The organism is Amycolatopsis sp. WAC 01376 (genome assembly GCF_003947415.1).
Lineage (GTDB): Bacteria > Actinomycetota > Actinomycetes > Mycobacteriales > Pseudonocardiaceae > Amycolatopsis.
In genome coordinates this window covers 1-55,541 of record NZ_QHKL01000002.1, presented here as the reverse complement: position 1 = coordinate 55,541, position 55,541 = coordinate 1, and the positions used below count along the sequence as shown (strand labels likewise).

Sequence of the window (55,541 nt, the reverse complement as noted above, 5' to 3'; positions counted from 1 at the left end):
CGCGACCGTGCTCCGGGCCAAGGAGAACGGCGAGATCGCGATGACGGACGGCCCGTACGTCGAAGGGAAGGAGCACCTCGGCGGTTTCACCATCGTCGAAGTACCGGATCTGGACGCCGCGCTCGACTGGGGCCGCCGGGTCGCCGAGATCACCTACCTGCCGGTCGAGGTCCGGCCGTTCCAGGGCGTGGAAGACCCTTCGTGCGTCCCCTGACCACCGAAGACATCGGCCGTGTCTTCACCGAGGAGTACGGCCGCGCGGTGTCCGTGCTGGTCCGGGTCTTCGGCAACATCGACATCGCCGAAGACGCGGTCCAGGACGCCTTCGCCGCGGCGGTGGACCGGTGGCCGTCCACCGGTCCGCCGCCGAGCCCGGCCGGCTGGATCATCACGACCGCCCGCAACAAGGCCGTCGACCGCCTGCGGCGGGACGCGGCCCGCGACGACAAGCACGCGCAGGCCGCGCTGCTCAACGCCGACAACGAACCAGCGGAGGAGGGCCCGGTGCGTGACGATCGCTTGCGGCTGATCTTCACCTGTTGCCACCCCGCGCTGGCCGTTCCCTCGCAGGTCGCGCTGACGCTGAAGCTGCTGGGCGGTTTGACCACCGGCGAGATCGCGCACGCGTTCTTCGTCCCCGAAGCGACGATGGCGCAGCGGCTCGTCCGGGCGAAGGGCAAGATCCGCGACGCGAAGATCCCGTATCGCGTCCCGGGCGACGCCGACCTGCCGGATCGGCTGCGTTCGGTGCTCGCCGTGATCTACCTCGTGTTCAACGAGGGTTACGCGGCCACTTCGGGCGAGCGGCTGGTGCGGGAGGACCTGTGCGCCGAGGCGATCCAGCTCGGCAGGCTGCTGACCGGCCTCATGCCGGACGAACCGGAGGCGACCGGGTTGCTGGCGCTGATGCTGTTGACCGAATCGCGTCGCGCGGCCCGCACCGGCGCGGACGGCGACGTCGTACTGCTGGCGGAACAGGACCGGTCGCGGTGGGACCGGGAGCTGATCGCCGAAGGGCAGACGCTGGTCCGCGCGTGCCTGCGGCGGAACCAGCCGGGGCCGTACCAGATCCAGGCGGCGATCAACGCCGTCCACAGCGACGCCGCCGACACGGCGAGCACGGACTGGTCGCAGATCGTCCAGCTGTACGACCTGCTGCTGGAGCTGAACCCGACCCCGATCGTCGCGCTCAACCGGGCCGTCGCGGTGGCGGAAGTCGACGGCCCGGCGGCGGCGCTCACCGCGATCGACGGCCTCGATCTGGAGGAATACCACCTCTACCACGCCATCCGCGCCGATCTGCTGCATCGCGCCGGCCGCGAGACGGAATCGGCGCGGGAGTACGAAGCGGCCATCCGAAGAGCCGGGAACAGCGCCGAAAGACGGCTGCTGGAGCGGAAGATGGCCCTGGTCAGTCGTTGATCAGCCGCGCCGGGCCCGGCCCCTTGGCGGCGAGGACGTCACCGGGGTTCACCAGGACGCACTGCTCGAAGGACAGGCAGCCGCAACCGATGCATTCGGTGAACCGGTCGCGCATGCACTCCAGCTGCTCGATGCGTTTGTTGAGTTCGGCGCTCCAGCATTCCGAGGCGCGCTGCCAAAAGGCCTGATCCGGCGCGGCACCCTCCGGCAGGAACGCGAGCACGTCGCCGATCACCTCCAGCGGGATGCCGAGGTGGTGCGACGCGCGGATGAACGCGACCACTCGGAGCATGGTGCGGGGATAGCGGCGCTGGTTCCCGCTGGTCCGCCTGCTGCCGATGAGGCCTTGGCGCTCGTAGAACCGCAGGGCGGAGGTGGCGACACCACTGCGCCGGGACAGTTCCCCGATGGTGAGTTCGGACGGCAGTTCGGCCATGTCCGCCATCCTAGCTTGACTTCAACCCTTGTTTAAGTTTCATGCTGGAGGCATGACGAAACAGGGGATCGAGAAAATGACCATCCACAAGGGACACTGGCCGGAACCGGCGGCCGGCTTGGTCGCGGTGGCGAGGGAGTACCCGGACACCGACACGGCGCGGGCGGCGTTCGAGGCGCGGGCGAACGGAGCCGAAGGGCTCGTCTCCTTCACCGCGTACGAGGGCATCGACCACGACGGCGCCTTCACTTACGAGCAGTGGACCAGCGAAGACGCGATCCAGGACCTGGACGGCGCGCCCGTGTTCCAGCTCTACCGCGGGCAGCGCGGCGAGGGTGTGCCCGGCTGCCTCGTGATCGTCTCGGTCGAGTTCGAGGGCCCTGACGAGCGACGACAGCGCGACTGGATCGACCTCGTCTTCGAAGCGCTGGCGTCGGAACCCGCGCGGCCGGAAGGCGGTATCGGCGGGCATTTCCACGTCAGCACCGACGGGACCCGGGTGTTGAACTACGCCGAATGGACCAGTGCCGAAGCGCACCGCGCCGCGCTCGCGGCCCCAGGCTCCGACGGCATCGGCACCACGGACGTGTGGAAGAAGGTGCAGACCTACCCGGGGATGTCGGGCGGGTCCGTCAAGCGGTACCGCCCGATCGTCTCGGCGGTGGCGGCATGAAGCCGATCCTGGTCGCCGGCGCCACCGGCCACGTCGGCTCGCAAGTGGTCGCCCAGTTGCGGTCGCGAGACGTCCCGGTCCGGCCGCTGAGCCGGAATCCGCCGCCGGACGGGGTCCGCGGCGACCTGACGGATCCGGAAACGATCGCACCGGCGCTCGACGGCGTCGACACGGTGTTCCTGATGCTCGCCGGATCCGCCGAGGCACTGGTGCCCACCGTGGCACTGCTCGGGGAGCGGGTGAAGCGCGTGGTGTTCCTGTCCTCGGGAGCCGTCGACGATTCCTTGGCGGAACAGGACAACGCCATCGGCACCTGGCACCGGACCGTCGAGGAGGCGATCGAAGCCGCGGGCGTGGACTGGACCTTCCTGCGGCCGCACGCGTTCGCGACGAACACCCTCGGCTGGGCGCCGTCGATTCGCGCGGACGGCGTCGTCCGCGGGGTGTACGGCGAGGCGGCCATGACGATGATCCACGAGCGGGACATCGCCGCGGTGGCCGTCGAAGCGCTCACCGGAGACGGGCACGCGGGGGCGAAGTACGTGCTCACCGGGCCGCGGCCGATCACGCAGAGCGAGCAGGTGCGCCTCATCAGCGAGGCCGCCGGCCGCCCGGCGCGCTGGGAGGAAACCCCGTTGGAGGAAACCAGGGCGGCCATGCTCGCGAAAATGCCGGACTTCATCGTCGACACGATGCTGACCGGATTCCGGGAACTCGTCACGAAACCCGGCGAGGTCACCTCGGCCGTCCAGGACGTCACCGGCAGGCCGGCGCTGGAGTTCGACGTCTGGGCCGCGGATCACGCCGCCGCGTTCCGGTAGGCTCGGATACGTGTCGACGCCGGTTCATGCCGCGGTGGTCCGCTAGCCGCCGTTCCTGACCTTGTCCCCGACGAGCCACACCCGCGGGGTCTCTTCGCCGCGGGCGGATCCAGGAACGGAAACCATGAACCCCCTGTCCACAAAGGACGGTGGTCGGCACTGGCTGACCACCGTCGGCGTGAAACCGCCTCTCACCGTTGTCGACGTCGACGACGGGATCACCGCCGACGAGGCGTTCCGGCTGGCCACTTCCGGCACCGGACTCGCCTGGTACGGCGACTTCCCCGGCGCGCGGAACCTCCTCGCCGCGCTGTCCCGCCGGTGCGGAACGGCGGCCGGGAAACCCTTTCCGGACCAGCGGAACCATCAGTCACGCCGGGCACGGCTCCTCGGCAGGCTGCTGGTCCCGCTGGATCCCGGCCACGTCCTGCCGTTGCGTCGCGGGCCGGACGTACGCGACGCCTGCGCCGAGGTCTACGGGCCTTCCGAAACCGCGTCGCTGGTGTCCCTGCGCGAACTGCTCGGCGTCATCGGCGCGCACGAATGGCGGGTGAAGGGCGTCGAAATCCCGGCGCTCGGCGCGAAACTCCATCCGCACCACGGGGTCTTCTCCCCCGTCCGCGGCGAGTACGTCGATCTGGTGGCGAGGACTCCCTTGCCCGCCAAGGAACTGGCCTTCGACATCGGCACCGGGACCGGCGTGCTCGCCGCGGTCCTCGCACGCCGGGGCGTGAAGCGCGTGGTGGCGACGGACAACGAACCCCGCGCGCTCGCCTGCGCACGCGAGAATTTCGAACGCCTCGGTTTCGGCGGGATCGAAACGCTCGAAACGGATGTGTTCCCGCCGGGCCGCGCGCCGCTGGTCGTCTGCAATCCGCCGTGGCTGCCGTCCCGCGCGCGGACTCCGCTCGAACGCGCCGTCTACGACCCGGGAAGCCGGATGCTCAAGGCGTTCCTGGACCGGCTGCCCCGGCACCTCGAGCCCGGCGGGGAGGCGTGGCTGATCCTGTCCGACCTCGCCGAACTGCTGGGCCTGCGCACGCGCGACGAGCTGCTGGCCGCGTTCGACCGGTCCGGCCTCGAAATCCGGGGCCGGGAGGACATCCGGCCGCGGCATCCGCGCGTCACCGATCGGACGGATCCGTTGCACGACGCCCGCGCGCGGGAGGTGACCTCGCTGTGGCGGCTCACAACCCGAGCAGCGCCCGAGCCTGACTGATGAACACGCGGGCGGCGGGGCTGACCGGCCCCTCCGTCCGCCAGGCCAGCGCCAGTTTCGCGCGCAGCCCGGCAGGCCGCGTGATCTCCATGGCGTGCAGATCCGTGTAGTGCGTCGCCAGCGACATCGGCACCACGGCGACACCGAGCCCTCGGCCGACCAGTTCGGCGACGACGTTCGGATCGCCCGCCTCCAGCGTCACCCTCGGCTGCGCGCTGTCGGCGAGGAACGCGGCGTCGACGATCGCGCGCATGCCGGTGCCCTTCGGCAGGCTCACCAGCGAGCGGCTTTCCAGCTCCGACAGCGTGATCGTGGCCTTCGCGATGAGCGGATCCTCCGGCCCGGAGATGGCGACGAGCGGCTCGTCGAGGACGACCTCGAAACCGATCCCGGGCGGCGGTTCCCCGGAGAGCCCGATCAGCGCGATGTCGAAGCGGCCGTCGGCGACGCCCGCGAGCAGGACGTCGGAGGTGGCCTCGGCGAGCGTGATGTCCACGGCGGGATGCCGTTCGTGGAAGCGGGCGAGCAGATCCGGGAGGTTGACCGGACCGCGCGAGGACACCATGCCCATCGCGACCTGGCCGCGGACCAGGCCGGTGAGGTCGTCGACCGCCTGCCGCACCCCGGCGACGGCGGCGAGCGCGGCCCGCGCGTGCGGGAGCGCGGCGGCACCCACCTCGGTCAGCCGCACCGACCTGGCCGACCGGTCGAGCAGCGGCTGCCCGAGTTCGCGTTCGAGACGGCGGATCTGGGCGCTGACGCCTGGCTGCGCGACGTGCAGCCGCTCGGCGGCGCGGGTGAAATTCGCTTCTTCGGCTACCGCGACGAAGTATTCGAGCTGACGCAGTTCCATAACCGATGATTCTAGTTCCCAGACAAACTAGATCTTGGACTTCTGGCGGAATCGAGACCACCCTGGTGTCATGACCACCATGCTCCGCTCCGGCGACCCGGATTACGACAACGAACTCGCCGGTTTCCAGACCGCCGTGCCCCGCCGCCCCGACGTCATCGTGCCCGCCGCTTCGGCCGCCGACGTCGACGAGGCCGTCCGCTACGCCGGCGAGCACGACCTCCCGATCGCCGTTCATTCGACCGGGCACGGCGTGGGCGTCCCCTTCGAGGGCGGCGTCCTCGTCACCACCCACCGTATGACCGGGATCCGGATCGACGACGGAGTCGCACGGGTCGACGCGGGCGTGCGCTGGGGTGCGGTCATCGAGGCGGCCGCCCAGCACGGGCTGGCGCCGCTCAGCGGTTCCTTCCCCGGTGTCGGCGTCGTCGGCTACACCCTCGGAGGCGGGTTCAGCCTGCTCGGCCGCAAGTACGGGCTGGCCGCCGACCAGGTGACCGCGATCGAGGTCGTGACCGCCGACGGCGAACTCCGCCGCGCCACCCCGGACACCGAACAGGACCTGTTCTGGGCCTTGCGTGGCGGCCGCGACAACTTCGGGATCGTCACCGCGCTCGAGTTCCGGCTCGTCCCGGTCACCCGGCTGTACGGCGGCAGCCTGCAATTCGGCACCGAATCGCTGTCCGCGGTGCTCCACGCCTGGCGCGATTGGGCGGCGGAGATGCCGCGCGAGATGACGTCTTCGCTGGGCATGGTCCCGATGCCGGATCTGCCGATGGTGCCCGGACCGCTGCGCGGGCAGCACGTCGCCCAGATCCGGGTCGCCTACCTCGGCGACGCCGCCGAGGGCGAACGCCTGGTCGCGCCGCTGCGCGCCGCCGCCCCCGTACTGGGTGACACGCTCGCCGAGCTCCCGTTCACCGAATCGGGCAAGATCGCGAACGAGCCGCCCTTCCCGCACGGCTACCGCGCCGACAACGTCACCGTTTCCAAGCTCGGCGACTCGATGCTCGACGCGATCCTCGAACACGCCGGCCCGGACGCCCCGGTGCCGACCGTCGTCCTGCTGGATCTGCTCGGCGGCGCGCTGTCCGACCCGCCCGAGCACCCCGGCGTCGGATGGGACCGTGAAGCCCGCTTCACCGTGCGGGCACTGTCCGTAGTGGACGACACGGGCATGGCCGAGATCAAGGCGGCCCACGGGAAACTGTTCGACGCGCTGAAGCCCTGGTCGACCGGCAAACTGCTGACCTTCGTCTACGGCGAGAGCGGCGCCGACGAGGAAGCGTCCAAGGTCTACTCCCCGGCCGATCTGCGTCGGCTCGCCCAGGTCAAGGCCGCCGTCGACCCGGCGAACCGGTTCCGGCTGACGCATAACGTCGAACCGGCGCGTGACGCTGGGTGATGCCCGAAATCCGCTGGTAGATGGCCTCCATCCGGGGCGAAGGCACAGTGGGCGGGACCCGTATACTTCCGGGCCGATACCGCCATTAGGGGGCACTGTGCGCACTTTGGACCATGACGAGTTCCTCGCCATGCGTCGGTTCCCCGCGCTCGACGGGCTGCGCGCGATCGCGGCCACCATCGTGATCCTCTTCCACTTCGCGGGTCCGAAATGGAACTGGCTGTCCGGCTGGGTCGGTGTCTACATCTTCTTCGTGCTGTCCGGTTTCCTGATCACGACGCTGCTGCTGCGTGAACAGGACCGGACCGGCCGGATCTCGCTTTCGGCGTTCTACCTGCGGCGGGTGTTCCGGATCCTGCCGCCGTACCTGGTGATCCTCGGCGGCATCGTGGTGTTCGTGTGGCTGCGCGGCGAGTTCTTCACCCGCGAACTGCCGCACGCGCTGAAGTACTACCTGACCTTCTTCAACGAGTTCTTCCCCGCCAGCAGCCCGAACGGGCCGGACAACTTCTTCAGCGGCTCGTGGACGCTGGGCATCGAGGAGAAGTTCTACCTGGTCTGGCCGTTCCTGCTGGTGGTCGCGGGCGCTGTCGGGCTGGCCGCGGCGTGGCGCAAACTCGCGCTGGCGTTCGCCGCGTTCGCGCTGATGGCCGGGCTGGTGGGGGTCACCAGCGGCTGGGTGCTCAACGGGCCGCAGGTGCCGATCTACCGGTCGACCGTGCACTACGCGATCCTGCTGATCGGCTGCGTGCTGGCGATCGCGATGCACTACCGCCGGTCCTACGCGGTGATCAAACCGCTCACCCATCCGCTCGCGGCGATCCCGGTGTTCGGCGCGTTCGCCGTCCTGCACGTCAACATGGAAAGCCTGTGGTGGGAGACCGGCAGCAACCTGGGTCTGCTGATCGCCTACGGCCTGCTCTCGGCGATGTTGCTGGTCGTGCTGGTCTCGCCGGGGCCGCTGCGCTGGCTGCTGGCGACGAAGGTGATGCGCTTCGTCGGTGAGCGTTCGTACTCGCTCTACCTGCTGCAGGGCCCGGTGCACTTCGCCGTGGTCGCGGCGATCCCGCCGCTGGGCGAGCACCGGATGATCAGCGCGCTGACCGTGTTCGCGGTCGGGCTCGGGATCGCGGATCTCATCCACCGCTGGGTCGAGCAGCCGATGATCCTCACCGGCAAGAAGCTGATCGCGCGCCGCCAGGAGCGCAAGGCACTGCGTGCGGCCGAAGCCGAACTCAAGCGCCCGAGCGCCGTCGAAGCCCCCAGCGGCGCGCGCTGACCCTCCCGCGTTTCGTCCTCTGAATGCGATAGTTGCAGGCGCAGGTACCGCATCCAGAGGACTAAATGCGGCTGGGTCAGCGGGAGATCGTGACGATCGGGATCACCCGATCGGTCTTCTCCTCGTAGTCGGCGAAGCCCGGCATGAGGCTGACCATCTTCGCGTAGAGACGGTCACGCTCGGCGCGGTCTTCGAGCACCACGGTCGCGGTCGCGTCGAACTTCTCCGTGCCGACCTCGATGGTGACCTTCGGGTTCGCCACGATGTTGTGGTACCAGGCCGGGTTCTTGTCCGCCCCGGCGTACGACGCGGCGACGATGTACTTGCCGTCTTCCTCCGCATACGCGAGCGGCGAGGTCCGCGGCTCGCCGCTCTTCGCCCCGATGGTGGTGAGCAGCAGCAGGGAACCGCCCTCGAACGGGCCGCCAACCTTGCCCTCGTTCTCGCGGAACTCCTTGATGATGTTCTTGTTCCAGTCCAACGCTTCGGACATGCTTTCCTCCAGTGTCGATCTCTCCTGCGAGGCTACTCAGCCTTCGCGCGCCTTGCGGCGCTGCGCCTCGGCCCGTTCCCGGCACTTGCGGAGGAACTCTTCGTCGTCTTCGGCACTCGTCGCGGCGAACCGGCCCGGCCGGTCGTACTCCGGGAACGCCGGCGTCTCCCGCTCGTACCGGCCGCGCCGGGCGCGGGCGGCGCCCTGCGGACGACCGGCCACCAGCCAGACGATCGAGCCGATCAGCGGGACGATCAGCACCAGCAGCAGCCACATCCCCTTCGGCATGTTGCGGCACGATCCCTCGTCCGTGGTGATCACGTCGACAAGGCAGAAGATCCACAGACCGAGCGTGAGAACGCCGAATAAACCATTGAAATACAGCATCGAAAGACTCCCCAGTTCCAGATGACCGGGGTAAGTATTAGCACAGGAGTGCGTCGAGAATTCCCGCGGCCACTTGCAGTGCCTGCGCTTCTCCCGGGCACCGCTTGGGCCCTGTTCCGAACGGCCGTTCCGACAGGTCCACCTCGACCACCTCGCCGCCGACCCACCGCCGGGTGATCCGGATCGGCGGATCCTCCCGCAGCACCCGAGCGAGCAAACCTTCGGCGTCCTCATCGGACCGGTGGGCGGCCAGCGCCTTCCCGAGCAGCTTGGCCGTCGCGTCACAGGCCTGGACCAGAAGCCCGATCCGTGCGGCCGTCCGCTCGTCGACGTCGCCCCCGCAGACCTCGATCAGCCGTCGCATTGCTTCTTCGGCGTCGTCCCCGATTCCCGTATGCGGGTGGTAGCTGCCGGAAACCGTCGCGATGTCGCGGGAAACGTCCGGCAGGCCGAGCTCGGCCGCCAGCACGGCGACCGGGACCGTCCGCAGGATCCGGTCCACCCCGCCGTCCCGCATTTCGCGAGTGAGCGCGAAAGCCTTGTCCCGCAACGCCCCCATCGTCGCGAGCTCGTCGAGCACCAACGCCCGCCGCCGCGCGTGGTCCTCCGGACGGCTGAACCGGGCCACCTTGGCCCGCAACCACCCGACACCACCCGGCTCGACGTCCTGAGGCACCGGCGGGACAGGGGCTTCGATCAGCGGATTCTCCATGTCGCCACGCTAAGTGCGGAACGCTTCGGTCACGGCCGAAACGAGAGCGCGCCTTCGTTGTTATGGTGACCGGGTGACGGCCGTGTCGGAGGCAACCGAAGTCGACGGCGCGGGGCGAACGGCGCAACCGCGCCAGTTGATCGTGACCGTGTACGGCCTCTATTCGCGCGGCGAAGGCGGCTGGCTTTCGGTCCGCTCCCTGATCGATCTGCTGGCCGGCGTGGACGTCGAGGAACCCGCCGTCCGGTCGTCGATCTCGCGGCTGAAGCGGCGCGGGATCCTTTCCGCGGTGCGCCGCGACGGGGCCGCCGGTTACGAACTTTCCGAAACCGCGCTGGCGATCCTGCGCGAAGGCGACGAGCGGATCTTCCGCCGCGAACGCGCCACCCCCGCCGATGGCTGGCTGCTCGCGGTGTTCTCCGTCCCGGAAGCCGAACGGCACAAAAGGCACGTTCTTCGCACGCAGCTCGCCCGGCTCGGCTTCGGGACCGCGTCGTCCGGGGTCTGGATCGCGCCCGCGCATCTGCGTGACGCGACCTCCGACATGCTGCGACGGCTCGAACTGGAGGGTTACGCCGATCTCTTCCACGCCGAGCATCTCGCGTTCGGCGACGTGCGGGAGAAGATCCGCGACTGGTGGGACCTCGACCAGCTCGAGTCGCTGTACACCGCGTTCCTCGACGAGCACGCGGCCGCGCTCCGGCGATGGCAACGGCGCAAGACCACGGACGAGGCCGAAGCGTTCGCCGACTACGTGCGGGTGCTCACCGACTGGCGGCGGCTGCCCTACCTCGACCCGGGGCTGCCCGCCGAACTGCTGCCGTCCGGCTGGGCCGGGATCCGGGCCGCGGATCTGTTCTTCACGCTGCACGCGCGGTTGGGCGAAGCCGCGGCCGCGCACGTCTCGCGCACCATTTCCGACATGTCATGAAAGGGTCGTTCAGGACGAAATATGTCCTGAACGACCCTTTCATGACATGTCGCTTCACGCGGCCACCACCGCGAAGCCCTGCACCTCCACCAGCGCCTCGGCGTCCCAAAGCCGGCTGACGCCGATCCCCGCCATCGCGGGGTACTCGCTCCCGGCCAGCCGCTTCCACACCGCGCCGATCTCGCGCGCGTGGGCGCGGTAGTCGTCCATGTCGACGATGTAGATGGTCACGCTGCACAGGTCCGACGGCCCGCCGCCCGCCGCCCGCAACGCGGTGAGCAGATTGGACAGCGCGCGTTCGAACTGCGCGACCACGCCGTCGCCGACGATGCGGTTCTCCTCGTCCAACGCCGTCTGACCGGCGAGGAAGACGAATTTCCCGGTCGCGGCGACGGCGTGCGAGAAGCCGGAGGGGCGGCCGAGCTCGGGCGGGTTGATGCGCTCCATACGGGTCAGCATATCCCGTATCGTTGACGGTCGTACATACCGCGACATACCCTGAGCGACGTGCGTATCGCGGTGTTAGGCGGCGGCCCGGCGGGGCTCTACTTCGCCACGCTGGCGAAACAGCTCCATCCCGATCACGAGATCACCGTCTGGGAGCGCAACGCGCCCGACGACACCTTCGGGTTCGGGGTGGTGTTCTCCGACGAGACGCTCGGCGGGATCGAACACGCCGATCCGGTGATCCACGCCGCCATGCGGGCCGAGTTCGCGCGCTGGGACGACATCGACGTCCACTTCCGCGGCACGGTGCACACCTCCGGCGGGCACGGGTTCGCCGCGATGAGCCGCAAACGGCTGCTCGGCATCCTCCAGGAACGCTGCGCGGAGCTCGGCGTGGACGTCCGTTTCCACACCGAGGCGCCGAGCGCGGCCGAGGCGAGCGCCGAGTACGACCTCGTCGTCGCGGCGGACGGCGTCAATTCCCCGACTCGCAACGCGCTCGCCGAGAGCTTCCGCCCGAACCTCCAGACCCGGCGTTGCAAGTACATCTGGCTCGGCACGGATCTCGTGTTCGACGCCTTCAAGTTCCACGTACTCGAAACCCCGCACGGGATCATGCAGATCCACGGCTACCCGTACAGCGACACCGCGAGCACGTTCATCCTCGAACTGCACGAGGACGTCTGGCAGCGCGCGTTCGGCGAGATCGCCGCGACCGCGTTGGCGCCGGGTGAAAGCGACGAGAAGTCCATCGAGGTCATCCGCGAACTGTGCGCGGACGTCCTCGGCGGTCACCAGGTGTTCGCCAACAACTCGAAGTGGACCGCGTTCGCCACCGTGCGCTGCGCGAGCTGGCGGCACGAGAACGTCGTCCTGCTCGGCGACGCCGCGCATACGGCCCACTTTTCCATCGGCTCCGGCACGAAACTCGCCATGGAGGACGCGCTCGCGCTCGCCGCCTGCCTGCGCGAACAGTCCGATATGGACAGTGCGTTGGAAGCCTACGAAGCCGAACGCCGCCCCGTCGTCACCTCCACCCAGCGCGCCGCACAGGCGAGCCTGGAGTGGTTCGAGAACATGGGCCAGTACACCCACCAGGATCCGGCGCAGTTCGCGTTCAACATCCTCACCCGCAGCCGCCGCGTCACCTACGACAACCTCCGGCTGCGCGATCCCGAGTTCGCCGCCGAACTGGACACCTGGTTCGCGTCCACTGTGCACTCATCGGACTCCGACGTCCGGCCGCCGATGTTCCAGCCGTTCCGCATCGGGAGCCTGGAGCTGCCGAACCGCGTCGTCGTCTCGCCGATGGACATGTACTCCTCCGAAGACGGCGTCCCGACCGATTTCCACTTGGTACACCTGGGAAGCAAGGCGCTCGGCGGTGCCGGTCTGGTGATGACGGAGATGGTCTGCGTCTCCGAAACCGGCCGCATCACCCCGGGCTGCGGCGGCCTCTACACCGAAGAACAAGAACAAGCCTGGGCAAGAGTCACCGACTTCGTCCACGCCCACACCCCAGCGCGGATCGGCGTCCAGCTCGGCCACTCCGGGCGCAAGGGTTCCACGAAACTGATGTGGGACGGCATCGATCAGCCGCTGTCCGAGGGCAACTGGGAGGTCTGCGCCCCGTCCGCGATCCCGTACAGCGACGCGAATCAGATCCCGCGCGAGCTCTCGATCCCTGAGCTACAAGAGATCCGTGACCAGTTCGCGCACTCCGCCGCTGCCGCCGCGCGCGCCGGGTTCGACCTCCTCGAACTCCACTGCGCGCACGGCTACCTCCTGTCGTCGTTCCTGTCGCCGCTGACCAACCGGCGGACCGACGAGTACGGCGGCTCGCTGGAGAACAGGCTGCGCTTCCCGCTCGAAGTCTTCGACGCCGTCCGCGCGGCCTGGCCAGCGGAGCGGCCGATGACGGTCCGTATCTCCGCGACCGACTGGTACGACGGCGGGATCGACGTCGACGACGCCGTCGAGATCGCCCGCGCGTTCGCCGAGCACGGGGCGGACGGCATCGACGTCTCGACCGGTCAGGTCGTCAGCGAGGAGAAACCCGAGTACGGCCGCAGTTACCAGACGCCGTACGCGGACCGGATCCGCAACGAGATCGGGCGCGAGTACGGGATCGCGGTGATCGCCGTCGGCGCGATCTCCTCCTACGACGACGTCAACTCGCTGATCCTGGCGGGCCGCGCGGATCTGTGCGCGCTCGGCAGGACACATCTTTACGATCCACAATGGACGTTGCACGCCGCCGCCGAACAGGGCTATCCGATGCCGTGGCCGAAGCAGTTCGCGGCGGGCAGCCGGAAACCGCAGGGCGGCCGCACCGACGGGCCGAAACCACGGCTGGAGCTGTTGCGTTCGGGCGAACCCGGCACCGCACACGCCCGCTGGCGACCTGGGAGCGACCGATGACAGCCTTCGCACTGAGCCCCGAACAGCAGGCCTTCGCCGACGAGGTCCGGCGGCTGGGCGCCGAAAAGCTCCGCCCGCTGGCCGAATCCGGCACCGAAGGAGCGGTGAACCGGCCGCTGCTCAAGGAAATGGGCGCGCTCGGCCTGCTTTCCCGGCTGTTCCCGGGCGTCGACGGCGGCAGTCCGAGCCGGGAAGCCGCCGCGACGGATCTGTGCATCCTGCGGGAATCGCTCGCGAGCCAGAGCACCGAAGCCGAGACCGCGTTGGCGTTGCAGGGTTTGGGCACGTACCCCGTGCTGCAGTCCGGGCAGGACTCGCAGGTCGCGAAGTGGGTTCCCGCCGTGGCCTCGGGTGACGCGGTCGCCGCTTTCGCGCTCACCGAACCGAACGCGGGTTCGGACGCGGCGGCGCTGGAACTCGCCGCCGAACCCGACGGCGACGGCTGGCGTCTCACCGGCGAGAAGATGTGGATCTCCAACGCCCCCGAGGCCGATTTCTACAGCGTTTTCGCCCGCACCACCCCGGAAGCGGGCTCGCGCGGCGTGTCCGCGTTCGTCGTCCCGGCCGACCGCGCCGGGCTGTCGGGTGAGCACCTCGACCTCGTCAGCCCGCATCCCATCGGCACCCTGGTCTTCGACGGCGTCCGCGTGGAGCGGGACGAGCTGCTCGGCGAACAGGACCGCGGTTTCGGCGTGGCCATGCGGACGCTGGACCTGTTCCGGCCGAGTGTCGGCGCGTTCGCCGTCGGGATGGCGCAGGCCGCACTCGACGCCGCCGTCGCCCACGCGCAGACCAGGGTCGCGTTCGGCGGCCCGCTCCTGAAGCAGCAGACCGTGGCGCACACCCTCGCCGAAATGGCGACCCGCACCGAGGCCTCGCGTCTGCTGGTCTACGCCGCGGCCGCCGCCTACGACGCGGGCGAGCGGAACCTCGCCGGCCGCGCCGCGATGGCGAAACTGTTCGCCACCGAGACCGCGCAGTACGTCGTCGACTCCGCCGTGCAGATCCACGGCGCGCGGGCGCTGCGGCGAGGGCATCTGCTCGAACACCTCTACCGCGAGGTCCGCGCGCCGCGGATCTACGAAGGCGCGTCCGAAGTGCAGCGGACGATCATCGCGCGATCGCTGACTTCTTCCTAGCCGGACGGCGATCGAGGTACCACTGCGTGGCGATCACGACCAGCGTCGGGCTCAGCCAGGCCGTGATCCCGGCGACCGACTGGGTCAAGGCGAGTTCGCTGCCGCCGAACGTGGTCTCCAGCTGCGGTTGCAGCACGATCACCGCGACCGGGCCGACCAGACGGCTGACGATGATCGACATGGTCAGCGCGAAACTGCGGATCATCCAGCGGCGGTGATCGCCGAACCGGCGCTGCCGTGCCGCGCGCCAGCCGGCGAACGTGCACGCCAGCCACAGCACCCCGGCCAGCACGTTGGCCACCCGCGTCACCGGGCCGAACGGGCTCATCGCGCCGACGGTCAGCGCCAGCAGCCCGGCCGGGAGCACCCCGGCGAAGACGTACACGCGGCCGATCTTCCGGTGCACCGCCGGGTATTTCGCCCGGAACCACGGCCAGATCTGGAGCAGCGCCCCGACCATCGCGATCGAGCCGAACAGCACGTGCGCCGCGAGGAACCAGTAGTGCGAGGTGAACCCGGCCGGCTGCGGGACCCGTGACAGCGATGGGTCCATCGCCAGATACGGCGGCATCGAAAAGGCCAGGAACACCACGACGACGACGGCCAGCGGCCCCACCCACGGCCTCCGCCACCACGATTTCCGTGGCACCGTACCCGGTTCGTCACGTTGTTCGAGCCTGACGGTCATCACTGTCCCCCACGTTTCCTTTACCGGCGACCAACTTTCGATGCCGAACCTAGGACGTGAGACTTTCGGAAAACAGGGAGCGGACCGCCGGATCGAGGGTGGGGCAGACCCTACCGCCGTCCGCCGCGCACCCGCTCGACGATGTCGCGGTACGCCAGCCCGCTCTGCTTGACCGTCCGCGCCTGCGTCTCGCGGTCGACCCGCACCAGGCCGAGCCGTTTCGCGTAGCCGTACGCCCATTCGAAACCGTCCAAAAAGGACCAGGCGAAGTAGCCGCGGACGTCCGCGCCAGCCTGCCGCGCGGCGGCGGTGGCGGCGATGTGCGCGGAAAGGTACGCGGCGCGGTCTTCGTCGCGGACGAATCCGGTCTCGTCGGGGACGTCGGCGAACGCCGCGCCGTTTTCGGTGACGTAAAGGGGCAGATCGGGATAGTCGCGGCTGATCCGGACGAGCAGTTCGGTGAGCTTGTGCGGCAGGATCTCCCAGCCCAGTACCGTCGACGGCGCCCCGAACGGCACCTTGCGGAACGACGGCATCCCGAAGTGCTCCACCGCTTTCCCGTTCTCCTCCACCCCGGAGTACCGCGTCCCGAAGTAGTAGTCGACGCCGAGGAAATCGAGCGGTGCCGCGATGATCGACGGGTCCCACGGCTCGGACGGCAGGCGGATACCCTGCCGGGCAAGGGTCTCGAGGACGTCCTCCGGGTATCGGCCGCGCACGAGCGCGTCGAGGTAGAACCTCGTCCCGAGACCGTCCTCGAACCGGGCGGCCTCGCGATCGGCCTCGCTGGGGGTGGCCGGATCGGCGGTGCTCAGGTTGAGCGTGATGCCGAACTTCGTCCCGGGCGGGGCGAGTTCCCGCATCCGCCGCACGGCGAGCCCATGGCCGAACAGCAGGTGATGCGCCGCCGCCATCCCCGCCTTCGCGTCCCGGCGGCCGGGCGCCATCACCCCGTGGACGTAACCGTGCATGGCCGTGCACCAAGGCTCGCTCAGCGTGGTCCAGTGGCGGACCCGGTCGCTCAGCCGCTCGAACACGAGCATCGCGTAATCGGCGAACCGCACGGCGGTGTCGCGCGCGGGCCAGCCGCCCGCGTCTTCGAGGTGCTGCGGCAGATCCCAGTGGTACAGCGTCAGCCAGGGATCGATGCCGTTGTTGAGCAGTTCGTCGACCAGCCGGTCGTAGAAGGCGATGCCCGCCGGGTTGACGCCGCCGCGCCCGCGCGGCTGCACACGGGGCCAGGAAACGGAGAACCGGTAGGTGTCGACGCCGAGTTCCTTGAGCAGCGCGACGTCGGCGGGCATCCGGTGGTAGTGATCGCAGGCGACCTCGCCGGTGTCACCGTTGTCGACGGACCACGGGGACTGGGCGTAGGTGTCCCAAATGGACGGTGTTCGTCCGTCTTCGGAGACCGCGCCTTCGACCTGGTACGCCGAGCTGCCGACACCCCATCGGAAGTCGGGCGGCAAGGTGCCGATGAGCTCGTCGTCCCCCGTCATGACCCTCTTCCCGCCTTATTTCACCAGTTGATACATGGCGGAGGCTAAGGTCGTGGGGCATCCTGGAAGGGTCCGCCGCCATAAGATGGGTATCCGCATGCCTGCCAAGCGCACCACCGTCCGTGACCTGCGGCGGCACAACCGTTCCCTCCTGCTGTCGAAACTCTACTTCGACGGCCCGCTCAGCCGCCACGAATTGAGCGGTCTGACCGGTTTGAGCGCCGCGACCGTCAGCAACGTGACCGCCGAACTCGGCGAAGAACGCCTCATCACCGAAGCCGGGCTCGTCGAGTCCGACGGCGGCAGGCCGCGCGTGCTGCTCCGCGTCGACCCGGCGTACGGCCATGTCGCGGGCGTCGACATCGGCGAGACCGGCGTGAAGGTCGAACTGTTCGACCTCACCATGAACCGGCTCGCCACCGTCGAGCATCCGCTCGCCTCGCCCCGGCCGGACGCCGCGGCCGCCGTCACCCAGGTGGCGTCCGGACTCCGGGAGGTGATCACGGAATCGGGGATCGACGAGGCGACCGTGCTCGGTGTCGGCATCGGCGTCCCCGGCACCGTCGAACAGGGTGAGGCGCTGCGTGTGCACGCGCCCACCATCGGCTGGAAAGAGGTCCCGCTCACCGACCTCCTGCGCGCGGAGGGTGTCGAGCTGCCGCTGTTCATCGACAACGGCGCGAAAACCCAGGGCCAGGGCGAAATGTGGTTCGGCGCCGGCCGCGGCGCCCGGCACGCGGTGATCGTCCTGATCGGGTCCGGTGTGGGCGCGGCCGTGGTCACCGACGGCACCACGTACCGGGGCTCCACCAGCAGCGCGGGCGAATGGGGCCATACGACGATCGTCTACGGCGGACAGGAATGCCGCTGCGGATCGCGCGGCTGCCTGGAGTCCTACGTCGGCGCGGAGGGCGTTCTCGCCCGCTATCGCAAGGCGCGTGGCGGAAAGGCCACCTCGGGTGAGGACGAGCAGACGCAGTTCGCCGCCTTGCTGGAGTCCGCGGGCAAGTCCAAGGCCGCGGCCAAGGTACTGGAGGAGACGGCGGGTTACCTCGGCGCGGGCATCGGCAATCTGATCAACCTGTTCAACCCGGAGCGGATCGTGCTGGGCGGCTGGGCCGGGCTGGCGCTCGGCGAGCAGTACCTGCCCGAGATCCGGCGCGTGGCGGGCGAGCACGCGCTGGCGCACGTGTTCGACCAGACCGAGATCGGACTCGGACAGCTCGGCCCGGACGCCGTCGCCATAGGAGCCGCCACCCTCCCGGTCGCCGCCCTCCTCGACCAGGGCGCGGACCCGCGGACGGCCGGATCGAAGCGCGGCACCGCCGCCTGACCTTAATTCGAGGCTGAAAAATACGTCTTGTCGCAGTGGTAGAGACCATGCATACTTTGTTGTCAGGCACAACAAAGTAGTTCTCTGCCTGCGAAGAGAGGCGACAACGATGTCCATCTCCTCCCGTTTTCGCTGGGCGGCACTCCTCGCCGCCGGCGCCCTCCTCGGCTCACTCCCGGCGACGGCCCAAGCCCCGGCCGCCGAGGCCGCGGTCACGGCCGCGACCTTCACCGACGACTTCAACGGGCCCGCCGGCGCGGGTATCGACACTTCGAAGTGGCATTTCGAAACCGGCGACAACGTCAACAACCACGAGCGGCAGTGGTACACGTCCGGGACGAACAACGCGGCGCTCGACGGCCAGGGCAACCTCGTCATCACCGCGAAGAAGGAGAACCCCGGCAACTACAACTGCTGGTACGGGCGCTGCGAGTACACCTCGGCGCGACTGTCCACACAGGGCCAGTTCACCCAGACCTACGGCCGGTTCGAAGCGCGGATGAAACTGCCGCGCGGACAAGGGATGTGGCCCGCGTTCTGGATGCTCGGCGCCGACATCGGCAACGTCGGCTGGCCCGACAGCGGCGAGATCGACATCATGGAGAACGTCGGCTTCGAGCCGAACACGGTGCACGGCACCCTCCACGGCCCCGGTTACTCCGGCGCGGGCGGCATCGGCGCGGCCTACAACGGCCCGAACTTCTCCGACGACTTCCACACCTACGCCGTCGACTGGGCGCCGAACCAGATCAAGTGGTACGTGGACGGCAACCTCTACCAGACCCGCACCCCCGCCGACCTCAACGGCAATCGCTGGGTCTTCGACCACCCCTTCTACCTGATCCTGAACCTCGCGGTCGGCGGCTACTGGCCGGGTGACCCGAACTCCAGCACGGTCTTCCCGCAGCGTCTAGTCGTCGACTACGTGCACGTCAATTCGAGCGACACGGCCGGGCGGAGCGGCCGGATCACCGGGATCGGCGGCAAGTGCGTCGACGTCGCGGGCGCGAACACCGCCAACGGCACTCCGGTCCAGATCACCGACTGCAACGGCAACGCCGCGCAGAACTGGACCATCGGCGGCGACGGCACGATCCGCGCGCTCGGCAAGTGCATGGACGTCTCCGGTGGAGGCACCGCCGACGGCACGGCCGTGCAACTGTGGGACTGCAACGGATCCGGCGCGCAGAAGTGGGCGATCAGCGGCGCGCGCGACATCGTGAACCCGCAGGCGAACAAATGCCTGGACGCCACCGGCAACAGCTCCGCGAATGGGACGAGACTCCAGATCTGGACCTGCGGCGGTGGCGCGAACCAGAAGTGGGTCACCCCCTAGCCACCCCTCGCGTTTCGTCCTCTGAATGCGGTAGTTCGTATCCCGGACTACCGCATTCAGAGGACGAAACGCGTCAAGGGGAGCGTTCGGCGTAGGCCTCGACGAGCTGGTTTTCGGCGTCGGTGAGGTACTGCGCGAGGAGCTTTTCGGCGCCGAGGCCGTCGCCGGCTTCGATGCGCTCGAGGATCTCCGCGTTGCGCTTGAGGTACGGCTCGTGGAAGCGCCGCGGGTCGGCCATCATGTGGAACACCAGCCGCAACTCGGCGAGAATGCCGCGCATCAGCTCGTCGATCCGTTCGCTGCCGCTGAGTTCCGCGATCGCCGAATGGAACCGGATGTTCGCGGTGCCGAGGTCCTGCCAGCGCTCACTCCGCTCGGCCAGCTTGCCGTCCTCGACCAGGCGCGCGAGCTTCGCGAACGTCGGGGGCTTCTCCGTCACCGCCCGCACGGCCGAGCACTCGACGACCTTGCGCACCTTGTAGAGGTCGACGACGTCCTCGACGGGCAGCACCCGCACGAAAACACCGCGATTGAGCTCGTGGGTCAGCAGTCGTTCGTGCGTGAGCAGCCGGAACGCCTCGCGCAGCGTGTTGCGGGAGACGCCGAGCGCCGAGCCGATGTCGTGTTCCGACAGCCGGACGCCGGGCAGGAAGAACCCCTCCGCGATACGCGTGCGAAGGACACCCGCGACCCGTTCGGCCGTGCTGGTGCGGCTGATCATGCCGCGATCAGCCTCGAGTCCCTCTACCGAGGCAGGACCACCCTCCGCAATCGTCACGTGACCGATCCTACCTAGGCACAAGAGTCTCAGCCAAGGATCCTCTTGTGGAATTGTTGAACAATCCCTAAAGTGCCTACTCATGTGACCCGTGCCACCCTGAAAAGTCACCTCTGGAGGTGCCGATGAACGCGACAGCCACTACCGAAGACACTCGCCCCTTCGCCTGGTTCCGCACGCTCGGTTCGCGAGGCCGCCGTGCCTTCGTCGGCGCGTTCGGCGGATACGGGCTCGACTCGTTCGACTACCAGACCCTGCCGCTGGGCCTGGCCGCGATCACCGCCTACTACGGCCTCTCCGGCGGCGAGGCGGGCCTGCTCGGCACCACGACGCTGGTGGTCTCGGCGATCGGCGGTATCGGCGCGGGCATCCTGGCCGACCGCATCGGCCGCGTACGCACCCTTCAGATCACCATCGCGATGTACACGATCTTCACCGTGCTCTGCGGATTCGCGCCGAACTTCGAGACGCTCCTGGTCTTCCGCGCACTGCAGGGCCTGGGCTTCGGCGGCGAGTGGGCCGCCGGCGCCGCGCTGGTGGCGGAGTACTCGCAGGCGAAGTATCGCGGCCGCACGGTCGCCTTCGTGCAGAGTGCGTGGGCGGTCGGCTGGGCGCTCTCGGTCGTCGTCTACACCGTCGTCTTCAGCCTGTTCAGCCCGGACATCGCCTGGCGCGTGATGTTCTGGACCGGCGTCATCCCCGCGCTGCTGGTGCTGTGGGTCCGGCGCAACGTCCAGGACGCTCCTGTCGCGGAAGCCGCCCGTGCCACGAAGAAGGTACGCGGTTCGCTGGCGGGCATCTTCAAGCCGGATCTGCTGCGCACGACGTTCTTCGCCGCGCTGCTCGCCACCGGTGTCCAGGGCGGCTACTACACGCTCGCGACCTGGCTGCCGAGCTACCTGAAGACCACCCGCGGCCTCACCGTCATCGGGACCGGTGGCTACCTCGCGTTCCTGATCTCCGGCGCGTTCATCGGGTACGTCACCGGCGGTTATCTCACGGATATCTTGGGGCGTAAGAAGACATTCTTGCTGTTCTCGGTGCTGTCGGCGGGTCTCATCGTCGCCTACACACAGATCCCGGCGGGTGCGAACACGCTCGTGCTCTTCCTCGGCTTCCCACTCGGGTTCTCGATGTCCGCGATCTTCAGCGGGTTCGGCGCCTTCCTCGCCGAGCTGTACCCGTCGGCGCTACGCGGGACCGGACAGGGCTTCACCTACAACCTCGGCCGGGCCATCGGCGCGACCTTCCCCGCCGTGGTCGGTTTCCTCGGCGCGGGCGGCGCGATGGTGTTCGGCGCGGTCGGCTACGGGATCGCCGCGCTGGCGCTGCTCGGCCTGCCCGAGACTCGCGGCCGCGAACTCCTGTGACGACAATCGGAAGAGGAGGTACCGCGATGACCACCTTCGACGAACCGGCGACGTTGTCCCCCGGCGAGGCCCGCGCCCTGTTCCGCGCGGGCACCGCCCGCCCGACCACCGGCTGGTCCACCGGGTTCACCCAGACCAACCTGATCGCCGTCCCCGAGGACTGGGCCTACGACGTCCTGCTGTTCTGCCAGCGGAATCCGCAGCCCTGCCCAGTGCTCGACGTCAGCGATCCCGGCGACCCGTCGACGCGGCTGGCGCCCGGCGCGGATCTGCGCACCGACCTGCCGCGCTACCGCGTCTGGCAGAACGGCGCGCTGGCCGGCGAACTCGCGGACACGAGCGGGTTGTGGCGCAGCGACATGGTCGCGTTCTCGATCGGCTGCAGTTTCACCTTCGAATCGGCGCTGGCCGCCGAGGGCATCCCGCTGCGGCACGTCGACCAGGGCCGCAACGTGGCGATGTACGTGACGAACCGCGAGTGCGTACCCGCCGGACGGCTGCACGGGCCGATGGTGGTCTCGATGCGGCAGATCCCCGAAGACCGCGTCGACGACGCCGTGCGCATCACCCGCGGGATGCCCGCCGTGCACGGAGCCCCGGTGCACATCGGCGATCCCTCCGCGCTCGGCATCGCCGATCTCGGCAAGCCGGATTTCGGGGATCCGGTCGACGCGGAACCCGGTGACGTGCCGGTGTTCTGGGCGTGCGGCGTGACCCCGCAGGCGGCGCTGATGGCCTCGCGGCCGCCGTTCGCGATCACGCACGCGCCGGGCTACATGTTCGTGACCGACAAACTCGACAGTGAGTTCAGGGTGGCCTGATGGATCTCAGCCGTATCGACCTCAACAGCGACCTCGGCGAGGGTTTCGGCGCCTGGAAAATGGGCGACGACGACGCCATGCTCGACATCGTCACCAGCGCGAACGTCGCCTGCGGCTTCCACGCCGGCGACCCGTCGGTGATGCGGCGCGTCTGCCAGCGCGCGGCGGAACGGGGCGTCGTGATCGGCGCCCACGTCGCCTACCGCGACCTGGCCGGCTTCGGGCGGCGGGCGATGGACGTCGCCCCCGCCGACCTGGCAGACGACGTGCTCTACCAGATCGGCGCGCTGGACGCGTTCGCCCGCGCGGCGGGCACGCGGGTCCGGTACGTCAAACCGCACGGAGCGCTGTACAACACCGCCGCGGTGGATCCCGAGCAGGCCGCCGCGGTCGTCGAGGGGATCCGGCGGTTCCACCCCGGGCTCGCGTTGCTGTGCCCGCCGGGGTCGGAAATGGCCAAGCAGGCGGAAAAAGCCGGGTTCCCAGCGTACGCCGAGGCCTTCGCGGACCGCGCGTACACGCCGGAAGGCCTTCTGGTCTCCCGGAAACTCGCGGGCGCCGTACTCCACGACGCCGACGAGGTGGCCGAGCGGGCGGTCGCGATGGCGACCACCGGCAAGGTCGTCGCCATCGACGGGACCGAGCTGGCGCTTCAACCGCATTCGCTGTGCGTGCACGGTGACACGCCCGGCGCCGTCGAACTGGCGCGACGGATCCGCGCGGGGCTCGACGCTTCCGGTGTCCACATCGGATCGTTCCTCGAGGCCGCGTGATGCGGGTGCTGCCCTATGGGGCGCGTGCGGCCATGGTCGACTTCGACGATCCGTCGGAGGTGCTCGGGCTGCACGCGTCACTGGAGCAGGACCCGCCGGACGGCGTCCTCGAACTGGTCCCCGCCGCACGGACCCTGCTCATCCGGTTCGACCCTGGCCGGACCCACCACGACCGGCTCGCGGGCGACGTCCTCGACCGGTCCACAGTGGACGTCGAACCACGCGAGGCCGCCGAGATCGTCGTGCCGGTGCGCTACGACGGCCCGGACTTGGTCGACGTCGCGGCCGCCGCCGGCATGTCGGCCGAGGCGGTCGTCCGGCGCCACGAGGACGGGACCTACGTCTCGGCGTTCTGCGGCTTCGCACCGGGTTTCGCCTACCTGACCGGACTCGACCCTGCCCTGCACCTGCCGCGCCGGACGAGCCCGCGCACCCGCGTTCCCGCCGGTTCGGTCGCGATCGCGGGCGAGTACACAGCGGTGTACCCGAACGCCTCGCCCGGCGGCTGGCAGCTGATCGGGCGGACCTCTCTGCCGGTGTGGGACGTCGAGCGTCAGCCGCCGAACCTGCTCGCACCGGGTACCCGGATCCGGTTCACTTCATGACCGCGAAGATCGACGTGATCCACCCCGGGGTCTTCACCACCGTGCAGGATCTCGGGCGACCAGGGCTGGCCGCGATCGGCGTCGGCCGGTCCGGTGCCGCCGATCGCGGTTCGCTGCGGCTGGCGAACCGGCTGGTCGGAAACCCCGAGGGCCACGCGGCCCTGGAGTGCGTCCTTGGCGGCCTCGTCCTGCGGTTCTCGGCCCCGGCGACCGTCGCCGTCACCGGCGCGCCCTGCTCGATCACCGCGGGCGGGCGGGCTTTCGGCCCGGACTCCCCGATCCCGGTCGGCCCCCGCGACGAACTCGTTCTCGGGATGGCTTCTCGAGGTCTGCGTTGCTATGTCGCCGTGCGCGGCGGCATCGACGTCCCTCCGGTACTGGGCGCGCGGGCGACCGACACCCTCGGAAAACTCGGCCCGCCCGCGCTTTCGGCCGGGATGACCTTGCCGGTGGGAGAGCAGGTGTTGAGCCACCCCGCTGTCGACCTGGCACCTCGCGCTCCCCTCGCGGATGAGCCCGTCTTGCGAGTCACCGCAGGCCCTCGGGCTTCGTGGTTCACTTCCGACTCACTGTCCACTTTGGTCTCTTCCGGTTACGTCGCCACTGCCGACGTCGATCGCGTGGGCGTGCGACTCGAGGGGCCCTTGCTGTCGCGTGCGCGAGGCGGCGAGTTGCCGCCCGAGGCCGCCGTGCCGGGTGCGTTGCAGGTTCCTCCTTCCGGGCAGCCGATCCTGTTCCTGGCCGACCACCCGGTGACCGGCGGCTATCCGGTGATCGCGGTGGTGGACGAAGCGGATCTGGACCAGGCCGCGCAAGTGCGGCCGGGGCAACGGGTGCGTTTTCGTCTCGCTTAAGGGTTTGTCTCGCATTTAGTCCTCTAAATGCCGACCGGGACAGTCGCGCTCGCCCTTGAGGTGGATGAATACGGATCGTCCACGCTCGACGCGCAAGGCTTCACCCCACGAAGTGAGCCGTGACGCACGTTCGGCCAGCACTCGGATTACTTTGGGTCCGCACGCTCATTGGCAAAGGCGCGAGCCATTACACCTATTCGCTCACTGCTTGGAGGACTCGGGTTCGTAGGTTTCGACCTAGATCCTGAGGTGCATGGTGTTCCTCCGTGGTGTTCCGGTGGGGTCGAGGTAGGCGGGGGCGGTGAATTCGGGCAAGCCGTCTTGGGCGATGTGGACTTTCCATTTGCTGTGGTGGATCAAGCGGTGGTGTTTGGTGCACAGGAGCACGAGGTTGTCGATTTTGGTTTCGCCGTGGTGTTGCCAGAAAACAATGTGATGGGCGGTGCAGCGCGGCACCGGCATGTCGCAGCCAGGGAACGCGCAGCCGCCGTCTCGGAGGGTCAACGCGTACTTCTGCGCCAGGGAGACGGTGCGTTTGGAGCGGCCGATGTCCAAGGGTTCGCCTGCGGTGCCGAGGACGCCGGGTCGGACGCGGGCGTCGCAGGCGAGGATGCGGGCGTCGGTGGCGCTGATCGGCCCCACCAAGTCCAGATGAGCTTCGCCGATGTCCCGGATGAGGTCGTCGTAGGACATGGTGACCAAAATGTGGGTGGCTTCTCCGGCTTGGCCGGGGAGGTTGCGGCTGGTGGTTTTCAGGCGGACGTAGTCGGTGAAGGCATCGCCGTAGCGTTCGTCCTGAGTACGGGAGTCACGAACGCCGTCGATGGCTTTGTGGGGTTTGGCCATCGGGTCCAAATCCGACTTCAAGCGGGCGTAGGTTTCGAGGTCGAGGGTGGCTTTCAAGCCGAGGGTGCCGTCCCGGTGTTGGATGAACCGCATTCCTGGTCGGGTGTCTTTGGGGTTTTCGTTGCGGGGTTCTTTGCCGTCGGGGTCGAGTTCGTCCAGCAGGCGGCGTCCGGCGCGGGCGATCTGCCGCGGCCCCGCGTGACGAGCCAGGTCGACCAGGATCTTCTCGCCAGCTCGGATGTCTTCGTCGGGGATGGTGGAGGGGATGCGGGCGAGGGTGCGGATGATGGCGTCGATCTGGCTGCCGCCGATCGCGCCTTCGGCGGCGGCTGCGGCTGTCAGTGGTGCCAGGGGCGGTTCGGGGTCCCCGCCGATACCCGGGCCGGGGTGCAGGGCGAGGACGCGGTCGGCGCGGGCGCTGGCTTCCTTGTCCGTCACGTGGAAGTCCTCGAAGATCAGTGCCGTCAACGTCGAATGACCCGAACACCCCTGAACTCCGCGGGAATTGATTTCCGCGAGGATCGCGTTCTGTTCGGCATCCGCTCGTCGTTTGATGATTTCGAGTTCTTGTTTGCGGGCGTGCAGCGTTGCGGTGTCGACGCGCCACCACTCGGTGGGCGTCGTCGGGGTTGCGTCGTTGCTGGCCACGCCCCCACGATACACCGAATCGAACAGACGTGCGAGCCCGAACGGCCTAGCGTGAAAAGAATCCGAAATGCACATGCAGAGAAAGCCCCGAAGCGGCCTTAAAGGCGCGAAGAGACCTTAAGACACCTAGCACCGAGCAAAATACGTGACCGGACGGACGGCTCGCGTGATTAGACAGACGACTCGCGTGACTGGACGGACGACACACCACAACCGACCAGCGCAGCGGGTGACCCGACCTCCAGCCGTCCTCAATCACTCACAAGACCCGAAACCCGCAAAGTGATGTTCAACCGCCCCACCAACCCCAGCTCCGGATCAGCGGTTCCCGGCAAGACGCGAGTCACCCCATGGAAAGCCAGCCGCGACTCGCCGCCGAACACGAACAGGTCTCCCGACCGAAGGTCCACATCCGTATACGGCCGCCCGCGGTCGACCGTGTTCCCGAATCGGAAGACGCAGGCGTCCCCCAGGCTCAGCGACACGACAGGCTCCAGCGAGGCCTCGTCCTTGTCTTGATGCAGCCCCATTTTCGCGGCGGAGTCGTAGAAGTTCACCAGCGCGATGTCCGGCTCGTACGACGACGGACCGTAAGCGGAGGAAACCGCCCGCCGCCCGAGATCGCCCAGCCACGAAGGGAACGGCAGCACCGGGGAGCCGTCGTCGGTCACCTTCGAGTACCGGTACGGGTGCCAGTGCCAGCCGAGGCACACCGTCCGCACCGACATGACGCCGCCGTTCGGCAGCCGTGTCCGCCGGTAGCCGCGCCAGCCTCGGCAGGCTTCGACCAGCCGGCGTTGCTCGTCGAGATCGAGCCAGTCGGGCACGTGCACGGCACCGGGCGCGACCTCAGTACGCGGGCGAGGGATCAGCGCGTCCACGCGTCGAGTTTGCCAGGCCGCGCGCCGATGAGCCGGTGGCCCCGCGCCATCACGCCCGCCTCGGCGAACCGGCGCAGTACCCGTTGGACGAAACGCGACCGAGACGGGGCATCCATGACTGTCACGGCCGGAGAAGGTGCCACAAACCGGCGACAGAAGCCACCTTTCGGACTACTCCGATCGGCCGGTTGACCGTAGTGCGTTCACCCGGTCACACAGCGAGTTCGACCACGGTCACCCCGGCCTTGGCAGGCACCGGGTCGTTCATCTCCGCGAGCACCGCGGGGACTTCGTCGAGGCCGACCCGGTTGCCGATCATGCCTTCGAGATCGATTCCGGCGGTCTCCACCACCCGCAGCATCTCGGGATACTCGTGCGCCTGGAGCCCGTGGATGCCGACGAGCTCCAGTTCCCCGCCGATCACCCGGTGCATCGGGATCGGCGCGATGCCCTGCGCGGGCGGCATCAGCCCGGCTTGGACGTGACGTCCGCGCTTCCGGAGGCTGCCGACCGAGGCCGCGCAGGTGGTCGGCGAGCCGAGACAGTCGAGGGAGACGTGCGCGCCGCCGCCGGTCAGGTCCCGGACATGCGCGGCGACCGCTTCGTGGCCCTCGAAGCTCGACGGATCGACGACCAAGAGCGCGCCCATTCGCGACGCCAGCGCCCTGGCCTGCGAGGACGGGTCGACGGCGACCACCGAAGCACCGGCCGCGACGGCCAGCAGGATCGCCGAAACGCCGACGCCGCCACAGCCGTAGACCGCCACCCACTGGCCGGGCCGGACCCCGCCTTGGCGCAGCACCGCCCGGAACGCCGTCCCGAACCGGCAGCCCAGCGCCGCCGCTTCGGCCGAGGACAGCGAGTCGGGCAGCGCCACGAGGTTGACCTCGGCGTTTTCGATGGCGACGTAGTCGGCGAACGAGCCCCAGTGGGTGGCGCCCGGCTGGAATTCGCGGTCACAGATCTGCTGGTCACCGGCCGCGCACTGCGCGCAGGTGCCGCAGGCGCACACGAACGGCACCGTCACCCGGTCGCCGACCGACCAGCCGCGGACGCCCTCGCCGAGCGACGCGATCCGGCCGGCGAGTTCGTGCCCGGCGACGTGCGGCAGCTTCACCGACGTGTCGTGACCCTGCCAGGAGTGCCAGTCGCTGCGGCACACCCCGGTCGCCTCGACGGCGATCACCACTCCGCCCGGCGGCGTGGCCGGATCCGGCACCTCGCGTACCTCGGGCAGTACCCCGAACTCCTCGAAGACGACCGCCCGCACCTCGTACTCCTCTACGTTCCCGTCTCCCGGCTTCGCTGCATCACGAGGCCCTCGCCGGGCACCGTACACCGGGCCGCCCGTCCGCGCGGCGGTCCCAAAAGCCGCGACAGGGACCGCTCCGGTACCCCGAGGACGTCCTCGAGATTCTTCAGCACCAGCAGGGATTCCGGCCGTTCGGGACGGCAGCGGCCGGACTGCCAGTGGCTCAGCGTCGCGAGGCTGACCGAGCACCCCCGCCCTCTCAACCGGTACCGGATCCGATCGAGGCCGAGGCCCCTCACCCTGATCGCCACCCTGAGGGCGTCCGCGAAGGGCCCTGTCTCCAGCAGCCTCCTGAGTTCACGTCCTTCCGCCACCCCCCGGTCGATGGTGTGTGTCCGCTGACCGGTCATCTTCATCGCCTTCGTACGCTCGCTAGCCACCCGGAATAGCGCAGCCTAGGCGCGTGAACACATGATCGGAAGGGCCTTAGATCACCTATCGGCCCGGCATGTGGGTGAAGTGCCAAGGGCCGAATTATGCAGGGACGTACGGAAAATTCACACCGCACGCACCAATCGAAACGCGTCCACAGTGGACACGCCGGTCAGCGCAGCGCGACCGACAGTGCCTGCGCGATCTCCTTGCCGATCGCGTGGGTCGCCGCGTCCGGCGGTGAGCCGACCTTGACCACCATGGGGCCGCCGAAGGGCTGACGCTCGACGACCTCGATCCGCTCGCCGAGGCCGATCGAATGCTCGGTCAGGTAGCGCAGGAGTTCCGGGTCGGTGTCCCAGACGCGGACGATCTCGCCGACCGCGCCGGGCGGGAGGTCGTCGAGGATGCGCATCGGCATCTCCTCGACGCTGCCGTCGGGGGCGGGGATGGGGTCGCCGTGCGGGTCGCGCACCGGGTTGCCGAGCTTCGCCGCGATCCGCTCGACGAGCCTGTCCGACACCGCGTGTTCGAGCGCGTCGGCCTCGGCGTGCACCTCGTCCCAGGTGTAGCCGAGCTCGGACACCAGGTACGTCTCGATCAGCCGGTGGCGGCGGAGCACCGAGCGGGCCAGCAGCCTGCCTTCGGTGGTCAGCTCGATGCCCCGGTACGGGACGTGCGCGACCAGCCCGAGCTGGGACAGCTTGGTGACCATGCCGGACGCCGAAGACGGGCTGACCTCCAGCCGTCCGGCCAGCGACGTGTTGGTGACGGCCTCACCGCGTTCCACCAGCCCGTAGATCACCCGGACGTAGTCCTCAACGGACGACGACCTGCGGCTTGCCCCTTCACCCATGTGTGCGAGTTTACGGCTTGGCTCACTTCGCGTGCGGCCGCCAGCGGTACCGGATCCAGCCGGGGACGGGCTCGGCGCCGAGCTGGGCGTAGAACGCCTCGCCCTTCTCGTTGCCCTCCTGCATGTCCCATTCGACCCGGCCCGGTGTCCGCGCGCTCAGCTCGTCGAGCAGCTCCCGCCCGAGGCCGAAACGGCGGTGTTCCGGGCGCACGAAGAGGTCGTCGAGCCAGATCCCGGGCCTGGCCTCCCAGGTGGAGAAGTTCCAGCTGCAGAAGGCGAAGCCCGCGACCTTGGCCGGCTCGTCCGGAGGGGTGGCCAGCAGCACCCAGGCCTTCGGATCGGGCCCGAAGAGGAACCCGGCCATCTCCTGCCTGTCGAGCTTCAGATCGTGTTTGTCCTCGTAGACCGCGTGCTCCTCGATGAGCGCGCAGATCTCCTCGATGTCGTCCGCGACCGCGTCCCGCACCGGCATGGGTCTCAGCTCCGTTCGTAGACGATGTCGCCGCCGACTGCGGTGGCGACGACGTGGATCGAATCCAAAGTGGACTCGTCGGTCGGGTCGGCCGAGAGGACGGCGAAGTCCGCGAGCTTGCCGACCTCCAGCGTGCCCAGGTCCTTCTCGGCGAAGGCGGCGTACGCGGAGCCGTACGTGTACGCGTGCAGGGCTTCGGCGGGCGTGAGCCGCTCATCGGGACCCAGTACGACGCCGGACGCGGTCTTCCGCCGCACCATGTCGGCCAGCGCGAGCAGCGGCGCGCCCTCGACGACCGGGCGGTCGGAGCTGGCAGGCAGCACGCAACCCGCGTCGAGCAGGCTCTTGAGCCGGTAGCACCACGGTTCGCGCTCGGGGCCGAGCGCGGCCCGCATGCCGTCGCCGATCTCGTTGACGAACCGGCCCTGCGGCGAGGCGATCAGCCCCAGCGACGCCAGCCGCCGCAGCTCTTCGGGCCGCAGCACCGCGCAGTGCTCGATGCGGTGCCGGTGGTCGGGCCGCGGGTCGGCCTTGAGCGCGGCTTCGTAGGCGTCGAGGACGACGGTGATCGCGCGGTCGCCGATGGCGTGCGTCGCGATCTGCCAGCCGGCCTTGTGCGCGGCGGCGATCGTCCGCGCGATCTCGTCCTCGGGCACCTGGAAGTAGCCGACGTTGTCCGGCTCACCCGCGAACGGCTCGTGCATGGCGCAGGTCCGGCCGATCAGCGAACCGTCGGCGAACAGTTTCATCGCGCCGATCCGCAGCCATTCGTCGCCGAATCCGGTGCGCATCCCCAGGTCCAGCCCGAAGCCCGCCCCCGCGTCGAGGTCGTGGAGCACGCTCGCCGCGACCATCACCGTGCTGCGCACCCGCAGCACGCCGCGGTCACGCGCCAACTGGTACGCGGCGAGTTCGGCGGGGGTCTCCCCCACGAGACCCCCGCCGATCCCGGCCTCCTGGACGCTGGTGATGCCCTCGGCCAGGTATCGCTCGCTCGCCCTGTCCAGGCCGCGGACGACGGTCTCGATCGGCGTCGGATAGGTCAACGGCCGCAGCATGAGCTGGGCCTGTTCCCGCAGCAGCCCGGTCGGCGAACCGTCCTCGTCGCGGACGACGTCACCGCCCACGGGCACGTTTCCCAGGTCCAGCCGTTCCAGGACCGCCGAGTTGACCACGGTCATATGCCCGGACGTGTGCTTGAGCCGCACGAGGTGGCCGGGGGCGGCACGGTCCAGTCCCTGCCGCGTCGGGTGGCCGCCGACGAGCTTGTTCTGGTCGTAGCCGCTGCCGATGATCCAGCCGCCCGGCGGCGTTTCGGCCGCGCGCCGCGCGACGGCGTCGTACACCTCGTCGACGCTGCGGCAATCGGACAACGCGACGTCGTCGAGCGCCATGCCGAACCAGGCCATGTGGTTGTGCGCGTCGTGGAAACCGGGCACCACCACCGCCCCGCCGAGGTCGACGCGACGTTTCGAAGAAAGCGCGGCAGCATCGTGACCCAACGCGACAATTCGTCCGTTCAACGTCGCAAGCGCTACGGATTCCCCCGTTCCGGTGAGGAACCGGGCGTTCTCGTAGACCGTGTCGACCCGCATGGATTCGACCCTATCGATCGATCGATCGGTCGTCTAGGCTCGGTGTCATGAGCACCGTGGACTACGCCCTCGACGACGGCATCGCTTTGATCTGGCTGAACCGCCCGGAGCGCCTCAACGCGGTGGTCCCCGAACTGGTCGACGACCTGCTGGAGGCACTCGACGCGGCCGCCCACTCCGACGCTCGGGCGGTGGTCCTCGCCGGGCGGGGGCGGGCGTTCTGCGCCGGCCACGACCTCAAGGAGCCCACCCCGGAGGGTGATTCACGCCCGAGGCTCGACCGGCTACAGGACGTGACGCGCCGCCTCCGTGGACTGCGCCAGCCCGTCATCGCCGCGGTCCACGGTTACGCGATCGGCGCGGGTGCCGAGTTCGCGATGGGCTGTGACCTGATCCTCGCCGCCGAAGACGCGGTGTTCGCCTTCCCCGAGGTCTCGCTGGGCCTGAGCGTCACCGGCGCGGCGTCGCGGCTGCTGCCGCTACTGGTCGGCCCGCTGAAGGCCAAGGAACTCCTGCTGCTGGGTGACCGGGTGAGCGGCACCAGGGCGCATGAACTCGGCCTGGTCAACGCGGCCCTGCCCGCCGACGACCTGATGGACACCGCGCTCGCGTGGGCGGCCAGGATCGCCGCGCATCCGGCGGCCGCGGCCACGATGGCGAAACGCGCCCTCGATTCCGGCATCGACAGTTCGCTCGACGCCGCGCTCGAACTCGAAGTCAGCCACGCGCTGATCACCGAACACTCCGCCGAGGTCGCCGCCTCGGCCGAGGCCTTCCGGAGCCGGACATGACCTCGCTCGCCGGGATCGACACCCTCCTCGGACTGACCACCAGGGCCGCCGCGCGCTGGCCGGACAAGACGGCGTGGATCTTCGACTCCACCGGTGAGAGCTTCACGTTCGCCGACGTCGACGCGCGCAGCACCGAGTTCGCCCGCGCACTGCTGGCACTGGGCGTGAAGCCGGGCGACAGGGTCGCGGTGATGCTGCGCAACCAGCCCGAGTTCCCCTTGCTGTGGCTCGCCTTGGCCAAGATCGGCGGCGTGCTCGTCCCGGTCAACACCGGATACCGCGAGTTCGACGGCGCCCACGTGCTCCGGCATTCCGGCGCCAGGTTCGCCGTCGCGGCCGAGGAGTTCCTGGAGCTGCTGGACAAGATCGCGCCGGAGACCTCCCTGGAACGCGTGCTCACGCCCGGCGAACTGACCGGTTCCGGGGCCACCCCGGACTTCGTGAGCGAAGGCGAACGCCCGGTCAACATCCAGTACACCTCGGGCACCACGGGCGCACCCAAGGGTTGCGTACTGCCGAACCGGTACTGGACGACCCTGTCCATCAGCCTGGCCACGGACTTCCCCATGGTCGGCGCCGACGACGTCATCCTGACCGCGCAACCGTTCCACTACATCGATCCACAGTGGAACGTCGCGCTGGGGCTCGCGGGCGGCGCCACACTGGTGGTACTCGACCGCTTCCACCCGTCCACCTTCTGGGAGAAGGTCCGCGAACACGGCGTCACCTGGTTCTACTGCCTCGGCCTGATGCCCACCCTCCTGCTGCGCCAGCCGGAAAGCGAGCTGGACAAGGCACACCAGGTCCGCGCGATCTGCGCCTCGGCCATCCCCCGCGACCTGCACGCCACGCTCGAAGCACGCTGGGGCACACCGTGGTACGAGGCCTTCGGCATGACCGAGACCGGCGGCGACATCCGGATGTACCCGGCGGATCACGAGGAGACGGTCGGCACCGGCTGCCTCGGCAGGCCCGCGCCCACCCGCGAGGTGATGATCGCGGACGAGGCCGGGAAACCGCTGCCACGAGGGGAAACCGGCGAGCTGCTGATCCGCGGGGTCGGCCTGATGCACGGCTACCACGACGACCCCGAAGCGACCGGGCGCGCGTTCGACGGCGGCTGGTTCCACACCGGCGATCTGGCCACAATGGACGTCGAAGGCCGCGTGTACTACGTGGGCCGCACCAAGGACATGATCCGCCGCAGCGGCGAGAACATCTCCGCCGACGAGGTCGAGCGGGCACTGCAGCTGCATCCGGCGGTCAAGCTCGCCGCCGTCATCGCGGTACCGGACGACATCCGCGGCGAAGAGGTCAAGGCGTACCTCGTCCTCGACGAAAACGAGGGACACCGGTGCGAACCGGCCGAGCTGGCGGAGTTCTGCTCGGCGAAACTGGCCTACTTCAAGGTTCCCCGGTTCTGGGCCATCGTGCCGGAACTGCCGATGACGCCGTCGGAACGCGTCGCGAAGGGCGAGTTGAAGAAGGCGGAAGACCTCCGCGCCGGGTCCTGGGACAGGACCACCGAGACATGGCTCTGAGCACCCGCGACCGCGTCCGGCAGGCGGCGGTGAAACTGTTCGCCACCAAGGGGTTCCACGGCACCGGCATCCGGGATCTGGCGCAGGAGGCCGAGCTGTCGTCCGCCAGCCTCTACCACTACATGGGCACCAAAGAGGATCTGCTGGTGACCATCATGAACGAGTCGCTGCGGCGCCTGCTCGACGCGGCCGATCAGGCGACCGCCGGGCTCGCCGATCCCGTGTCGCGGCTCGGATCCCTGGTGGCGCTGCACGTGCTCGCGCACGCCATCCAGCCGGATGACACCCGCGTGGTGGACAACGAGGTCCACGCGCTCACCCCCGGCGCCAGGGCCGGGGTGGTGGGGCTGCGCGACGCCTACGAAAGGCTGTGGGCGGACGCCATCGAAGACGGGGTCGCGGCGGGCGTCTTCCGCACCGATCAGCCTTCGGTCACCCGGCTAGCGCTGGTGGAGATGTGCAGCGGGGTCGCGCGCTGGTACTCGCCGAGCGGACCGCTCACCCTGGACCAGCTGGCCGCCCACTACGCGGAACTGGCGCTGCGGGCGCTCGCCTGCGAACGCCGGCTGGACGTCACAGCGCTGCAAAACTGCCGTGAAGTGGTCTCAAGAGTGTGGCGAGTGCCCGTTTAGCGGCGACTTTAGGTCGGTACGCCTTGCTCAGACGGCTTCTCTGGGGGACGCTCGAAGGGTGACTGAGCAAACGATCCAACTCGAACTGGACGACTCGGGTCTCTCGCCGGCGTTGCCGGTGCCTTCGAACCCCCGTGATCAGGTGCAGGACGTCCCCTACCGCCCGGTGGGATTCCGGGACGACGACCTGCCCACGGCGCTCGAACGGTGCGCGACATGGCTACGCCAGGCTCAGGAGTGGCTCGGGGAACCGGTCGATGTGCTGGCCGTCCATCTCGACTACGACGACCGCAAGGGTTCGCCGTACTACGACGTGAAACTTCTCTGCAACGAAGAGGACCTCGCGGGGGTCCCGATCGCGATGCGGAATCAGAAGGACGAAGACGAAGACGAGGACTAGAGAGACCGACGCTATGAAAGGTCCTTTCCTTGCAAATTTTGCAAGGAAAGGACCTTTCATTGCACTTGGGCGGGGTATCAGCCCAAGGTGCCGCCGACCTTGACGTGCCCCTTGAGCAGGTTGCGCGCGATGGTCCGGCGCTGGATCTCGTCGGTGCCCTCGTAGATCCGCAGCAGCCGCAGTTCGCGGTACCAGCGCTCGACCGGCAGTTCCCGCGTGTAGCCCATCCCGCCGTGGATCTGCAGGACGCGGTCGACGATCTCGTTCGCCTTCACGCCGCCGTACAGCTTCGCCATCGACTGCGCGTGCCGCGAGTCCAGCTTCTGGTCGACCTGCCAGGCGGCGTGCAGCACCAGCCAGCGCAGTGCCTCCAGTTCGGTGTCCGAGTCCGCGATCATCCACTGGATGGCCTGGCGTTCGGCGATCTTCTGCCCGAACGTCTCCCGCGTGTTGGCGTGCTCGATGGCCATCGAGATCAGCCGCTCGCAGGAGCCGATGGCGCGGGCGGGCAGCAGGTAGCGGCCGGCGCCGATCCACTGCATGGCCAGGTCGAAGCCGTGGCCGAGTTCGCCGAGGATCTGCGTCTCCGGCACGCGGACGTCCTCGAAGACCAGCGCGGCCGGACCCCATTCGCCCATGGTGTCGATGTACTCGGACTTCCAGCCCGCGTCGCGGTCGACGAGGAAGCAGGTGACGCCGCCGTTCGCGCCCTTCTCGGGGTCGGTGATCGCGAACACCATCACGAAGTCGGCCTCGTTACCGCCGGTGATGAAGGTCTTCTCGCCGTTGATGACCCAGTCGGTGCCGTCCTTGCGGGCGGAGGTCCGGATGGCCTTGGCGTCCGAACCCGCGCCGGGTTCGGTGATCGCGAAGCACGACTTGCGCTCGCCCGAGATCGTCGGGAGCAGGTAGCGCTCCTTCTGCTCGTCGTTGGCGTAGTACAGGATGTTGTCCGCGGAGCCGCCGAAGCGGAACGGCACGAACGTGCGGCCGAGTTCGGCCTCCAGCAGCGCGGTCATCACCGCGGACAGGCCCATGCCGCCGTACTCCTCTGGCGTCTGCACACCCCAGAAGCCGGATTCCTTGGCCTTCAGCTGCAGTTCGCGCAGCTCGTCGGAGGTCAGGCCGGGCTGGCCGGCGCGTTCGCGGCGCAGCACCTCCTGCTCGCGCGGCATCAGGTCGCGCTGGACGAAGGTGCGCACCCAGTCGCGCACCTCGCGTTCCTCGACGCTCAGAGAGAAATCCATGGTCAGCCCGCTCCTGTTCGACAGTGACTAAGCGCTCGCTTAGCTCAGCGTACCGCTTCGGTTGTCGTTCGCCGAGGAGTTGTCATAAGTTTTCGCAACCTGTCCCCACCTCGTCGAAGGGCACCCATGAGCACGGCAGCACCCGCGGCGAAGCGGGATCGCACCCATTACCTCTACATAGCCGTCATCGCGGCGGTGGCGCTCGGCATCGCGGTCGGCATCCTGTTCCCCGCCCTCGGCAAGGAACTGAAGCCGCTCGGGACCGGGTTCGTGAACCTGATCAAGATGATGATCTCGCCGATCATCTTCTGCACGATCGCGCTCGGCGTCGGCTCGGTGGCGAAGGCCGCGAAGGTCGGCCGCGTCGGCGGGCTCGCGCTCGGCTACTTCCTGATCATGTCGACGGTCGCGCTGGTCATCGGCCTGGTCGTCGGCAACATCCTCCAGCCGGGCAGCGGACTGCACCTGACCCCCGAGATCGCCGAAAAGGGCCAGGACCAGATCGCCAAGAGCGAGGGCACCGTCGAGTTCCTGCTCGGGATCATCCCGAAGACGCTGGTCTCGGCATTCACCGAAGGCGAGGTCCTGCAGACGCTGCTGGTCGCGCTGCTCGCCGGGTTCGCGCTGCAGAAGCTCGGCACGAAGGGCGAGCCGATCCGCCGCGGCATCGAGCACATCCAGCGGCTCGTGTTCCGGATCCTCGCGATGATCATGTGGGCGGCCCCGGTCGGCGCGTTCGGCGCGATCGCCGCCGTCGTCGGCGAGACCGGCTGGAAGGCGCTGCAGAGCCTCGCGGTGATCATGCTCGGCTTCTACATCACCTGCGCGCTGTTCGTGTTCGTGGTGCTCGGGCTGATCCTCGGCCTGCTCGCCAGGGTCAACATCTTCAAGCTGCTGAAATACCTCGGCCGCGAATTCCTGCTGATCCTCTCGACGTCGTCGTCCGAGTCGGCGCTGCCGCGGCTGATCGCGAAGATGGAGCACGCCGGCGTCTCCAAACCCGTGGTCGGCATCACCGTGCCGACCGGGTACTCGTTCAACCTCGACGGCACCGCGATCTACCTGACGATGGCCTCCATCTTCATCGCCGACGCGCTCGACAAACCGTTGACCATCGGCGAGCAGATCTCCTTGCTGGTGTTCATGATCATCGCGTCGAAGGGTGCCGCCGGGGTCACCGGCGCGGGGCTCGCGACGCTGGCGGGCGGGCTGTCCTCGCACCGGCCGGAGCTGGTGGACGGCGTCGGGTTCATCGTCGGCATCGACCGGTTCATGTCCGAGGCCCGCGCGCTGACGAACTTCGCGGGCAACGCCGTCGCGACCGTGCTGATCGGCACCTGGACCAACGAGATCGACCGCGAGCAGCTCGACCGGACGCTGGACGGCCGATCGCCGTTCGACGAGGCGACTTTGCTCGATGAACATGCGGAATCGGGTAAAGACGCTACTCAACGAACACCCGAGTGATCCGGTGCGGGATCGGGTAGAAAGAGAGACGTGATCGAATGTGCGGTCCGCTGGTCCCCGCCCCTGCCCGCCGAACCCCGGTTCCTTGCCTTGCTCGACGAGCTGGAGCAAGGCCGGTACGGAAGCTACCGCCAGGACATCGACAAACGCCGGTTCCTGACCGGCCGCGTGCTGGCGAAGACCGTCGCCGCCGAGCGGCTCGGCCTGGCCGTCGAGGACGTGAGCTTCGACGCGACCTGCGATGACTGCGGAAAGCCGCACGGCCGCCCCCGGGTCCCCGGCGCGCCGCTGATGCTGTCGATCTCGCATTCCGGCGACCTCATCGGCGTCGCGGCCACCGCGGGGACCGCGGTCGGCCTCGACGTCGAGACGGCCACCAGGCGGGCCGAGGACTCGCTCATGGAGTACGCGCTGACCCCCGCCGAGCTGGCCGCGATCTCCGGGCTCTCCGACGACGAGCGCGCGACGGCCTTCTTCACCTACTGGACGCGCAAGGAAGCGGTCATGAAGGCCACCGGGAAGGGCCTCAAGATCCCGCTGCAGAGCATCACGTTCTCCGGCTACGACGAGCAGGCGCGGCTGGTCCGGTCGAGCCACCAGGCCCTCGACCCGGACCGGACCCGGCTCGCGGACCTGAAGGCGGCCGAGGGCTACCGAGCCGCCGTCGCACTGCTGACCTCGGACGACATCTCGGTCACCGAAGCCTTCGCGACCCTCTGACCCGCACGCATTTAGTCCTCTGAATGCGGTACTTGCGCGCGCAACTACCGCATTCAGAGGACTGAACGCATCAGATCTCCAGGCCCATGGCGGCGAGCAGGGTGCGGAACTTCGCCGAGGTCTCGTCGAGCTCGGTCCGCGGGTCGGAGGCGGGCACGATGCCGCCTCCGGCGTACAGCCGCATGGAGGTGTCGGCGATCTCCGCGCACCGGATCCCGACGGCCCATTCGCCGTCCCCTGCCGCGTCGACCCAGCCGACGGCGCCCGCGTAGTACTCGCGGTCGAACGGCTCCAGCTCCCGCACCAGCGAGCGTGCGGCGTCGGTCGGCGTACCGCAGACGGCGGGAGTCGGATGCAACGCGGCGGCGAGGTTCAGCGCGGTGATGTCCTGATCGAGCAGCTCACCCGTGACGGTGGTCGACAGGTGCCAGATCGCCGGCGTCGAGACGAGTTCGGGGCCGCGGACGTCGAGGGTGCGGCAGAACGGCCGCAGGATTTCGACGACGGACTCCACCACCACGGCGTGTTCGACGTGGTCCTTTTCGGACGCCAGCAGCGCCTCACCATTGGCCTTGTCGATCGCCGGGTCCGCCGACCGGGGCATCGACCCGGCATGCGGCCGGGACAGGACGGCCCCGCCGGTGCGGGACACCAGGAGTTCCGGGGTGGCGCCGACCAGCGTGCGCCCGCCGGGCAACTGCGCGGCGTACGTGGTGTGCCGGGGGTTCCCGTTCGCCAGGTTCCGGACGACGTCGGCGACCGGAACGGCTTCGGAAAAGTCGAGATCGAGTGCGCGGGCCAGGACGACCTTGCGCAGGTCCCGGTCGCTCAGCGCCGAGACGGCCGCGCGGACGGCGGCCAGATGCGCCTCCGGCTCGGGCACGGTAGTGACCTTGACCGGCTGCGGAAGGACGGTGCGCGGCGGGACGGCCGCATGGTCGGACGTCGCGCGTTGGACCGCTCGGGGCAAGACCAGATGCCCCGGCGTCGAGGTGGTGTCGAAGGGCAGCAAGCCGACCGCGATCGACGCGCCGGTGTCGGCGAACAGACCGGGGAGTGCCCCGGAGAGCCGCGCCGGATCGGTGTCGGTCGCGGTGGCCGCGGCACCGCTCGCGAGGAGCGCGTGCCGCGCCGTGGCCAGGAGGAAGTCGCCCCGCTCGTAGCGGGCGGCCAGGTCTGCCGGGGTCGCCGGTGCGGTACTGGTCGTCACCTCACCAGCGTCCCAGGCTCCGGCTGAGACCAGGGAAAAGTGTTGTCCGGGCAACAGCCTCTGGTGACAACACCTTCCCCCGGGCAGCCCTGTGACCTGGGCGGAAGCGTTACTTCAGCGCCTCGAGGAGGGCCTCGCGCTGCCGCTCGCCCAGGCCGGCGGCACGCCGGTCCGGGTCGATCCCGGCCTGCTCCAGCAGGGCGGCGACCTTGACCGCGCCCAGGCCGGGCACGGCCTTCAGCAGCTGCGTGACCTTCGTCTTGCCGATGGTCTTGTTCTCCTTGGCCTGCTTGAGCACCTTGTCGATGCTCTCCTTGCCGGACTTGATCGACGCAAGCAGCTCGGAGCGCGCTTTGCGAGCCTCAGCCGCCTTGGCGAGGGCATCGGCGCGCTGCTCCGGAGTCAACGTGGGCAGAGCCAACGTAGTAGTCCTTTCATCTCAGGTCTCCGCTTTCGCGGCCGACGGCCTTTAACCATGCTTGCAAGAGCAAGCGCTGGCCAGCCGTCTCTGTAACCACGGCTCCAGTAAACGCCACCCGTTCCTCGGCCGTGAAACCGACACGCACTTATTACCCCTCGACCACGTCACGGGCAACCCGCCCCAGCCTGCGGAAACACGCCGTTCGGGCGGCGATTCACCCGTGTTCATCACCCTTATGAGCGATGCCAGAACTTCGCACTGTCAGCCATTTTCCGTTTCATGGCAGGAAAAATGCGAATTATTGATGATCTTGGCCTGAACCGGCGAACACCCGTTAGCGCGACACTGTGACCGAACGGTTGCCTGCGATGTTACTGACCGGTTCACCCCTCCCGGATTAGAGTCGGCGCAACCCCAGTTCACCGGAGAACGAGCACCACGGGAGTACGCGATGTTGAGCACGATGCAGGACGGACAGCTGTCACTGGGCAGGCTGCTCCGCCACGGCACCACGGTGCACTCCGAAAGCGAAGTCATCACCTGGACCGGTTCAGAAGCCCGCCGGGAGACCTACGGCGAACTCGGCAAGCACGCCGCGAAGCTCGCCAACGCCCTCCAGAGCCTCGGCATCACCGGTGACCAGCGCGTCGGCACGTTCATGTGGAACAACGCCGAGCACATGGCCGCGTACCTGGCCATCCCCGCCATGGGCGCGGTGCTGCACACGCTCAACATCCGGCTGTTCCCCGAGCAGCTGGTCTTCGTCGCCAACCACGCCGAGGACCAGGTCGTCATCGTCGACGGCACGCTGGTCCCGCTGCTGGCCAAGCAGCTGCCCGAGCTGAAGACCGTGCGTCACGTCATCGTGGCCAACGGCGACGCCGCCACCCTCCCGGCGCCCGACGGCGTCCAGGTGCACTCCTACGACGAACTGCTGGCCGGCCAGCCGGACACCTTCGACTGGCCCGACGTGGACGAGCGGTCCGCCGCCGCGATGTGTTACACCTCGGGCACCACGGGTGACCCGAAGGGCGTCGCGTACTCCCACCGGTCGATCTGGCTGCACTCCATGCAGGTCACGATGTCCGACAGCATGCGGCTGGCCCAGCACGACAAGGCCCTCGCGATCGTCCCGATGTTCCACGCGATGGCGTGGGGCATGCCGTACGCGGCGATGATGGTCGGCGCCTCGCTGCTGATGCCGGACCGCTTCCTCCAGCCCGCCCCGATCGCCCAGATGCTCGACGTCGAGAAGCCGACCTTCGCCGGCGCCGTCCCGACGATCTGGCAGGGCCTGCTGTCCCACCTCGACGCGAACCCGCAGGACATCTCGCATCTGCGCGAGGTCGTCGTCGGCGGATCGGCCGCGCCGCCGTCGCTGATGCACGCGTTCGAAGACCGCTACGACGTGCCGATCCTGCACGCCTGGGGCATGACCGAGACGTCGCCGCTGGGCAGCGTCGCGCGCCCGCCCGCCGCCGCGACCGGCGAGAAGGCGTGGGACTACCGCTACACCCAGGGCCGGTTCCCGGCGTCCGTCAGCGCCAGGCTGATCGGCGACAACGGAGAGGAACTGCCATGGGACAACGAAAGCGTCGGCGAGCTCGAGGTTCAGGGCCCGTGGATCGCGGCGTCGTACTACAGCGGCACGAGCGGTGACGAGCCCGATCCGGAGAAGTTCCACGACGGCTGGCTGCGCACCGGCGACGTCGGCAAGATCAGCCCCGACGGCTACCTCACGCTGACCGACCGCGCGAAGGACGTCATCAAATCCGGCGGCGAGTGGATCTCCTCGGTGGACTTGGAGAACCAGGTGATGGCGCATCCCGCGGTGGCCGAGGCGGCCGTGGTCGGCATCCCCGACGAAAAGTGGGACGAGCGGCCGCTGGTCGCCGTCGTGCTCAAGGAGGGCGAGAACGTCACGGCCGAGGAACTGCGCGAGTTCCTCTCCGACAAGGTCGCGAAGTGGCAGCTTCCGGAGAATTGGACCTTTGTGGACGAAGTCCCGAAGACGAGTGTCGGCAAGTTCGACAAGAAGCGGCTGCGGGCGTTCCACTCCGAAGGCAAACTCGACGTCAGTCAGCTCTAACGGGTTAATCTCCCGCGCGCCTGCGCTTCCGTGAAGGCCATCTTGAGGGACGCTGTTCCCTGAAGATGGCCTTCACTGCGTTCGGCGAAGGGTTTTGTTGGTGCGTAAGACAAACAGGCGAACGTTCTTGGCGCTCGCGGGGACCACCGTCCTTTCCGCCTGCGGGTCCAACACTGTCCGAACGGGAAACCCGCCCCCGTCGACGGCTTACTCCGCCGGGGTGACCAAGCCGAAACCGAAGCCTGTGGATCTCACGCAGTGGTACCACCCGTATCCCGAAGCCGGTGTCCAGGAAGCCGTCACGCGCTACGCGGCCGCGTACCAGAAGTCCAAGGTCACGGTACAGTGGAATCCCGACGACTACGAAGCGAAACTGAACGCCGCACTGCAGGCGGGGCCGGTCCCGGACGTCTTCGAAGGCCAGGTCACCGTCGACCGCGTCCGGCAGAACCTCCTCGTCCCGCTCGACGACGTCATCGGACCCGTGCGCGGGGATTTCAACCCCTCCGTACTGGCGGCACAGACGGTCGACGGCAAGCTCTACGGCATCCCGCAGGCGCTGGACGCCCAGGTTCTCTTCTACCGCAAGAGTTTCCTGCAGGAGGCCGGAGTGCAGCCGCCGCAGACGCTCGGCGAACTCGTCGACGCGGCGAAGAAACTCACCAAGGACGGCGTCAAAGGACTGTTCGCCGGCAACGACGCGGGGGCCGCGGTGCTCGCCGGCCCGCTGCTGTGGTCGGCCGGGCTCGACTACGTCAAGGACGGCAAATCCGTCGGCTTCGACGATCCGCGCGCCGCCACGACGTTCGCGAAACTCCACGAGCTCAACGGTTCGCTACTGCTCGGCGCTTCGACGGACTGGGCGGATCCGCTCCCGTTCATCGACGGGCTCACCGCCATGCAATGGACCTGGCTGTGGAACCTGCCGAAGATCCAGGACGCAGTGAAGGACGACTTCGGCATCCTGGCCTTCCCCCGGCTCGACGCGGCGGGCGCGCCGTCCGTCGCGGTCAGCGGGTTGAGCGCGATGGTGCACTCCAAGAGCCTGAACCCCAACGCCGCCAAGGATTTCGTCAAGTGGCTGTGGTTGGAGCGCACCGACTTCCAGCAGGAGTTCGCCACCAGGTTCGGTTTCCACCTGCCCGCGCGGCTGAGCGTGCTCGACAAGGTCGCCGCGGCGGCCGACGCGGCGAAGCTGGTCAAGGAGAACGGCCGCGCCGCCGGTCCACTGTGGACACAGACGGCGAACACCGCGCTCGTCGGCGCGCTGGGCCGGATCGCCCGCGACGGCGCGGATCCGGTCGCCGAGACGAAGGCCGCGGTCGAGGCCGTCAAAGCCGAACTGGGCCGCCTGTCCGCGTGAGCCGCCGCGTCGTGAGTGGTAAGTGTCGTTCTAACGACACTTACCACTCACGACCCCACGCGCCCTAGTCCCCGGACACGCCCCAGATCGCCAGTTCGACGGCGACGTCGTCTTCGTAGAGCAGCGCGCAGTTGGCGCTCCAGCGCGGGCGGCGTTCGAACGGCAGTCGTCCCGCCTTGTCGAGTTCGTCGAAGGCGGCGACGGACGGCTCCTCGGTGCCGAACGCGGCGAGGAGTTCGGCGTCGGTCAAGGGCCGGATGGTGCCGAAGTCGTCCTCGCCCGTGGCGCTGATGAACTCGTGGACGTCGAGCACGGAATGGGTCCCGGACTCCTGGACGCTCTCCACCTCGTACAGGTCGTCGATCGAATCCGGTCGGCCGAGCTCGTCGCCTTCCCAGAGGTAGTCACCCTCCGCGAAGACGCGCGCCTTCATCGCGTCCAGCGCCGCCCCTGGGTCGCCGTCGAACCGGCCGCGGACAGACCAAGCCGAAGCACCCACCGGGGCCACCTCCTCGTTGCGCCGAGCGGCCAGCGTAACCAGCCCGCTTGGCTCCTTGGACATTCGGCCGAACGTGACAAATCTTCGCATTACCCTTTTCCCGCGTTCACCCCACGGCTAACGTCGTGCGGCATCGTCCTTCCGCGACGACCATCCGCGACGACTGGGGGCACCGCCATGTCCGACATCTCGAGGCGCACCTTCACCGCGACCGGCGCCGCCGGCGTCGGCCTGCTGCTGTGCACGCCGACCGCCAACGCGCTCGACCGGGCGCTGGCGCGCACCTCGGCCCGCGCGGTGCGCACCGCGGGCACCACCCTCGAAGCCGCGGCGGCCCCGCTGAAGACCGGTCCTGGCTACACCCGGCTGACCGCGGGCCCCGGCTGGCCGCTCGTGGTCCGCGGCGACCTCGCCGCGCCGAAGTCCGGCCGCGACGAGCGGCGTCGCGCGATGGCCTCGTTCGCGCAGTTCACCGACCTGCATTTCACCGACGCCGAGAGCCCGGCGCGGTTCGAATACCTGCACCCGTTCGTCGGCTCGGCGCACCGGCCGCAGGAGACGCTCGGCCCGGTCGCGACGACGGCGCTGGTGGAGCGGGTCAACAGCCTGAAGGCCGGCCCGTTCACCGGACGGCCGATCGACTTCATGGTCACCACCGGCGACAACACCGACAACCACGAGCTGATCGAGCTCGAATGGTTCCTCAAGGTGCTCAACGGCGGCACGGTGAACCCGACCTCTGGCGACCCGAACTTGCACGAAGGCGTCCAGACGTCCGGGTCTTCGCACTACTGGAACCCCGGCGAACCGCTGGACGACGCGTACACGAAGAAGGGTTTCCCGCAGCTGCCCGGCCTGCTCGGCGCGGCCTCGAACACCTTCACCTCGCCCGGTCTCGACGTCCCGTGGTTCTGCACTTTCGGCAACCACGACGACAGCATCGTCGGCACGGTGCCGGACCTGCCGGGGATGGACGCCTGGTACACCGGCCGCTTCAAGGTGATCGGCAAGGACGAGACGACGTCACGGAAACTCGCCAAGGCGATCGGGTCCGGCTCCGGCGTCCCGGTCACGGAGCTGTTCGGCGGCTCCGGCACGATCCGCGAGGTCACCCCGGACGCACGACGGCGGCCGTTCAGCACCGCGGAATTCGTGCGGCACCACCTCGACTCCGCCAACACCGGCCCCGGCCCGGTCGGCCACGGGTTCAGCGAGAACAACGCCGACGGACGGAACGTGTACTACACCTTCCGCATCGCGCCGGGCGTCGTCGGCATCAGCCTCGACACCACGACGATGGCCGGGCTGGCCGACGGGTCCATCGGGCTCGGGCAGTTCACCTGGGTGGAGAACACGCTCAAGCGCAACAGCTCGACGTACTACGACTTCTTCGGGCGCAAGGTCACCCAGAACGTGACGGACGAGCTGTTCATCCTCTTCAGCCATCACACCAGCGACACCATGGGCAACGTGCTCCCGGACGCGCGGCATCCGATGGAGCTCCGGCTCAACGGCGACACGTTCGTCTCGCTGCTGCACCGGTTCCCGAACGTGCTGGCGTGGGTCAACGGGCACACGCACCACAACAAGATCACCCCGCACGCCGGCAAGACCGCGAAGCAGAGCTTCTGGGAGATCAACACCGCTTCGCACATCGACTTCCCGCAGCACGCGCGGATCATCGAGGTCGCCGACAACGCCGACGGCACGCTTTCGCTGTTCACGACCCTGATCGAGGCGGAAGCCCCGTACGAGGCGCCGTACTCGGACACCTCGACGCAAGCGCTTGCGTCGCTGTACCGGGAGTTCTCCTACAACGACATCCACGCTTCGCTGTCCGCCGTCGGTACCCCTCAGGACCAGAACACCGAACTCCTGCTGCCGAACCCGCTCGCCTGAGGCTTGGGCCTCGTGAGCGGTAAGGACGGCTCTAGTGACGGATAGGGCGAGCGAACCCCCGCGACCCGGCCCTCAACTATTTACATACCCGGCGTAACCGGCGAAAATTCCTTCCTTACTGGGTGGACTCGAGGGATGGAGCCGGGATGCGCATACGAGGGCTGGTCACACTGCTGACCATCGCGACGATGACAGCGGTGACGGCACAGACGGCGGAAGCGGGTCCCGGCCGCCCGGACGACGAGTCGATCGACTTCCACGAATGGTCCGGTCACCACGGTTTCCGGGACGGCAGGCTGGAGGGCCTCGATCTCGACCACGGAGCGCTGCGCATCGACCGCCCGATCGGCACCATCGAGCACACCGAACCCGAACTCGGGACCACCAAGACCTACGAATACGGCCAATGGACGTCGCGGAGCCACACGCAGGGCTTCGACGCCTCACAGCTGGTCGCTTCCTGGAACGCGAAGACGCCGGCCAAGACCTGGCTCAAGGTCGAGGCGAAAGGCCGCACCGCGGCGGGCGCCGAGACCTCCTGGTACGTCATGGGCCGCTGGGCCAGTGGGGACGCCGACATCAAGCGCACCAGCGTCGACGGCCAGAGCGACCCGAACGCCGCGGTCGACGTCGACACGCTGGTCATGAAGGCGGGTGTCGCGCTCCGTTCGTACCAGCTGCGAGTCAGCCTGTACCGCGAAGCCGGTTCCCGCGCCACGCCGTCGGTGTCGTCGGTCGGCGCCATGACGTCGCTGGTCCCGGACCGCTTCGAGGTCAAGGCGACCAAGCCGGGCCGCGCCACCGGCATCGAACTCAAGGTGCCCGCCTACGCGCAGAACATCCACAAAGGACAGTTCCCGGAGTACGGCGGTGGCGGCGAGAACTGGTGCAGCCCCACGTCCACCGAAATGGTCGCCGAGTACTGGGGCAAACGGCCCAAGCGCGAGAACATGGCGTGGATTCCGGAGGGTTACGTCGATCCGACCGTCGCGTACGCCGCCCGCTACACGTTCGACTACGCCTACGACGGAACGGGCAACTGGCCGTTCAACACCGCGTACGCCGCTTCACTCGGATTGCGTGGGCACATCACCCGTTTGCACTCCTTGAACGAACTCGAAAACTACATCGCGCGCGGCATCCCGGTGATCACGTCGCAGTCGTTCAAGGCCGAGGAACTCGACGGCGCGGGCTACGGCACCGCCGGGCACATCATGGTCGTCGTCGGCTTCACGAAGGACGGTGACGTGATCGCGAACGACCCGGCGGCGAGCAGCAACGACCGCGTCCGGCATGTCTACAAACGACACCAGTTCGAGACAATCTGGCAGCGCACCAAGCGGTACAACACGAATGGCGGCGTTTCGAGCGGCCCCGGCGGGGTCGCCTACATCATCACTCCTGGGCACTGAATCGGTTCCCCACCCGAGCGGATGTCGCGATCCGGGCTGCCCTCGTGGCAAGCTACGGAGTCGACTACTCGGAGGTGGACATGCCGTACGAGGTCCAAGGCGTCGACGCGTTCCCGTTCCTGCTCAGTCACGAGGCCGCGGGTTTCGTGGAGGCCGTCAGCGACGGCGTCACGGCCGACGGCACCGCCCTGTCCCCCGCGCTCGGCGTCGGGGTGTCTCCCGAAAAGACGCTGGTCCACAGTGGACAATGCACGAAGGTCGACGGCGTCGAGCGGGCCTTCGAGCGGATGCACCACGGCGACGTCCTCCGCAGCGTGGTGACGTGGTGAAACTCTTCACCGACGCCGATTTCCCCGCCGACCCGTATCCGGGAGCGCGGCCGGGGCATTCGTTCGTCCACTTCGACGGCGCCGGGCACAGTCTCGACACCGCGCCGGAGGGCTGGCGCGAACGCCAGGCCGTGCTCGCCTACGGATCGAACGCGTGCCCGTCCAAGATCACCTGGCTGCGGGAGAACATGGGCCTGACGGGTCCGGTCGTCGTCTGCCACGCGCGCTGCACCGACCTCGCCGCGGTCTGGGCGTCCGGCCTGCGGTTCCGGGACGGGCAGCGGCCCGCGCGGGTCGGGGCCGCGCCGGGGGTCGTCGAGGAGCACTCGGTCTGGTTCGCGACGCCGGACCAGCTCGCCGTCCTCGATCGCTGTGAGGGCAACGGACAGCGCTACGACCTGGTGCGGCTGACCGCGCCAGCCATCACCCTCGACGACGGCACCGTGCTCGACGACGTCGTGGCGTACGTCGGCGCCGCGGACATCCGCCTGCCGATCCTCGTGGACGGCAGGCATATCCGCGTCGCCGACCTCGAACAGCGCCGGGCCGCGGCGCTGGAAGGCATCCCCGCCGAAACGCACGGACTGGACTGCACGCTGGTCCAGGCCTCGACCTTGGTCAGAGAAGCTTCCCGGGATTGAGGATCCCGGTCGGGTCGATGGCCTTTTTCGCCGCTCGCAGCACTTCGACACCGAGCGTCCCGATTTCCGCCGCCAGATAAGGCGCGTGATCGACGCCGACGGCGTGGTGGTGCGAAATGGTGCCGATGCCGGTGATCGCCTCCGACGCCGCCGCCTTCGCCCGCTGCCACTGGCCGATCGGGTCGGCCTCGTCGCGTGCGGTGAGCACGGTGAAGTAGAGCGACGCGCCCGTCTCGTAGGCGTGCGAGACGTGGCACATGATGATCGCGTTGCCGAGGGTCGCGGTGAGCGCGGCGCGGACGGCGTCACGCAGGTCGCTCAGTTCCGCCCAATACGCGGCGGTTTCCAGGGTTTCGACGCAGACACCGTTGTCCAGCAAGGCATCCCGCTGCCGGGGCCCGGAAAACCGGCCGCGGCGCCAGGATTCGCCGAGGGCGGCGCCGATGCGGACGGCACCGAACGGGGCCAGCACCCGCGTGGTCTCCTGACGGCGCCGGGCGACTTCACGTTTCGACGCGCCCTCCCAGCCGACGATCAGCAGGCAAGGCGCGTGGACTCCCCGCGCCTTGAGATACCGGCGCAGCGCCTTGGTCTTCAAGCTGTCGTTGAGCGCCAGCGAAACCTCGCTCTCGTCCACATCGGACAGTCGCGTGACGTCCGCGAGCACGTGCCGCTGGGCGAGTTCCCGGACGGCGGCGGCGCCATTCTCCCAGCCGTCCAGGACATAACCCTCATAACGGCGTACTTCCGGCACCGGGCGGACACGGAGGGCGACCTCGGTGATCACGCCGAGCGCGCCTTCGCTGCCGATGGCGAGGTGCCGAAGGTCGGGCCCCGCCGCCGAAGCCGGGGCGACACCGAGCTTCCATTCGCCACGCGGGGTCGCGAGCCGGACACCCGAAACCATGTCCTCGAACCGGCCGTAACCCGACGAGGCCTGCCCGGCGGACCGGGTCGCGGCGAAACCGCCGATGGTGGCGCGTTCGTAGGACTGGGGCACGTGCCCGAGAGTGAAGCCGTGCGCGGCGAGCAGCCGATCGGCCTCCGGCCCGGTGACACCCGCTTGGAGCACCGCGATCCTGGACACGGGATCGACGGAGACCAGTTCACCGAGCCTGGCGAGGTCGAGCGCGATCACCGCGCTCTTGTCCCCGCGCAGCGCCGAAACCCCGCCGACCACCGACGTCCCGCCGCCGAACGGGACGACGCCGACGTCGTGCCGTGCACAGATTTCCAGTACCGACTGGACTTCGGCGGGATTCTCCGGCAGGACGACGGCGTCCGGCACCGGAAAATCACCGAAGCCCCGGCGCCGCATCAGGTCCAGATAGGACAGACCGCCAGCCCGCGCGAGCCGTTCCCCCGGCACCACCAGGACATGGCCGGCGCCGACGAGTTCTTCGAGGTCTCGTTTCGGCTGTTCGCCCAGCGCCGAATCGGGAACGGACAGCGCCGAATCGGGCGCGAACGGCGCCGCGGAGCCCAGCGGGCCGATACGCTGGACGAGCCACCGCAGGGCTTTCGCCGGAAGGTGGGCCGCGTCACCGGCTTCGGGCGTCCAGGATCGTCTTAACCGGTGGTCAATAAGCTCCGTCACGACTACAGTGTTACATATGGACGTAAAACGTCACTCACCTGCGGAAACAGGCGCTTCGGCACTGGCGGACACCCGATCCCGCCAGGCCTCGACGCGCGTGTCCGACGACGTTCTGCTCGACGCCGCGAAGAAGTGCGTGCTCGCCGTCGGTGTGCGGCGGACCACGCTCGCCGAGATCGCGCGGACCGCGAAGGTCAGCCGGATGACCGTGTACCGCCGGTTCCCGGATGTCCGCAGTGTGCTCGCGACCCTCATGACCCGTGAGTTCGGCGGCCTGCTGCAGGGCGCCGCCGAACCGGACGTCGAACCGGCCAACTTCCGCGAGAAGCTCGTGCAGAGCTCCTCGGCCGCCGTCGCCGTGCTGTCGGGCGATCCGCTGTTCCGCACCCTGCTGGACCTCGACCCCGAACTGGTGCTGCCCTACATCGTCGAGCGGCTCGGGAAGACCCAGCGCTTCGCCGAAGGCGTGATCCTGCACCTGCTGCGCTCCGGCCACGAAGACGGCTCGATCCGCAAGGGCGACCTGCCCTCGCAGGCTCGCACCCTGTTGCTGCTCATCCAGTCCTTCGCGTTCTCCTACCGTCCCGCCACGTCGGACGTGGACGAGAAGAAGCTGATGACGGAGTTCGCCCTCATGCTCGACGCGGCGTTGCGACCGTGACGCCCGGCTCGCTCAACGCACTCCGGCGCGAACGGGAACTCACGGCGCTGGCCGGCGGCGAGCGGGTCGACCTGGTGGTGGTCGGCGGCGGGGTCACCGGCGCCGGGATCGCGCTGGACGCGGCCGCGCGCGGGCTCTCGGTGGCCCTCGTCGAGGCGTACGACCTGGCGTACGGGACGTCGCGCTGGTCCAGCAAACTGGTCCACGGCGGGCTCCGCTACCTGGCCAAGGGCGATCTGGCGCTGGCGCACGAAAGTGCCGTCGAACGCGGGATACTGATGACCCGCACCGCCCCGCATCTCACCAGGGCGATCCCGCAGCTGTTCCCCCTGTACCGCAAGACCTCCCGCGGCCAGCAGGCGTTCATCATGACCGGCCTCGTCGCCGGTGACGGCCTCCGCCGCGCCGCCGGGACCCCGGCGTCGGTGCTTCCGCGGCCGAGGTCGATCCCGGCCGCGGAGGCGCTGGCGCTCGCGCCCGGCCTGACCCCGCAAGGCCTGCGCGGCGCGTTGCTTGCCTACGACGGCGCGCTGACCGACGACGCGCGTCTCGTGGTGAGCCTGGCACGCACAGCGGCGTCACGCGGCGCGAAGATCCTGACGAAGGTCGAGGCGCTCCGGCTCGACGCGGAATCCGTACTGGCCCGGGACAGGCTCACCGGCCAGGAGATCGAGATCCGCGCCCGTCAGGTGATCAACGCGACCGGCGTCTGGGCGGGTGAACTGGCGGAGTCGGTGCGGCTGCGGCCTTCTCGCGGTTCACACCTCATCCTGGCTTCGGGAGCGGCGCGGATCGGCGCGACGTCGGTCAACGTGCCCGTCCCCGGCGAGAACAACCGGTTCGTCTTCCTGCTGCCGCAACCCGACGGCCGCGTGTTCGTCGGGGTCACCGACGAGCCGATCGACGGCGCCGTCCCGCGCGTGCCGTCCGTGCCGGAGTCCGATGTGGACTTCCTGCTCGAAGTGGCGTCGACGGCGTTCACCCGCCCGCTGACCCGCGCCGACGTCGCGGGCTCGTTCGCCGGGCTGCGGCCGCTGGTCGAAGGCGGCGGGCGCAGCGCGGATCTCTCGCGCAAACACGCGGTGGTGACCGGCGCCGACGTCGTGCTCACCGTCGTCGGCGGCAAGCTGACGACGTACCGGAAGATGGCCGAGGACGCCGTCGATGCCGCGTTGAAGCGCTCCGGGCTCCTCGCCGGGCCGTCGACCACGTCCCGGCTCCCGCTGCTCGGCGCGACGCCCCGCGACCGCCTGTCCACGGTGGACGCACCGGCCCGGCTGGTCGCGAAGTACGGCACCGAAGCACCGCGAGTCGCGGCACTCGGCGAGGTCGATCCCGAACTGGGTCTGCCCCTCTTCGACGGCACCGAGATCAGCGCGGCGGAGGTCGTCTGGGCCGTGCGGCACGAGGGCGCGCTCGACGTCGAGGACGTCCTGGAGCGCCGCACCCGGCTCGGCCTGGTCACCCCGGACGACGGCGCCGCCCGCGCCCGCGTCCGGGAACTCGTCGGCAAGTCCCTCGCCGGCCTCACCTGACCCCTCGCAATTAGTCACCTACCTACGGTGAAGTGTGCTCTCAGCTTGACGAGTCGTTGGGTTTTTGCAACAGTATGTTCCATGAGCCCGGTCAGACGCGGCAAAGAGCTGCCGATCTACAACCGGCTGCCCGTGCTCCGGGCGGAGCGTGGACTGAGCAGGGCCGCCCTCGCCGCCGCCGTCGAGGTCAACCCGCAGACCATCGGCGCGCTCGAACGGGGCGACCACTACCCGAGCCTGGACCTGGCGTTTCGCATCTGCACGGTGTTCGACCTCCCGGTCGAGGCCGTGTTCAGTCGCGAACCGTTCATGCCACTGTCCACTCAGGTCTACCGGGAGGGGGGAACATGAGCGAGGAACGAGGCCGTCTCGCGGCGTACTGGGAGCGCCAGCTGGAACGGCTGGACGAGATCGAACGCAAGCGGGCGCTGCGACTGCCGACCTGGCGCACGCGGAAACGGCGGCGGACGTTGAGTGTGCTCGTGCTGACGGGCAACCTGATCCTGATCATCGGTGCCGCCACGTTCCGTTCTCAGCCCTCGACGTTGTTCGTCGTGTGCTGGTTCGGTGGCTGCGTCGTCGCCGGCGGCTCGCACTACCTGCTGCGGATCCTCACCGGCAAGATGAGCGGCGGGTTCTCGCTCCGGCTCGACGAACGCGAGCGGGAATGGCGCCACCGCGTCACCTTCGTCAGTTACCAGATCCTGGTCGTGCTGATGCTGATCGCGGTGTTCTACAGCCTGATCATCGCCGACACCGAGGACGGCGGCGTCCGCGGCGCGATGATGGCCTGCGCGCTGCTGGTCACCGGCACCACGCTGTCCGGCGTCATCCTCGGCTGGACGCTGCCGGACGACGATCCGGAAGACTTCGACGAGGGGGTGGCTCCGGCATGACCGGGGACAAGAAGCGTTACAAGGTGTCCGTCGGCGTGGTCGCTGTCGTGCTGGTGGCGAGCGGGGTCCTCGCCGGCGCGGGCCGGGCGGTCCTGGTGTACCGGGCCACGTCGGTGATGAGCAACGTCAAGCTGGACGGGCTGATCCAGCGGAACCGCACGGTTTCCGGCGTCCATCGGGGATTCACGGCGCTGGTGCGGTATTTCGAGGAGGGGAAGTGGAAATGAGCGAGGGGAAACTGGAGATCGACCGGATCTCCAAGAAGTACGGCGCGAAAGTGGCGCTGGACGAGGTCAGCTTCGAGGTCCAACCCGGTGAGCTGTTCGGGTTCGTCGGCAGCAACGGCGCGGGCAAGACCACCACGATGCGGATCGTCCTCGGGGTGCTGTCGGCCGACTCGGGGCAGGTGCTCCTCGGCGGCGCCCCGATCACCCACGAGACCCGCACGCATATCGGGTACATGCCGGAGGAACGCGGGCTGTACCCGAAGATGAAGGTGCTGGAGCAGCTGGTCTACCTCGCCGAACTGCACGGGATGTCGGCCAACGACGCCCACCGCAGCGCCGAGAACTGGATCGCCAGGCTCGGGCTGACCGAACGGCGCAAGGACGAGGTCCAGAAGCTGAGCCTCGGCAACCAGCAGCGCGTGCAGCTCGCGGCCGCGCTGGTGCACGATCCGCGGGTGCTGGTGCTGGACGAGCCGTTCTCAGGCCTCGACCCGCTGGCCGTGGACGTGATGAGCGGTGTGCTGCGCGAGAAGGCAGCGACCGGGGTGCCGGTGGTGTTCTCCAGCCATCAGCTGGATCTGGTCGAGCGGCTGTGCGACCGGGTCGGGATCATCCGAAGTGGACGGATGGTCGCCTCCGGCACCGTCGGGGAGCTGACCGCCGGCGCGGGCAACGGTCTCGTCGTCACCGCGCCCAACGCCGCACCCGGCTGGGCTTCGGCCGTTCCCGGCGTGCGCTCGGTCGAGCAGAACGGCCCGACGGCGATCCTCGAACTCGAGGCGGGCGCCGACGACCAGGCCGTGCTCGCCGCGGCGCTGGCCACCGGCCCGGTCACCGAATTCACCAAACGCAGGCGTTCGCTGACCGACCTCTTCCGCGACGCGGTCGCGGAGAAGCCGGCGGCACAAGGAGTTTCCGCATGAACACCGTATCTTCGTGGCGCGCGGTCTGGCTCATCGCCAAACGTGAGCTGAACACCCGGCTGCGCACCCGATCCTTCGTGATCGGCACCGCCGTGCTGCTGGTGATGCTGATGGGGTACGTCCTGCTGCAGTCCACGCTGATCAGCAACGAGGACAAGAGCAAGGTCGGGTTGTCCGGCCAGACCGCCGGAATCGCGCAGCAGCTCCAGACGGCGGGCGCGGCGATCGGCGAGAAGATCGAGACCGTCACCGTCACCGATCCGGCGCAGGGCCGGACGCAGGTCGAGAACGGTGATCTCGACGCGTTGCTGTCCGGCAACGCCACCGAGCTCAAGGTGCTCGTCAAGTCCGAATTGGACACCAAACTGCGTTCCCTGCTGAACGGAGTGTCCCAGCAGGAAGTGCTGAACGGCATTCTTTCCGAGGCCCAGCGGTCGCCGGAAGAAGTGATGCAAACGGTCCACCAGACCCAGGTCAAGGTCGACTCGATCAAACCGCCGGACCCCGAGAAGTCGCAGCGGATGGTGATCGGGTTGATCGTGGCGGTGCTGCTGTACATGAGCATCGTGACCTACGGGACGCTGGTCGCCCAGGGCGTGGTCGAGGAGAAGTCCAGCCGGGTCGTGGAGATCCTGCTGTCCACCGTGCGGCCGTGGCATCTGTTGCTGGGCAAGGTGATCGGGCTCGGCCTGGTCGGGCTGACCCAGCTGGTGATCATCGGCGGCGCCGGGTTGATCGTCGCTTCCGCGACCAACGTGCTGACGCTGTCCGGGGTCGCGACGGGCGCGCTGCTGTGGGGTGTGCTGTGGTACCTGCTCGGGTTCCTGCTGTACGCCACCGTCTACGGCGCGATGGGCTCGCTGGTCTCGCGGCAGGAGGACACGCAGTCGGTCATCGGCCCGGTCAACATCGTGCTGATCCTCGGCTTCATCGTCGGGTTCAACCTGCTGACGCAGGCGCCGGACGGCACGGGGACGAAGGTCCTTTCCCTGGTGCCGCTGCTTTCCCCGGTGCTGATGCCCGCGCGGATCGCGGCCGGGACCGTCGAGGTGTGGGAGATCGCGCTGTCGCTCGGCCTGACGGTGGCCGCCATCGCCCTGTTCACCTGGCTGGGCGCGAGGATCTACCAGAACAGCGTCCTGCGGGTCGGCAGCCGGATCAAGCTTTCGGAAGCCCTGCGCGGCTGACCTCAAGTCCGTGAAGGCCTCCTTCCCTACTCTCAGGGTAGGGAAGGAGGGGCGGATTCATGCGGTCGTCGCAACATGCTCTATTTAGGACAGTAGCAGGTTGAGTTTTTCTTGGGGTGTAAGCCAGTCCAGTGTTTTGCGGGGGCGGCCGTTGAGTTCGGCGGCCACTCTCGCGAG

Annotated in this window: 57 protein-coding genes and 1 pseudogene (1 of these 58 running past the window's edge); 36 read left to right on the top strand and 22 right to left on the bottom strand. The window is 68.8% G+C overall.

What is annotated here, in order from left to right:
* Together DMH03_RS09485 and DMH03_RS09480 are read left to right on the top strand one after the other, a co-directional pair.
* Positions 1-214: the 3' portion of a YciI family protein gene (locus DMH03_RS09485; protein ID WP_125789303.1), read on the top strand. It extends 155 nt beyond the left edge of the window; only the last 214 of its 369 coding nucleotides appear in the window; its start codon lies beyond the left edge, outside the window; the stop codon is at positions 212-214.
* Positions 202-1,422, top strand: coding sequence for an RNA polymerase sigma factor (locus DMH03_RS09480; protein ID WP_125791664.1), 1,221 nt, complete (start codon positions 202-204; stop codon positions 1,420-1,422). Before DMH03_RS09485 ends, DMH03_RS09480 begins: the two co-directional genes overlap by 13 nt.
* Here DMH03_RS09480 and soxR read toward each other — a convergent pair.
* Positions 1,412-1,858, bottom strand: a complete 447-nt coding sequence (gene soxR / locus DMH03_RS09475; protein ID WP_125791663.1) for a redox-sensitive transcriptional activator SoxR — start codon at positions 1,856-1,858, stop codon at positions 1,412-1,414. The two genes, DMH03_RS09480 and soxR, sit on opposite strands and share 11 nt — an antisense overlap.
* Before the next feature lie 52 nt (positions 1,859-1,910).
* Here soxR and DMH03_RS09470 point away from each other — a divergent pair, with 52 nt between their 5' ends.
* The 3 genes from DMH03_RS09470 (at position 1,911) to DMH03_RS09460 (ending at position 4,571) form a co-directional block, all read left to right on the top strand.
* On the top strand, positions 1,911-2,531 hold the full coding sequence (locus DMH03_RS09470) for an antibiotic biosynthesis monooxygenase (protein ID WP_233611387.1): 621 nt from the start codon (positions 1,911-1,913) through the stop codon (positions 2,529-2,531).
* Entirely contained in the window at positions 2,528-3,352 is an 825-nt protein-coding gene (locus DMH03_RS09465) for an NAD(P)H-binding protein (RefSeq protein WP_125791662.1), read from the top strand. Before DMH03_RS09470 ends, DMH03_RS09465 begins: the two co-directional genes overlap by 4 nt.
* Before the next feature lie 124 nt (positions 3,353-3,476).
* The gene (locus DMH03_RS09460) at positions 3,477-4,571 is read left to right on the top strand and encodes a class I SAM-dependent methyltransferase (protein WP_125791661.1); all 1,095 of its coding nucleotides are present in this window, start codon (positions 3,477-3,479) and stop codon (positions 4,569-4,571) included.
* Here the strand turns inward: DMH03_RS09460 and DMH03_RS09455 are convergent.
* On the bottom strand, positions 4,540-5,424 hold the full coding sequence (locus tag DMH03_RS09455) for a LysR family transcriptional regulator (RefSeq protein WP_125791660.1): 885 nt from the start codon (positions 5,422-5,424) through the stop codon (positions 4,540-4,542). The two genes, DMH03_RS09460 and DMH03_RS09455, sit on opposite strands and share 32 nt — an antisense overlap.
* 70 nt (positions 5,425-5,494) lie before the next feature.
* Here DMH03_RS09455 and DMH03_RS09450 point away from each other — a divergent pair, with 70 nt between their 5' ends.
* A complete protein-coding gene (locus tag DMH03_RS09450) occupies positions 5,495-6,829 on the top strand; it encodes an FAD-binding oxidoreductase (protein ID WP_125791659.1) in 1,335 nt (444 codons plus the stop codon).
* A gap of 97 nt (positions 6,830-6,926) precedes the next feature.
* Positions 6,927-8,108: an acyltransferase gene (locus DMH03_RS09445; protein ID WP_125791658.1), complete on the top strand. Its 1,182-nt coding sequence runs from the start codon at positions 6,927-6,929 to the stop codon at positions 8,106-8,108.
* Positions 8,109-8,184: 76 nt separating this feature from the next.
* On the opposite strand, the gene DMH03_RS09440 is transcribed toward DMH03_RS09445, so the two are convergent.
* Genes DMH03_RS09440 through DMH03_RS09430 form a run of 3 tightly spaced genes read right to left on the bottom strand, consistent with a single transcriptional unit; the run spans position 8,185 to position 9,700 of the window.
* Positions 8,185-8,601 (bottom strand): nitroreductase family deazaflavin-dependent oxidoreductase, encoded by a 417-nt coding sequence (locus DMH03_RS09440; protein WP_125791657.1) that lies wholly within the window; start codon positions 8,599-8,601, stop codon positions 8,185-8,187.
* Positions 8,602-8,637: 36 nt separating this feature from the next.
* On the bottom strand, positions 8,638-8,988 hold the full coding sequence (locus DMH03_RS09435; RefSeq protein ID WP_125791656.1) for a PLDc N-terminal domain-containing protein: 351 nt from the start codon (positions 8,986-8,988) through the stop codon (positions 8,638-8,640).
* 37 nt (positions 8,989-9,025) lie between these two features.
* Positions 9,026-9,700, bottom strand: a complete 675-nt coding sequence (locus DMH03_RS09430) for an oxidoreductase (RefSeq protein ID WP_125791655.1) — start codon at positions 9,698-9,700, stop codon at positions 9,026-9,028.
* 73 nt (positions 9,701-9,773) lie between these two features.
* Between DMH03_RS09430 and DMH03_RS09425 the strand changes: the two genes are divergently transcribed.
* Entirely contained in the window at positions 9,774-10,631 is an 858-nt protein-coding gene (locus DMH03_RS09425; RefSeq protein ID WP_125791654.1) for a PaaX family transcriptional regulator C-terminal domain-containing protein, read from the top strand.
* 54 nt (positions 10,632-10,685) lie between these two features.
* Here the strand turns inward: DMH03_RS09425 and DMH03_RS09420 are convergent, their stop codons facing one another.
* Positions 10,686-11,090 (bottom strand): RidA family protein, encoded by a 405-nt coding sequence (locus DMH03_RS09420; protein WP_199748797.1) that lies wholly within the window; start codon positions 11,088-11,090, stop codon positions 10,686-10,688.
* A gap of 48 nt (positions 11,091-11,138) precedes the next feature.
* Between DMH03_RS09420 and DMH03_RS09415 the strand changes: the two genes are divergently transcribed.
* Together DMH03_RS09415 and DMH03_RS09410 are read left to right on the top strand one after the other, a co-directional pair.
* Entirely contained in the window at positions 11,139-13,499 is a 2,361-nt protein-coding gene (locus DMH03_RS09415; protein WP_125791652.1) for a bifunctional salicylyl-CoA 5-hydroxylase/oxidoreductase, read from the top strand.
* Positions 13,496-14,638: an acyl-CoA dehydrogenase family protein gene (locus tag DMH03_RS09410; RefSeq protein WP_125791651.1), complete on the top strand. Its 1,143-nt coding sequence runs from the start codon at positions 13,496-13,498 to the stop codon at positions 14,636-14,638. The genes DMH03_RS09415 and DMH03_RS09410 overlap by 4 nt, the downstream gene beginning before the upstream one ends.
* On the opposite strand, the gene DMH03_RS09405 is transcribed toward DMH03_RS09410, so the two are convergent.
* Positions 14,610-15,326, bottom strand: a complete 717-nt coding sequence (locus DMH03_RS09405) for a DUF2306 domain-containing protein (protein ID WP_125791650.1) — start codon at positions 15,324-15,326, stop codon at positions 14,610-14,612. The genes DMH03_RS09410 and DMH03_RS09405 overlap by 29 nt on opposite strands.
* Positions 15,327-15,436: 110 nt before the next feature.
* Positions 15,437-16,825 (bottom strand): GH1 family beta-glucosidase, encoded by a 1,389-nt coding sequence (locus DMH03_RS09400; RefSeq protein ID WP_125791649.1) that lies wholly within the window; start codon positions 16,823-16,825, stop codon positions 15,437-15,439.
* 85 nt (positions 16,826-16,910) lie between these two features.
* On the opposite strand from DMH03_RS09400, the gene DMH03_RS09395 reads away from it, so the two are divergent.
* Positions 16,911-18,158 carry an ROK family protein gene (locus tag DMH03_RS09395; RefSeq protein ID WP_199748795.1) on the top strand — a complete coding sequence of 416 codons (1,248 nt, stop codon included), beginning with the start codon at positions 16,911-16,913 and terminating at the stop codon, positions 18,156-18,158.
* 109 nt (positions 18,159-18,267) lie between these two features.
* The gene (locus DMH03_RS09390) at positions 18,268-19,494 is read left to right on the top strand and encodes a glycoside hydrolase family 16 protein (protein WP_125791647.1); all 1,227 of its coding nucleotides are present in this window, start codon (positions 18,268-18,270) and stop codon (positions 19,492-19,494) included.
* Positions 19,495-19,567: 73 nt separating this feature from the next.
* Here DMH03_RS09390 and DMH03_RS09385 read toward each other — a convergent pair whose 3' ends face one another.
* Complete coding sequence (locus DMH03_RS09385) at positions 19,568-20,215, bottom strand: GntR family transcriptional regulator (RefSeq protein ID WP_125792847.1); 648 nt, start codon at positions 20,213-20,215, stop codon at positions 19,568-19,570.
* A gap of 182 nt (positions 20,216-20,397) precedes the next feature.
* On the opposite strand from DMH03_RS09385, the gene DMH03_RS09380 reads away from it, so the two are divergent.
* Genes DMH03_RS09380 through DMH03_RS09360 form a run of 5 tightly spaced genes read left to right on the top strand, consistent with a single transcriptional unit; the run spans position 20,398 to position 24,695 of the window.
* Entirely contained in the window at positions 20,398-21,642 is a 1,245-nt protein-coding gene (locus DMH03_RS09380) for an MFS transporter (RefSeq protein ID WP_125791646.1), read from the top strand.
* A 26-nt stretch (positions 21,643-21,668) separates the two neighbouring features.
* Positions 21,669-22,463 carry a putative hydro-lyase gene (locus tag DMH03_RS09375; RefSeq protein WP_125791645.1) on the top strand — a complete coding sequence of 265 codons (795 nt, stop codon included), beginning with the start codon at positions 21,669-21,671 and terminating at the stop codon, positions 22,461-22,463.
* Positions 22,464-22,477: 14 nt separating this feature from the next.
* Positions 22,478-23,236 carry a LamB/YcsF family protein gene (locus DMH03_RS09370; protein ID WP_125792846.1) on the top strand — a complete coding sequence of 253 codons (759 nt, stop codon included), beginning with the start codon at positions 22,478-22,480 and terminating at the stop codon, positions 23,234-23,236.
* On the top strand, positions 23,236-23,841 hold the full coding sequence (locus DMH03_RS09365; protein ID WP_125791644.1) for an allophanate hydrolase subunit 1: 606 nt from the start codon (positions 23,236-23,238) through the stop codon (positions 23,839-23,841). Before DMH03_RS09370 ends, DMH03_RS09365 begins: the two co-directional genes overlap by 1 nt.
* Positions 23,838-24,695, top strand: a complete 858-nt coding sequence (locus DMH03_RS09360; protein WP_125791643.1) for a biotin-dependent carboxyltransferase family protein — start codon at positions 23,838-23,840, stop codon at positions 24,693-24,695. Before DMH03_RS09365 ends, DMH03_RS09360 begins: the two co-directional genes overlap by 4 nt.
* A gap of 237 nt (positions 24,696-24,932) precedes the next feature.
* Here the strand turns inward: DMH03_RS09360 and DMH03_RS09355 are convergent, their stop codons facing one another.
* The 8 genes from DMH03_RS09355 to DMH03_RS09325 form a co-directional block, all read right to left on the bottom strand.
* Positions 24,933-26,189 (bottom strand): HNH endonuclease signature motif containing protein, encoded by a 1,257-nt coding sequence (locus tag DMH03_RS09355; RefSeq protein WP_125791642.1) that lies wholly within the window; start codon positions 26,187-26,189, stop codon positions 24,933-24,935.
* Between the two features lie 251 nt (positions 26,190-26,440).
* On the bottom strand, positions 26,441-27,070 hold the full coding sequence (locus tag DMH03_RS09350; protein WP_125791641.1) for an alpha-ketoglutarate-dependent dioxygenase AlkB: 630 nt from the start codon (positions 27,068-27,070) through the stop codon (positions 26,441-26,443).
* Positions 27,058-27,195, bottom strand: coding sequence for a hypothetical protein (locus tag DMH03_RS42290; protein ID WP_199748792.1), 138 nt, complete (start codon positions 27,193-27,195; stop codon positions 27,058-27,060). Before DMH03_RS42290 ends, DMH03_RS09350 begins: the two co-directional genes overlap by 13 nt.
* Before the next feature lie 86 nt (positions 27,196-27,281).
* Positions 27,282-28,340, bottom strand: a complete 1,059-nt coding sequence (locus DMH03_RS09345; protein WP_125791640.1) for a zinc-dependent alcohol dehydrogenase family protein — start codon at positions 28,338-28,340, stop codon at positions 27,282-27,284.
* A gap of 11 nt (positions 28,341-28,351) precedes the next feature.
* Positions 28,352-28,738, bottom strand: coding sequence for a transcriptional regulator (locus DMH03_RS09340; RefSeq protein ID WP_125792845.1), 387 nt, complete (start codon positions 28,736-28,738; stop codon positions 28,352-28,354).
* 188 nt (positions 28,739-28,926) lie between these two features.
* Positions 28,927-29,610, bottom strand: coding sequence for a metal-dependent transcriptional regulator (locus DMH03_RS09335; RefSeq protein WP_125684091.1), 684 nt, complete (start codon positions 29,608-29,610; stop codon positions 28,927-28,929).
* Positions 29,611-29,632: 22 nt separating this feature from the next.
* Positions 29,633-30,082: a GNAT family N-acetyltransferase gene (locus tag DMH03_RS09330; protein WP_125791639.1), complete on the bottom strand. Its 450-nt coding sequence runs from the start codon at positions 30,080-30,082 to the stop codon at positions 29,633-29,635.
* Positions 30,083-30,087: 5 nt separating this feature from the next.
* Positions 30,088-31,677: an amidohydrolase gene (locus tag DMH03_RS09325; protein ID WP_125791638.1), complete on the bottom strand. Its 1,590-nt coding sequence runs from the start codon at positions 31,675-31,677 to the stop codon at positions 30,088-30,090.
* A gap of 47 nt (positions 31,678-31,724) precedes the next feature.
* Between DMH03_RS09325 and DMH03_RS09320 the strand changes: the two genes are divergently transcribed.
* From DMH03_RS09320 to DMH03_RS09305, 4 genes are read left to right on the top strand one after another with little or no spacing between them, the layout of a single operon-like run.
* Positions 31,725-32,468 carry an enoyl-CoA hydratase/isomerase family protein gene (locus DMH03_RS09320; RefSeq protein WP_125791637.1) on the top strand — a complete coding sequence of 248 codons (744 nt, stop codon included), beginning with the start codon at positions 31,725-31,727 and terminating at the stop codon, positions 32,466-32,468.
* Complete coding sequence (locus DMH03_RS09315; RefSeq protein ID WP_125791636.1) at positions 32,465-34,009, top strand: ATP-dependent acyl-CoA ligase; 1,545 nt, start codon at positions 32,465-32,467, stop codon at positions 34,007-34,009. Before DMH03_RS09320 ends, DMH03_RS09315 begins: the two co-directional genes overlap by 4 nt.
* Entirely contained in the window at positions 34,000-34,641 is a 642-nt protein-coding gene (locus tag DMH03_RS09310) for a TetR/AcrR family transcriptional regulator (protein WP_125791635.1), read from the top strand. The genes DMH03_RS09315 and DMH03_RS09310 overlap by 10 nt, the downstream gene beginning before the upstream one ends.
* Before the next feature lie 58 nt (positions 34,642-34,699).
* Positions 34,700-35,041: a hypothetical protein gene (locus tag DMH03_RS09305; protein ID WP_125791634.1), complete on the top strand. Its 342-nt coding sequence runs from the start codon at positions 34,700-34,702 to the stop codon at positions 35,039-35,041.
* Between the two features lie 77 nt (positions 35,042-35,118).
* Here the strand turns inward: DMH03_RS09305 and DMH03_RS09300 are convergent, their stop codons facing one another.
* Positions 35,119-36,288, bottom strand: coding sequence for an acyl-CoA dehydrogenase family protein (locus DMH03_RS09300; protein ID WP_125791633.1), 1,170 nt, complete (start codon positions 36,286-36,288; stop codon positions 35,119-35,121).
* A gap of 126 nt (positions 36,289-36,414) precedes the next feature.
* On the opposite strand from DMH03_RS09300, the gene DMH03_RS09295 reads away from it, so the two are divergent.
* Together DMH03_RS09295 and DMH03_RS09290 are read left to right on the top strand one after the other, a co-directional pair.
* Positions 36,415-37,755, top strand: coding sequence for a cation:dicarboxylate symporter family transporter (locus DMH03_RS09295; RefSeq protein WP_125791632.1), 1,341 nt, complete (start codon positions 36,415-36,417; stop codon positions 37,753-37,755).
* A 30-nt stretch (positions 37,756-37,785) separates the two neighbouring features.
* Complete coding sequence (locus DMH03_RS09290) at positions 37,786-38,475, top strand: 4'-phosphopantetheinyl transferase superfamily protein (protein ID WP_125791631.1); 690 nt, start codon at positions 37,786-37,788, stop codon at positions 38,473-38,475.
* 70 nt (positions 38,476-38,545) lie between these two features.
* Here DMH03_RS09290 and DMH03_RS09285 read toward each other — a convergent pair whose 3' ends face one another.
* Together DMH03_RS09285 and mihF are read right to left on the bottom strand one after the other, a co-directional pair.
* On the bottom strand, positions 38,546-39,685 hold the full coding sequence (locus tag DMH03_RS09285; RefSeq protein WP_125791630.1) for an isochorismate synthase: 1,140 nt from the start codon (positions 39,683-39,685) through the stop codon (positions 38,546-38,548).
* A gap of 109 nt (positions 39,686-39,794) precedes the next feature.
* The gene (mihF, locus tag DMH03_RS09280) at positions 39,795-40,106 is read right to left on the bottom strand and encodes an integration host factor, actinobacterial type (protein WP_005155963.1); all 312 of its coding nucleotides are present in this window, start codon (positions 40,104-40,106) and stop codon (positions 39,795-39,797) included.
* Positions 40,107-40,557: 451 nt separating this feature from the next.
* On the opposite strand from mihF, the gene DMH03_RS09275 reads away from it, so the two are divergent.
* Both DMH03_RS09275 and DMH03_RS09270 read left to right on the top strand, forming a co-directional pair.
* Positions 40,558-42,195, top strand: coding sequence for a long-chain fatty acid--CoA ligase (locus tag DMH03_RS09275; protein ID WP_125791629.1), 1,638 nt, complete (start codon positions 40,558-40,560; stop codon positions 42,193-42,195).
* Between the two features lie 100 nt (positions 42,196-42,295).
* Positions 42,296-43,558 (top strand): ABC transporter substrate-binding protein, encoded by a 1,263-nt coding sequence (locus tag DMH03_RS09270; RefSeq protein WP_125791628.1) that lies wholly within the window; start codon positions 42,296-42,298, stop codon positions 43,556-43,558.
* Positions 43,559-43,622: 64 nt separating this feature from the next.
* Here DMH03_RS09270 and DMH03_RS09265 read toward each other — a convergent pair whose 3' ends face one another.
* Positions 43,623-44,120, bottom strand: coding sequence for a hypothetical protein (locus DMH03_RS09265; protein ID WP_233611385.1), 498 nt, complete (start codon positions 44,118-44,120; stop codon positions 43,623-43,625).
* Between the two features lie 114 nt (positions 44,121-44,234).
* Here DMH03_RS09265 and DMH03_RS09260 point away from each other — a divergent pair, with 114 nt between their 5' ends.
* From DMH03_RS09260 to DMH03_RS09245, 4 genes and pseudogenes are all read left to right on the top strand, one after another.
* Positions 44,235-45,956, top strand: a complete 1,722-nt coding sequence (locus DMH03_RS09260; RefSeq protein ID WP_125791627.1) for a TIGR03767 family metallophosphoesterase — start codon at positions 44,235-44,237, stop codon at positions 45,954-45,956.
* 146 nt (positions 45,957-46,102) lie between these two features.
* On the top strand, positions 46,103-47,368 hold the full coding sequence (locus tag DMH03_RS09255) for a peptidase C39 family protein (RefSeq protein WP_199748790.1): 1,266 nt from the start codon (positions 46,103-46,105) through the stop codon (positions 47,366-47,368).
* Between the two features lie 80 nt (positions 47,369-47,448).
* Positions 47,449-47,631 (top strand): annotated as a pseudogene (locus tag DMH03_RS09250) (S-(hydroxymethyl)mycothiol dehydrogenase); the annotation flags it as partial.
* A gap of 59 nt (positions 47,632-47,690) precedes the next feature.
* The gene (locus tag DMH03_RS09245; protein WP_125791626.1) at positions 47,691-48,338 is read left to right on the top strand and encodes a gamma-glutamylcyclotransferase; all 648 of its coding nucleotides are present in this window, start codon (positions 47,691-47,693) and stop codon (positions 48,336-48,338) included.
* Here the strand turns inward: DMH03_RS09245 and DMH03_RS09240 are convergent.
* On the bottom strand, positions 48,316-49,935 hold the full coding sequence (locus DMH03_RS09240; protein WP_199748788.1) for an FAD-binding oxidoreductase: 1,620 nt from the start codon (positions 49,933-49,935) through the stop codon (positions 48,316-48,318). The genes DMH03_RS09245 and DMH03_RS09240 overlap by 23 nt on opposite strands.
* Positions 49,936-50,032: 97 nt before the next feature.
* Between DMH03_RS09240 and DMH03_RS09235 the strand changes: the two genes are divergently transcribed.
* From DMH03_RS09235 to DMH03_RS09205, 7 genes are all read left to right on the top strand, one after another.
* Entirely contained in the window at positions 50,033-50,596 is a 564-nt protein-coding gene (locus DMH03_RS09235; RefSeq protein ID WP_125792842.1) for a TetR/AcrR family transcriptional regulator, read from the top strand.
* Positions 50,593-52,131 (top strand): glycerol-3-phosphate dehydrogenase/oxidase, encoded by a 1,539-nt coding sequence (locus tag DMH03_RS09230; protein WP_125791625.1) that lies wholly within the window; start codon positions 50,593-50,595, stop codon positions 52,129-52,131. The genes DMH03_RS09235 and DMH03_RS09230 overlap by 4 nt, the downstream gene beginning before the upstream one ends.
* 81 nt (positions 52,132-52,212) lie before the next feature.
* Positions 52,213-52,482: a helix-turn-helix transcriptional regulator gene (locus tag DMH03_RS09225; RefSeq protein WP_125791624.1), complete on the top strand. Its 270-nt coding sequence runs from the start codon at positions 52,213-52,215 to the stop codon at positions 52,480-52,482.
* Positions 52,479-53,027: a hypothetical protein gene (locus DMH03_RS09220; RefSeq protein WP_125791623.1), complete on the top strand. Its 549-nt coding sequence runs from the start codon at positions 52,479-52,481 to the stop codon at positions 53,025-53,027. Before DMH03_RS09225 ends, DMH03_RS09220 begins: the two co-directional genes overlap by 4 nt.
* A complete protein-coding gene (locus tag DMH03_RS09215; protein WP_125789348.1) occupies positions 53,024-53,254 on the top strand; it encodes a hypothetical protein in 231 nt (76 codons plus the stop codon). Before DMH03_RS09220 ends, DMH03_RS09215 begins: the two co-directional genes overlap by 4 nt.
* Positions 53,251-54,177, top strand: coding sequence for an ABC transporter ATP-binding protein (locus tag DMH03_RS09210; protein ID WP_125791622.1), 927 nt, complete (start codon positions 53,251-53,253; stop codon positions 54,175-54,177). The genes DMH03_RS09215 and DMH03_RS09210 overlap by 4 nt, the downstream gene beginning before the upstream one ends.
* Positions 54,174-55,364: an ABC transporter permease gene (locus DMH03_RS09205; RefSeq protein ID WP_125791621.1), complete on the top strand. Its 1,191-nt coding sequence runs from the start codon at positions 54,174-54,176 to the stop codon at positions 55,362-55,364. The genes DMH03_RS09210 and DMH03_RS09205 overlap by 4 nt, the downstream gene beginning before the upstream one ends.
* Positions 55,365-55,541 lie beyond the last annotated feature (177 nt).

Coding starts and splice junctions, on each gene's coding strand:
- DMH03_RS09295 (WP_125791632.1), top strand. CDS start 36,415: ATGAGCACGGCAGCACCCGCGGCGAAGCGGGATCGCACCCATTACCTC.
- DMH03_RS09400 (WP_125791649.1), bottom strand. CDS start 16,825: ATGACGGGGGACGACGAGCTCATCGGCACCTTGCCGCCCGACTTCCGA.
- DMH03_RS09210 (WP_125791622.1), top strand. CDS start 53,251: ATGAGCGAGGGGAAACTGGAGATCGACCGGATCTCCAAGAAGTACGGC.
- DMH03_RS09330 (WP_125791639.1), bottom strand. CDS start 30,082: ATGCCGGTGCGGGACGCGGTCGCGGACGACATCGAGGAGATCTGCGCG.
- DMH03_RS09430 (WP_125791655.1), bottom strand. CDS start 9,700: ATGGAGAATCCGCTGATCGAAGCCCCTGTCCCGCCGGTGCCTCAGGAC.
- DMH03_RS09260 (WP_125791627.1), top strand. CDS start 44,235: ATGTCCGACATCTCGAGGCGCACCTTCACCGCGACCGGCGCCGCCGGC.
- DMH03_RS09405 (WP_125791650.1), bottom strand. CDS start 15,326: ATGACCGTCAGGCTCGAACAACGTGACGAACCGGGTACGGTGCCACGG.
- DMH03_RS09375 (WP_125791645.1), top strand. CDS start 21,669: ATGACCACCTTCGACGAACCGGCGACGTTGTCCCCCGGCGAGGCCCGC.
- DMH03_RS09450 (WP_125791659.1), top strand. CDS start 5,495: ATGACCACCATGCTCCGCTCCGGCGACCCGGATTACGACAACGAACTC.
- DMH03_RS09470 (WP_233611387.1), top strand. CDS start 1,911: ATGACGAAACAGGGGATCGAGAAAATGACCATCCACAAGGGACACTGG.
- DMH03_RS09385 (WP_125792847.1), bottom strand. CDS start 20,215: ATGATCAGCCGCACCAGCACGGCCGAACGGGTCGCGGGTGTCCTTCGC.
- DMH03_RS09380 (WP_125791646.1), top strand. CDS start 20,398: ATGAACGCGACAGCCACTACCGAAGACACTCGCCCCTTCGCCTGGTTC.
- DMH03_RS09315 (WP_125791636.1), top strand. CDS start 32,465: ATGACCTCGCTCGCCGGGATCGACACCCTCCTCGGACTGACCACCAGG.
- DMH03_RS09275 (WP_125791629.1), top strand. CDS start 40,558: ATGTTGAGCACGATGCAGGACGGACAGCTGTCACTGGGCAGGCTGCTC.
- DMH03_RS09320 (WP_125791637.1), top strand. CDS start 31,725: ATGAGCACCGTGGACTACGCCCTCGACGACGGCATCGCTTTGATCTGG.
- DMH03_RS09300 (WP_125791633.1), bottom strand. CDS start 36,288: ATGGATTTCTCTCTGAGCGTCGAGGAACGCGAGGTGCGCGACTGGGTG.
- DMH03_RS09225 (WP_125791624.1), top strand. CDS start 52,213: ATGAGCCCGGTCAGACGCGGCAAAGAGCTGCCGATCTACAACCGGCTG.
- DMH03_RS09440 (WP_125791657.1), bottom strand. CDS start 8,601: ATGTCCGAAGCGTTGGACTGGAACAAGAACATCATCAAGGAGTTCCGC.
- DMH03_RS09460 (WP_125791661.1), top strand. CDS start 3,477: ATGAACCCCCTGTCCACAAAGGACGGTGGTCGGCACTGGCTGACCACC.
- DMH03_RS09410 (WP_125791651.1), top strand. CDS start 13,496: ATGACAGCCTTCGCACTGAGCCCCGAACAGCAGGCCTTCGCCGACGAG.
- DMH03_RS09255 (WP_199748790.1), top strand. CDS start 46,103: ATGCGCATACGAGGGCTGGTCACACTGCTGACCATCGCGACGATGACA.
- DMH03_RS09395 (WP_199748795.1), top strand. CDS start 16,911: ATGGGTATCCGCATGCCTGCCAAGCGCACCACCGTCCGTGACCTGCGG.
- DMH03_RS09335 (WP_125684091.1), bottom strand. CDS start 29,610: ATGGGTGAAGGGGCAAGCCGCAGGTCGTCGTCCGTTGAGGACTACGTC.
- DMH03_RS09435 (WP_125791656.1), bottom strand. CDS start 8,988: ATGCTGTATTTCAATGGTTTATTCGGCGTTCTCACGCTCGGTCTGTGG.
- DMH03_RS09390 (WP_125791647.1), top strand. CDS start 18,268: ATGTCCATCTCCTCCCGTTTTCGCTGGGCGGCACTCCTCGCCGCCGGC.
- DMH03_RS09420 (WP_199748797.1), bottom strand. CDS start 11,090: ATGCTGACCCGTATGGAGCGCATCAACCCGCCCGAGCTCGGCCGCCCC.
- DMH03_RS09465 (WP_125791662.1), top strand. CDS start 2,528: ATGAAGCCGATCCTGGTCGCCGGCGCCACCGGCCACGTCGGCTCGCAA.
- DMH03_RS09205 (WP_125791621.1), top strand. CDS start 54,174: ATGAACACCGTATCTTCGTGGCGCGCGGTCTGGCTCATCGCCAAACGT.
- DMH03_RS09360 (WP_125791643.1), top strand. CDS start 23,838: ATGACCGCGAAGATCGACGTGATCCACCCCGGGGTCTTCACCACCGTG.
- soxR (WP_125791663.1), bottom strand. CDS start 1,858: ATGGCCGAACTGCCGTCCGAACTCACCATCGGGGAACTGTCCCGGCGC.
- DMH03_RS09365 (WP_125791644.1), top strand. CDS start 23,236: ATGCGGGTGCTGCCCTATGGGGCGCGTGCGGCCATGGTCGACTTCGAC.
- DMH03_RS09220 (WP_125791623.1), top strand. CDS start 52,479: ATGAGCGAGGAACGAGGCCGTCTCGCGGCGTACTGGGAGCGCCAGCTG.
- DMH03_RS09310 (WP_125791635.1), top strand. CDS start 34,000: ATGGCTCTGAGCACCCGCGACCGCGTCCGGCAGGCGGCGGTGAAACTG.
- DMH03_RS09455 (WP_125791660.1), bottom strand. CDS start 5,424: ATGGAACTGCGTCAGCTCGAATACTTCGTCGCGGTAGCCGAAGAAGCG.
- DMH03_RS09215 (WP_125789348.1), top strand. CDS start 53,024: ATGACCGGGGACAAGAAGCGTTACAAGGTGTCCGTCGGCGTGGTCGCT.
- DMH03_RS09340 (WP_125792845.1), bottom strand. CDS start 28,738: ATGAAGATGACCGGTCAGCGGACACACACCATCGACCGGGGGGTGGCG.
- DMH03_RS09325 (WP_125791638.1), bottom strand. CDS start 31,677: ATGCGGGTCGACACGGTCTACGAGAACGCCCGGTTCCTCACCGGAACG.
- DMH03_RS09265 (WP_233611385.1), bottom strand. CDS start 44,120: ATGTCCAAGGAGCCAAGCGGGCTGGTTACGCTGGCCGCTCGGCGCAAC.